General features: G+C 66.7%; 40 protein-coding genes. 17 read left to right on the top strand and 23 right to left on the bottom strand.

Features of this window, described 5'->3' with window-relative positions; translation table 11 throughout:
• Positions 1 to 34 precede the first annotated feature (34 nt).
• The 5 genes from DID96_RS28590 (at position 35) to DID96_RS28570 (ending at position 6,264) form a co-directional block, all read left to right on the top strand.
• Positions 35 to 799, top strand: coding sequence for a 2-keto-4-pentenoate hydratase (locus DID96_RS28590; RefSeq protein WP_185732382.1), 765 nt, complete (start codon positions 35 to 37; stop codon positions 797 to 799).
• Between the two features lie 314 nt (positions 800 to 1,113).
• On the top strand, positions 1,114 to 1,311 hold the full coding sequence (locus tag DID96_RS28585; RefSeq protein WP_124602588.1) for a hypothetical protein: 198 nt from the start codon (positions 1,114 to 1,116) through the stop codon (positions 1,309 to 1,311).
• A 41-nt stretch (positions 1,312 to 1,352) separates the two neighbouring features.
• Positions 1,353 to 3,467, top strand: a complete 2,115-nt coding sequence (locus tag DID96_RS28580; RefSeq protein WP_124602587.1) for a phosphocholine-specific phospholipase C — start codon at positions 1,353 to 1,355, stop codon at positions 3,465 to 3,467.
• A 197-nt stretch (positions 3,468 to 3,664) separates the two neighbouring features.
• A complete protein-coding gene (mdtD, locus tag DID96_RS28575) occupies positions 3,665 to 5,053 on the top strand; it encodes a multidrug transporter subunit MdtD (protein WP_260464029.1) in 1,389 nt (462 codons plus the stop codon).
• A gap of 17 nt (positions 5,054 to 5,070) precedes the next feature.
• Positions 5,071 to 6,264 carry a tyrosine-type recombinase/integrase gene (locus tag DID96_RS28570; protein WP_124602585.1) on the top strand — a complete coding sequence of 398 codons (1,194 nt, stop codon included), beginning with the start codon at positions 5,071 to 5,073 and terminating at the stop codon, positions 6,262 to 6,264.
• An 18-nt stretch (positions 6,265 to 6,282) separates the two neighbouring features.
• On the opposite strand, the gene DID96_RS28565 is transcribed toward DID96_RS28570, so the two are convergent.
• The 7 genes from DID96_RS28565 to dapF form a co-directional block, all read right to left on the bottom strand.
• The gene (locus DID96_RS28565; protein WP_124602584.1) at positions 6,283 to 7,080 is read right to left on the bottom strand and encodes a c-type cytochrome; all 798 of its coding nucleotides are present in this window, start codon (positions 7,078 to 7,080) and stop codon (positions 6,283 to 6,285) included.
• A complete protein-coding gene (locus DID96_RS28560; protein ID WP_124602583.1) occupies positions 7,077 to 8,702 on the bottom strand; it encodes a b(o/a)3-type cytochrome-c oxidase subunit 1 in 1,626 nt (541 codons plus the stop codon). Before DID96_RS28560 ends, DID96_RS28565 begins: the two co-directional genes overlap by 4 nt.
• Positions 8,692 to 9,261, bottom strand: coding sequence for a cytochrome C oxidase subunit II (locus DID96_RS28555; RefSeq protein ID WP_124602582.1), 570 nt, complete (start codon positions 9,259 to 9,261; stop codon positions 8,692 to 8,694). The genes DID96_RS28560 and DID96_RS28555 overlap by 11 nt, the downstream gene beginning before the upstream one ends.
• Before the next feature lie 11 nt (positions 9,262 to 9,272).
• Positions 9,273 to 9,455: a hypothetical protein gene (locus DID96_RS28550; protein ID WP_124602581.1), complete on the bottom strand. Its 183-nt coding sequence runs from the start codon at positions 9,453 to 9,455 to the stop codon at positions 9,273 to 9,275.
• 7 nt (positions 9,456 to 9,462) lie between these two features.
• Positions 9,463 to 10,689 carry a c-type cytochrome gene (locus DID96_RS28545; RefSeq protein WP_409333823.1) on the bottom strand — a complete coding sequence of 409 codons (1,227 nt, stop codon included), beginning with the start codon at positions 10,687 to 10,689 and terminating at the stop codon, positions 9,463 to 9,465.
• 61 nt (positions 10,690 to 10,750) lie between these two features.
• Positions 10,751 to 11,362 carry a c-type cytochrome gene (locus DID96_RS28540; protein ID WP_124602590.1) on the bottom strand — a complete coding sequence of 204 codons (612 nt, stop codon included), beginning with the start codon at positions 11,360 to 11,362 and terminating at the stop codon, positions 10,751 to 10,753.
• A gap of 245 nt (positions 11,363 to 11,607) precedes the next feature.
• Positions 11,608 to 12,513, bottom strand: coding sequence for a diaminopimelate epimerase (dapF, locus tag DID96_RS28535; protein WP_124602589.1), 906 nt, complete (start codon positions 12,511 to 12,513; stop codon positions 11,608 to 11,610).
• 214 nt (positions 12,514 to 12,727) lie between these two features.
• On the opposite strand from dapF, the gene DID96_RS28530 reads away from it, so the two are divergent.
• The 3 genes from DID96_RS28530 to DID96_RS28520 all read left to right on the top strand — a co-directional run bounded on the left by DID96_RS28530 (position 12,728) and on the right by DID96_RS28520 (position 15,286).
• Complete coding sequence (locus DID96_RS28530; protein WP_124602579.1) at positions 12,728 to 14,416, top strand: metallophosphoesterase family protein; 1,689 nt, start codon at positions 12,728 to 12,730, stop codon at positions 14,414 to 14,416.
• A 103-nt stretch (positions 14,417 to 14,519) separates the two neighbouring features.
• Positions 14,520 to 14,780, top strand: a complete 261-nt coding sequence (locus DID96_RS28525) for a hypothetical protein (protein ID WP_124602578.1) — start codon at positions 14,520 to 14,522, stop codon at positions 14,778 to 14,780.
• A gap of 206 nt (positions 14,781 to 14,986) precedes the next feature.
• On the top strand, positions 14,987 to 15,286 hold the full coding sequence (locus DID96_RS28520; RefSeq protein ID WP_124602577.1) for a DUF4148 domain-containing protein: 300 nt from the start codon (positions 14,987 to 14,989) through the stop codon (positions 15,284 to 15,286).
• 48 nt (positions 15,287 to 15,334) lie between these two features.
• On the opposite strand, the gene DID96_RS28515 is transcribed toward DID96_RS28520, so the two are convergent.
• Together DID96_RS28515 and DID96_RS28510 are read right to left on the bottom strand one after the other, a co-directional pair.
• Positions 15,335 to 17,086 (bottom strand): sensor domain-containing diguanylate cyclase, encoded by a 1,752-nt coding sequence (locus tag DID96_RS28515; protein ID WP_124602576.1) that lies wholly within the window; start codon positions 17,084 to 17,086, stop codon positions 15,335 to 15,337.
• Complete coding sequence (locus DID96_RS28510) at positions 17,083 to 18,207, bottom strand: extracellular solute-binding protein (protein ID WP_124602575.1); 1,125 nt, start codon at positions 18,205 to 18,207, stop codon at positions 17,083 to 17,085. The genes DID96_RS28515 and DID96_RS28510 overlap by 4 nt, the downstream gene beginning before the upstream one ends.
• A 605-nt stretch (positions 18,208 to 18,812) precedes the next feature.
• On the opposite strand from DID96_RS28510, the gene DID96_RS28505 reads away from it, so the two are divergent.
• The 3 genes from DID96_RS28505 (at position 18,813) to DID96_RS28495 (ending at position 22,658) form a co-directional block, all read left to right on the top strand.
• The gene (locus DID96_RS28505; RefSeq protein WP_124602574.1) at positions 18,813 to 20,237 is read left to right on the top strand and encodes a PLP-dependent aminotransferase family protein; all 1,425 of its coding nucleotides are present in this window, start codon (positions 18,813 to 18,815) and stop codon (positions 20,235 to 20,237) included.
• Between the two features lie 172 nt (positions 20,238 to 20,409).
• Positions 20,410 to 22,194 (top strand): nitrite/sulfite reductase, encoded by a 1,785-nt coding sequence (locus tag DID96_RS28500; RefSeq protein WP_124602573.1) that lies wholly within the window; start codon positions 20,410 to 20,412, stop codon positions 22,192 to 22,194.
• On the top strand, positions 22,191 to 22,658 hold the full coding sequence (locus tag DID96_RS28495; protein ID WP_124602572.1) for a DUF934 domain-containing protein: 468 nt from the start codon (positions 22,191 to 22,193) through the stop codon (positions 22,656 to 22,658). Before DID96_RS28500 ends, DID96_RS28495 begins: the two co-directional genes overlap by 4 nt.
• On the opposite strand, the gene DID96_RS28490 is transcribed toward DID96_RS28495, so the two are convergent.
• From DID96_RS28490 to DID96_RS28430, 13 genes are all read right to left on the bottom strand, one after another.
• On the bottom strand, positions 22,633 to 23,913 hold the full coding sequence (locus DID96_RS28490) for a virulence factor family protein (protein ID WP_124602571.1): 1,281 nt from the start codon (positions 23,911 to 23,913) through the stop codon (positions 22,633 to 22,635). The genes DID96_RS28495 and DID96_RS28490 overlap by 26 nt on opposite strands.
• Positions 23,910 to 26,504 carry a bifunctional lysylphosphatidylglycerol flippase/synthetase MprF gene (gene mprF / locus DID96_RS28485; protein ID WP_124602570.1) on the bottom strand — a complete coding sequence of 865 codons (2,595 nt, stop codon included), beginning with the start codon at positions 26,502 to 26,504 and terminating at the stop codon, positions 23,910 to 23,912. The genes DID96_RS28490 and mprF overlap by 4 nt, the downstream gene beginning before the upstream one ends.
• Before the next feature lie 479 nt (positions 26,505 to 26,983).
• Positions 26,984 to 28,729, bottom strand: a complete 1,746-nt coding sequence (locus DID96_RS28480) for a ShlB/FhaC/HecB family hemolysin secretion/activation protein (RefSeq protein WP_124602569.1) — start codon at positions 28,727 to 28,729, stop codon at positions 26,984 to 26,986.
• A gap of 16 nt (positions 28,730 to 28,745) precedes the next feature.
• Complete coding sequence (locus DID96_RS28475; protein ID WP_124602568.1) at positions 28,746 to 29,084, bottom strand: small multidrug resistance protein; 339 nt, start codon at positions 29,082 to 29,084, stop codon at positions 28,746 to 28,748.
• A complete protein-coding gene (locus DID96_RS28470) occupies positions 29,081 to 30,289 on the bottom strand; it encodes a hypothetical protein (RefSeq protein WP_124602567.1) in 1,209 nt (402 codons plus the stop codon). The genes DID96_RS28475 and DID96_RS28470 overlap by 4 nt, the downstream gene beginning before the upstream one ends.
• Positions 30,286 to 31,725: a UbiA family prenyltransferase gene (locus DID96_RS28465; RefSeq protein ID WP_124602566.1), complete on the bottom strand. Its 1,440-nt coding sequence runs from the start codon at positions 31,723 to 31,725 to the stop codon at positions 30,286 to 30,288. Before DID96_RS28465 ends, DID96_RS28470 begins: the two co-directional genes overlap by 4 nt.
• Before the next feature lie 167 nt (positions 31,726 to 31,892).
• Positions 31,893 to 32,141, bottom strand: coding sequence for a hypothetical protein (locus DID96_RS28460; RefSeq protein WP_124602565.1), 249 nt, complete (start codon positions 32,139 to 32,141; stop codon positions 31,893 to 31,895).
• Positions 32,142 to 32,326: 185 nt separating this feature from the next.
• Positions 32,327 to 32,773 (bottom strand): hypothetical protein, encoded by a 447-nt coding sequence (locus tag DID96_RS28455; protein ID WP_124602564.1) that lies wholly within the window; start codon positions 32,771 to 32,773, stop codon positions 32,327 to 32,329.
• A gap of 1 nt (position 32,774) precedes the next feature.
• Positions 32,775 to 41,855: a hemagglutinin repeat-containing protein gene (locus DID96_RS28450; protein WP_124602563.1), complete on the bottom strand. Its 9,081-nt coding sequence runs from the start codon at positions 41,853 to 41,855 to the stop codon at positions 32,775 to 32,777.
• Positions 41,856 to 42,183: 328 nt separating this feature from the next.
• Positions 42,184 to 46,410 (bottom strand): bifunctional nitrate reductase/sulfite reductase flavoprotein subunit alpha, encoded by a 4,227-nt coding sequence (locus DID96_RS28445; protein ID WP_124602562.1) that lies wholly within the window; start codon positions 46,408 to 46,410, stop codon positions 42,184 to 42,186.
• 16 nt (positions 46,411 to 46,426) lie between these two features.
• A complete protein-coding gene (gene nirD, locus DID96_RS28440) occupies positions 46,427 to 46,774 on the bottom strand; it encodes a nitrite reductase small subunit NirD (protein ID WP_124602561.1) in 348 nt (115 codons plus the stop codon).
• Positions 46,775 to 46,807: 33 nt separating this feature from the next.
• On the bottom strand, positions 46,808 to 49,360 hold the full coding sequence (gene nirB / locus DID96_RS28435; RefSeq protein WP_124602560.1) for a nitrite reductase large subunit NirB: 2,553 nt from the start codon (positions 49,358 to 49,360) through the stop codon (positions 46,808 to 46,810).
• A gap of 20 nt (positions 49,361 to 49,380) precedes the next feature.
• Entirely contained in the window at positions 49,381 to 50,706 is a 1,326-nt protein-coding gene (locus DID96_RS28430; RefSeq protein ID WP_124602559.1) for an MFS transporter, read from the bottom strand.
• A 489-nt stretch (positions 50,707 to 51,195) separates the two neighbouring features.
• Here DID96_RS28430 and cobA point away from each other — a divergent pair, with 489 nt between their 5' ends.
• From cobA to DID96_RS28400, 6 genes are all read left to right on the top strand, one after another.
• A complete protein-coding gene (gene cobA / locus DID96_RS28425; RefSeq protein WP_124602558.1) occupies positions 51,196 to 51,987 on the top strand; it encodes a uroporphyrinogen-III C-methyltransferase in 792 nt (263 codons plus the stop codon).
• 117 nt (positions 51,988 to 52,104) lie between these two features.
• Positions 52,105 to 52,701, top strand: a complete 597-nt coding sequence (locus DID96_RS28420) for an ANTAR domain-containing response regulator (RefSeq protein ID WP_124602557.1) — start codon at positions 52,105 to 52,107, stop codon at positions 52,699 to 52,701.
• Positions 52,702 to 52,712: 11 nt separating this feature from the next.
• Positions 52,713 to 53,765, top strand: coding sequence for a CmpA/NrtA family ABC transporter substrate-binding protein (locus tag DID96_RS28415; RefSeq protein WP_124602556.1), 1,053 nt, complete (start codon positions 52,713 to 52,715; stop codon positions 53,763 to 53,765).
• 6 nt (positions 53,766 to 53,771) lie between these two features.
• Positions 53,772 to 54,371 carry a uracil-DNA glycosylase family protein gene (locus DID96_RS28410; protein ID WP_124602555.1) on the top strand — a complete coding sequence of 200 codons (600 nt, stop codon included), beginning with the start codon at positions 53,772 to 53,774 and terminating at the stop codon, positions 54,369 to 54,371.
• Positions 54,372 to 54,500: 129 nt separating this feature from the next.
• The gene (locus tag DID96_RS28405; RefSeq protein ID WP_124602554.1) at positions 54,501 to 55,421 is read left to right on the top strand and encodes an AraC family transcriptional regulator; all 921 of its coding nucleotides are present in this window, start codon (positions 54,501 to 54,503) and stop codon (positions 55,419 to 55,421) included.
• A 126-nt stretch (positions 55,422 to 55,547) separates the two neighbouring features.
• A complete protein-coding gene (locus tag DID96_RS28400) occupies positions 55,548 to 56,246 on the top strand; it encodes a fumarylacetoacetate hydrolase family protein (RefSeq protein ID WP_124602553.1) in 699 nt (232 codons plus the stop codon).
• A gap of 63 nt (positions 56,247 to 56,309) precedes the next feature.
• On the opposite strand, the gene DID96_RS28395 is transcribed toward DID96_RS28400, so the two are convergent.
• On the bottom strand, positions 56,310 to 57,521 hold the full coding sequence (locus DID96_RS28395) for a multidrug effflux MFS transporter (RefSeq protein ID WP_124602552.1): 1,212 nt from the start codon (positions 57,519 to 57,521) through the stop codon (positions 56,310 to 56,312).
• Between the last annotated feature and the right edge of the window lie 150 nt (positions 57,522 to 57,671).

Below are 57,671 nucleotides of genomic sequence, written 5' to 3'. Positions count from 1 at the left end.
GCGCCCGCCGTTCCTTTCACTTCACCAACACGACATGACCCCTACCCCCGAACGCGTGGACGCCGCCGCGCGCCACCTGGTCGCCGCCCGTCGCGCCGGCGTCGCCGGTCCGCTTCTGCCGGATGACTGTCGCCCCGACGATATCGACACGGCGCTTGCGATCCAGCGCCGCGTCGTCGACTTGCTCGGCGAGCCGGTCGGCGGCTGGAAATGCGCGCTGCCGCCGGCCGGACGCGTCGTCATCGCGCCGATCCTCGCGTCGACGATCGACGCGTCGGGCGGCTCGTTCCGCGTCGTCGCCGACACGCCGACTGTCCGGATCGAACCGGAAATCGCGTTCGTGCTCGACCGCGACCTGCCGCCGCGCGAACGTCCGTATGACGACGACGAAGTGCGCGGCGCGATTCGCGAAGTGCGTGTCGTGCTCGAAGTGCTCGGCTGCCGCTATGCGGATCCGTCGCGCGCGACCGTGCCGGAATTGCTCGCGGACGCGCAGTTCAACCAGGGGCTGTGCGTCGGGCCCGTGGTGCCCGACGGCCTGCACGCGCAGCTCGACACGATCGCGCTCGCGTTCGAGGGTGGCCTCACCCGGTCGATCGAAGGCAAGCACCCGGACGGACATCCGTTCAAGCCGTTGATGTGGCTCGTCAATTTCCTCGCCGCGCGCGGCGAAGGCGTCCGGGCCGGCCAGATCGTCACGACCGGCTCGTATGCGGGCGCGCTCGAGGTGCCGCTCGGCGAGCCGTTGACGGTGCGCTTCGGCGCGCTCGGCAGCCTCAAGGTTACGCTCGTCGCCTGAGCCGGCACGCGGCAACGAGCCGGACATGCGTGCGGCGCGGTGACCGGCGCGTCGCCGCCGACGTTCCAGGTGGCACCGCACCATCGCACTTCGGATATCTGATGATTGTGCCCGCCACGATCGTCTCTACGTCGCACCGGATACGTCGCCCCTGCATCGGCCGGCTCACCGGAACGGCAGCGCCGGCGTTCATCAGCTCCCCGCCCGCAACACGACATCGACGTGTAACAAGCAGAAACTACATTCTCCGCGGCGGTTCGAGACTGCCGACGCGAACCGATGTTCGCGCCGACCCCTTTCCCCGGAGATACGCCATGCGAACGCCGACCCTGCCGCCCGTCGCACTCGCCGGACTGCCCGCGCTGGTCGCGGTGGTCGTGCTGTTAGGCGGCTGCGGCGACGACGTGACGTCGTCGGACCCGCCCGCGCCACCGAAGGCCATGTGCGGCGGCGGCGCCGTCGCCACCGCGCAGATGCGCTGCCCGCCGGGCTTCACGCCGCCCGCGTCCTGATCCCGCCGCCCCAACCAGAACGCTCATTCCGCGCCAACACCATGGTCACCCACTCGCGACGCGATTTCCTGAAATTCTCCGCCGGCCTCGCCGGCGCAACGGCCGCAACCGCCCTCTTTCCAGAATCGATCCGCCGCGCGCTCGCGATCGAGCCGAATGCGGTCACCGGCACGATCCAGGACGTGCAGCACATCGTCGTGTTCATGCAGGAGAACCGGTCGTTCGATCACTACCTCGGCCATCTGAGCGGCGTGCGCGGCTACAACGACCGCTTCCCGGTCACGCTGCCCAACGGCAAGCCGGTGTGGTTCCAGCCGCGCCAGGAAGACCCGACGAAGGTCATCGCGCCGTTCCGTTACGACACGACGAATCCGGCGGTCAACGCGCAGTGCATCGGCGGCCTGCCGCACACGTGGGCGACGACGCACGGCGCGATCGACAACGGCCGCGCGGACCAGTGGGCCGCGCAGAAGACCAACATGACGATGGGCTACCACGTCCGCGACGACATCCCGTTCCACTACGCGCTCGCGGATGCGTTCACCGTGTGCGATCACTACTTCTGCTCGATTCCGGGCAATACGCACCCGAACCGGATGTACCTGATGACGGGCATGGTCGATCCGCTCGGCTCGGGCGGCGGCCCGCTCCTCGACAACACCGACTACATCGACAACCCGTTCGACAAGATCAAGCTGCCGCCCTTCAGCTGGACCACGTATCCGGAGCGGCTCGAACAGGCCGGCATTTCGTGGCAGATCTACCAGCAGGGCACCGGCTTCGACAACTTCACCGGCAACTACGGCACGAACATGCTCGCGTGCTTCCGGAATTTCGTGAACGCGCCGGCCGGCTCGTCGCTGCAGACGCGCGGGATGAGCACCCGCACGCTCACGCAGCTGAAGGCCGACGTGCAGGCGAACGCGCTGCCGCAGGTGTCGTGGCTGCTGCCGCCCGCCGCGTATTCGGAGCACCCGAAATTCACGCCGCTCTACGGCGCGTACTACCTGTCGACGATTCTCGACGCGCTGACGTCGAATCCCGACGTGTGGAGCAAGACCGTGCTCTTCATCATGTACGACGAGAACGACGGCTTCTTCGACCACATGGTGCCGCCGCAGGCGCCGACGCTGCCGGGTTCGGGGATGAGCACGGCAGACGTGTCGCTCGAGCGTCACAACGTCGTGACCGCGACGCAGGCCGGCACCTATACGGCCGACGACCTTCCGTACGGTCTCGGGCCGCGCGTGCCGATGATCGTCGTGTCGCCGTGGTCGAAAGGCGGCTTCGTCTGCTCGCAGGTGTTCGATCACACGTCGGTGCTGCAATTCATCGAGAAGCGCTTCGGCGTGATCGAGACCAACCTGTCGCCGTGGCGACGCGCAATCTGCGGCGACCTGACGTCGACGCTCGATTTCTCGAAGCCGGACCCGGCCGTGCCGGCGCTGCCCAGCACGCAGGCGTACGTCGCGCAGGCGGACATGCAATGCTCGCGCGCGACGACGCAGGCCGCGCCCGCGAGCACCGCGCAACAGGTCGTCGCGGCGCAGGAGCCCGGCACGCGGCCGGCGCGTCCGCTGCCGTACGAACTGCACGTGACGGGCCAGTTGCAGGCGCAGGGCTATGCGCTGACGTTCGCGAATACCGGCACGCAAGGCGCGCATTTCTGGGTGTACACGGGCGACCCGGGCGCGATGCCGCGCCGCTATACGGTCGAGGCCGGCAAGCAGTTGACCGATAGCTGGGCGCTCGATGCGAACGGCCAGTATCTGTTGAGCGTCTGGGGTCCGAACGGCTATTTCCGGCGCTTCGCGGGATCGGCCGCCGTGGATGCAGCGGCGAAGCCCGAGATCGCCGCGTGCTACGACGTCGCGAACGGCGACGTTTACGTGAGCGTCGCCAATGCGGGTGCCAGCCCGCTGACGGTGACCGCGACCGACGTCGCATACGGCCAGCCGGCGCGCACGCTGACGGTTCCGGCCGGCAAGTGCGTCGAGGCGCACTGGGATCTGTCGTGCAGCAGTCACTGGTACGACCTGCAGTTCACTGTCGCCGGCAATGCGCAGTGGCAGCGCCGCGTTGCCGGGCACGTCGAGACTGGCAAGCCGAGCATCACGGACCCGGCCGCGGTCGCGCCGGTGACCGAAGCGATCTAGCGGCGCGCATTGCCGTCGCCGCAGGCGGTCACCCGCGTGCGTCACGCACGCCATTGCCATTGGCAATGGCGATGACAGCCAATGTCTTCAAGCGTCTTCCCGATCGCCGCTGGAATCGATACCATTGGGCACCGCAGATCCATCCGGCCCGGCCGGCGCACCACCTGCCGCCGCGCCGCGCTTCCCCGAACCCAGTCATGCCCCGGAATTCCTCACAGACCGCGCTGCTCTGGATCGTCGCCTCGGCGTTCTTCATGCAGGCGCTCGATACGACGATCGTCAATACCGCACTGCCGTCGATCGCGCAGAGCCTGCACGCGTCGCCGCTCGCGATGCAGCCCGTGGTCGTCGCCTATACGCTGACGATGGCGATGCTCACCCCCGCGTCCGGCTGGCTCGCCGACCGCTTCGGCACACGGCGCGTGTTCTCCGCCGCGATCGTCCTGTTCGTGCTCGGTTCGATCTGCTGCGCGGCCGCGCACAGCCTCGACCAACTCGTTGCCGCGCGCGCGCTGCAGGGCGTCGGCGGCTCGATGCTGCTGCCGATCGGCCGGCTCGCGGTGCTGCGCAACGTGCCGGGCGAACAGTACGTGTCGGCGCTCGCGTTCGTGTCGATCGCCGCGCAGATCGGCCCGATCGTCGGGCCGACGATGGGCGGCTGGCTCACGCAGGCCGTGTCGTGGCACTGGGTGTTTCTCGTCAACGTGCCCGTCGGCGCGATCGGCCTCGTCGCCGTGCAGCGCTATCTTCAGCACGATCATGCGACCCAGCCGCCGCCGTTCGATTTCATCGGCTGCGCGCTGCTGTCGGTCGCGATGATCGCGCTGTCGCTCGCGATCGATCCGCCGATGCACGCGCATCGCAGCGGCTGGTCGGCAGGCCTCGCCGTGCTCGGCCTTGCGAGCGCGCTCGCGTACCTGCCGCACGCCCGCACGCGCACGCGGCCGCTGTTCCGGCTCGGGCTGTTCGGCGAGCCGAACTTCGGCGTCGGGCTGCTCGGCAACCTGCTGTGCCGGATCGGCACGAGCGCGGTGCCGTTCATGCTGCCGCTGCTGATGCAGGTCCAGCTCGGCTACACGCCGCTGCGCTCGGGCCTGATGCTGCTGCCGGCCGCGATCGCGGGCGTGTGCTCGAAGCGCTGTATCGCGCCGCTCGTGAAGCGCTTCGGCTATCCGTCGTTCCTCGTCGTCAACACGGTGATCATCGGCGCGACCATCACGGGCTTCGCGCTGGTGTCCGCGCAGCCCGCGCCGCTGCTCGAAGGCGCGTTGCTCGTCGTGTTCGGCGCGGCCAATTCGATGCAGTTCGCGGCGATGAACAGCGTCACGCTGAAGGACTTGTCGCACGCGGATGCCGCGAGCGGCAACAGCCTGTTCACGATGATGCAGATGCTCGCGATGGGGCTCGGCGTGTCGATCGGCGGCGGGCTCGTGAACCTGTTCTCCACGCACACCGGATCGGCGTCGCACGGCTTCATGTTCGCGTTCGTGTGTGTCGGCGTCGTCACGCTGATGTCGGCGCTCGTGTTCCGGCGGCTCGATGTACGCGACGCGCGGCCCGCGGTCGAGCCGCGTCCGGCGCGGTGATCCGCACCCCGATTCGCATGACCCCGTCCGTCCCGACCGGTCTCGCGCCGCGCCCCGTTCCGATCGACGAACTGACCGTGCCCGCCGCGCTCGACGGGCGCGCCGGCACCAACCGCTCGCGCGCCGATCACGCGCAGATCGCCGCGGCCAACGATCTCGACGCGGTGCGCGCATGGCTCGCGCGCTTCGTCGATACGCCAACCACGTTCCAGAACTACCGCAAGGAAGCCGAGCGCCTGCTGCTGTGGGCCGTGATCGCGCGCGGCAAGCCGCTGTCGTCGCTGACGCACGAGGACCTGATCGTCTACCGGCAGTTCATGCTCGCGCCCGCGCCCGCCGACGTCTGGTGCGCGAACGGCGGACGCAAGCACCCGCGCGGCGATCCGCGCTGGCGGCCGTTCTACGGGCCGCTGTCGCCGGCCAGCCAGCGGCAGGCGATGGTGATCCTGAACGTGATGTTCTCGTGGCTCGTGCAGGCCGGCTACCTGGCCGGCAATCCGCTGTCGCTGTCGCGGCAGCGGATGCGCAAGCCCGCGCCGCGCGTCACGCGCCATCTCGGGCCCGCGCTGTGGCAGACGGTCAAGGACACGATCGAGGCGATGCCGCGCGACGATGCGCGCGCGAGCCTCCACTACGCCCGCGCGCGCTGGCTGTTCACGCTGCTGTATCTCGGCGGGCTGCGGATCACCGAAGCGGCCGACACCACGATGGGCCGGTTCTTCAGCCGGCGCGACGCCGAAGGACGCGAGCGCTGGTGGCTCGACGTGACCGGCAAGGGCGGCCGGCAGCGCCTCGTGCCGGCCACCGCCGAGATGATGGCCGAGCTGGCGCGCTACCGGCATGCGCATCGGATGCCCGCGCTGCCGGACGCCGGCGAGGATACACCGCTCGTGCTGCCGGTCGGCCATGCGCGCAAGCCGCTCACGCGCGCGGCACTGCATACGATCGTGAAGGCGGTGTTCCGGCAGGCAGCGGAGCGGCTGCGCGCGCAAGGCGACGCGGGCGAACAGCAGGCGCGCGTGCTCGAACAGGCGTCCGCGCACTGGCTGCGGCACAGCGCGGGCTCGCACATGGCCGACGGTCAGATCGACCTGCGTATCGTGCGCGACAACCTCGGCCATGTATCGCTGACCACGACGAGCCAGTATCTGCACACCGACGACGACTTGCGGCACCGGGAGACCGAAGAGAAGCACCGGATCGGGTGGTGAGCGGCGCACCGCGCGCCGCTAGCGCGCCTGTCCCGCGTACCAGTTCGCCGCCGCCGCGATTTCATCCGGCGTCATGTTGCGCGCGATGTTGCGCATCTGTTCGGAGATGTCGTTGCGGCGCGCGCCACTTGCGAAATCGAGCAGCTGCGCTTTCGTATACGCGGCCGGCAGGCCGTCGAGCCAGGGGCTGCCGGTCTGGTGATCGACCTCGCCGTGACACGCGGCGCACGCGGGAATGTTGCGCATCGGCGCCCCGTGCACGACGATGTCCGGCGCGGCCACATCGCCGGCGCGCGTCGCCCCCGCGCGCGGCAACGATGCGTAATACGCGGCGAGGTCGCGCAGGTCCTGGTCGCTGAGCCCGCGCACCATCGGCGACATCACTGCGTTCTGCCGCGCGCCGTTCGCGAAATCCAGCATCTGCTTGTACACGACGATCGCGTATTGTCCGGCCAGATTCGGCGTGTTCGCATTGCTCATGCCCTTCTCGCCGTGACACATCGTGCAGCGCAGCGACAGCGTCGCGCCGCGGCCCACCGACAGCGCCGTCGCGTTTGCGAGCAATTGCGGCGTCACTTCGACGTGGCTGACCGGATAGGCCGGCGCCACGGTGTCGTCGCTGCCCGCGAACCATTTGCGCGGCACGCCGGCCGCGCTGCAGATCGCGTTCCAGATGCCCTGGAACTGCGGGTCGGGCTGCACCGACGGCAGCCATACGAATCCGATCAACGCGGACACGAGCGCGACGCCCAGCACCGCGCCGACACTGACGCGGAACCACGGGTTGCGCAATGAGAACAGGCGTTCGTCGCTCATCGCCGTGCTCCGATCGCGATTGCGGGAACCGACGTATCGTCGCGCGCCATCAACTGGACGATCGGGTAGCCGTAATTGACGATCGTCAGGCCGATCATCAGCGTGAGCCACAGCGCGAAGCCGTTCAGCGCGACGGGCATCGTCGGCGTCTCATGCACCGGCGCGCTGAAGCGATACGCTTCCGGCTCGCTGCGCGGCGCGCGATGCCCCTGGATCAGCACGACGAAGAACAGGATTGCCGACGCGACGAGGATCAGCCCGCCGATCGCCGACATTGCAACCCAGATCGCCTGCGCGGCGATCGCGGGATCGCCGTAGTCGTAATAGGCCATCCGGCGCGGCATGCCGAGGATGCCGACCCAGTGCCACGGGAAGGTCGTGACGATCATGCCGATGAACCACAGCCACAGCTGCCAGCGCATCAGCCGCCAGTTCGTCAGCGCGCGCCCGGTCAGATGCGGCCACAGGTCGTACGCGATCGCGAAGTACATCGTGACGATCGCGCCCGCGAAGATCAGGTGGAAATGCCCGGTGATCCACTGCGTGTTGTGGATCGTCGCGTCGAGCTGGTAGCTCATGTTGATCAGGCCGCCCGCGCCGCCGAAGCCGAGCATCACGAACGAGAACGCGAGTGCGAGCATCTGCGGGTTGTCCCACGGCAGCGCCTTCAGCCAGCCGAATGCACCCTTGCCGCCGCGCAGCCGCGCGGCGATCTCGACCGAGGCGCTGATCGTGAACACCGTGAGCAGCGTCGGCACCGCGACCAGCGACGTGAACACCGACTGCAGGAACTTGAATCCCGCGCCGACCTGCGGATCGACGAACAGGTGATGCAGCCCGATCGGCATCGACACGACGAGAAACAGGATGAACGAGATCCGCGCCATCGCGTCGCTGTACAGCCGCCCGCCGATCGCGCGCGGAATGATCGTGTAGTACGCGATATATGCAGGCATCAGCCAGAAGTAGACGATCGCGTGCAGCGTCCACGAGAAGAAGATGCGCGCGAGCCCAGCGTCGATGGTCGTCCTGAGGCCAAGCGCGACCGGCAGGATCTGGAAGATCACTTCGAGCGCCGCGCCGACCGCGGTCCAGCCCCACAGGTACGCGCCCGCGACACTCGCGAACATCGCGAGCGGCACCGTCTGGCCCGGATGATCGCGCTTCCACGCGGCGAGATTGATCGACATCAGCGCGACCCAGATCCACGAGCCGACCACCACCAGCACGACGCCGATGTAATAGAACACGTTGCCGATCATCGGCGGATAGAACGTGTACAGCACCGACGCGCGCCCCATCGCGACCGGCACGCTCGCGGCCACGGCGCCGAGCGCGACCAGCGCGAGCCCGCCCCACGCCCAGCGCACGCCGACCAGCGGCCGCTTCAGCGCCAGCTCCGTCACCGCATAGCCGAATCCCATCGCGATCAGCGTCGGAAACACGTAGCCCATCACCGTGCCGTGCTCGGTCACCGACCGGTAGTAGAGCTCGGGATCGCGCAGCCACGAGTGCAACGGACTGCGAACGATCATCTGCCACGCGCCGAGCGGCAGCGCGACACCGAACGTGATGAACGCGAGCCAGAAATGCGCGAGCACGAGGCGTTTGCTATTTAACACAGCTCAGTCTCCGCGATTGGGCGGCCAGCTGCTGGAACGCGGCCTTGTCGATGACCTTCACGTGTGCCCACATCCCCTGATGACCGGTGCCGCAATACTCGTGGCACGGCATCAGGTGGTCGGCAGGCTCGGCGAAGCGCGTGCGGAACGTCGCGATGTAGCCGGGCTCCACCATCGAGTTGATGTTCGTGTCGGTCACGAGGAAGCCGTGCACGACGTCCGCGCTCGTCGCGCGGAACCGGATCGGCGTATCGGCCGGCACCAGCACGCACTGCGGCGTGAACGAATACTGCTGCGCGACGATGCGCACCGTCACCGAGCCGTCGGGCTCGAGCGCGCTGCCGAGATTGCTTTCGACGAATTCGCCGGACACGTGCAGCGACTCCGGCCGAATCGTCTCGACGCGCGACGGCGGCATCATCGCCCAATGCACGCCGGTGAAGATCACCATGCACACGAGCACCACGATGATGCCCAGCATCACGGCCGCCCAGCGCCGCTCGATGCGGGCGGCGACGTCGGCGGAATCGGAGCGGCCCTGAACGGATGAGTTCGCCATGTCGACCCGCGTTACTGGATGACGCCGCGCGGCAGGAACACCAGGAAATAGAACGCGAACCACAGCGCGATGACGATCGCCGTCGCGGTGCCGGCCAGCGCGATCGCGCCGCGCGGGCCGCGCCGCACGATCTCGTCGACGCGTTCGCTTTCCTGATCGGGGGCGCCGTCATGCGACGCGGGTGAATGCATCATCGTGTCCTCAGAAGATGGGCGCCGAACGCAGCGCGTTCACTTCCTTCGCGTTGACCGGCTTGCCGTGGTTGCCCCATGCGGTGCGGATGTACGTGACGACCGCCGCGACCTCCTCGTCCGACAGCAGCTGCGCGAACGGCGGCATCCCGTACGGCATCGGGTTCTTGCGCGTGCCGGGCGCATAGCCGCCGTTCAGCACCATGCGGATCGGATTGACCGAGGACGTCATCTGGATCGACTGGTTGTTCGCGAGCGGCGGGAAATGCGGCGGCATGCCCTGCCCTTCCTTCGCATGGCACAGCGCGCATTGTGCTTCGTAGATCTTCTTGCCGAGCGGTGCGAGACGGTTGGTCTCCTCGGTCACGAGCGGCTTCGGCGGCCCGGTGTCGGCCTCGCCGGAGCGGCCGGGCAGCGATTTCAGGTAGACCGCGACCGCGCGCACGTCGTCCTCGTTCAGGTACTGGAAGCTGTCGTAGACGACTTCGGCCATCGGCCCATAAACGGCGCCGCGACTCGATACGCCCGCATTCAGCAGGTCGACGATGTCGCCGATGCCCCATTCGCCGAGACCGGCCTCGCGGTTCGACGTCAGCGACGGCGCGTACCAGTTCTGCAGCGGGATCAGGCCGCCCTGATATTCCTTCGAACGCGTATTGCCGCCGAGCGCGTTGATCTCGGTATGGCACATCGTGCAATGGCCGAGCCCTTCGACCAGATAGGCGCCGCGATTCCATTCGGCGGATTGCGCGGGATCCGGCTTGTATTCGCCTTCGCGGAAGAACAGCGTGCGCCAGCCGAGCAGCAGCTGACGCTGGTTGAACGGGAAGCTCAACTCGTGCGGCCGGTTCGGCTGGTGGATCGGCGGCACCGACAGCAGGTACGCGAAGATCGCGTCGGAATCGGCGCGCGTGACCTTCGTGTACGACGCGAACGGCATGGCCGGATACAGATACGAGCCGTCGCGCGACTTGCCTTCGTGCATCACCCGGAAGAACTCGTCCGCGGTCCAGGCGCCGATGCCCGTCGCCTTGTCCGACGAGATGTTCGACGAATACAGCGTGCCGAACGGCGTTTCCATCGGCCGGCCGCCGCCGAACAGCTTGCCGGCCGGCACCGTGTGGCACGCGATGCAGTCGCCCGCGCGGGCCAGGTACTCGCCGCGCTCGAGCAGCTTCGCGCGGTCACTCGGTAGCGCCGGGTCGGCGGCCTGCGCGCCGGCGAACGTGACCGTCATGCCGACCAGCAGCAGCGCGAGCGTGTCGAGGAATCGCGGGCGGGTCACGGCGCGCCTCCGGCTAGTTGGCCACGCTGCCGCACGCAAGCGGCAGTCTCGAGCGGTCTTCCGCAATCGGCGTCGGGTCCGCCGGCGCGGGTTGCGCGGCAAGCCATGCGGCGACCGCGGTGATGTCGCTGTCGGAAAGTCGCGTTGCGATGTCGTGCATGCAATCCGGGGCCGCGGCCCGGCGCGTGCCGTAGCGCCATGCGCCGAGCTGCGCGCCGATGTAAGTCGCGTGCAGCCCGACCAGCCCGGGAATTGCCGGCGACATGCCGGTCAGCTCACGGCCATGGCACGTCGCGCACGCCGGCACGCCGCGCGCGTGATCGCCGTCCGTGACGAGCGCCTTGCCGTGCGCGAGCACCTGCGCATCGACGGCAGGCGCCGCAGGCGGCCGGAACGGCGGATGCTGTGCGGCGAAATACTCGGCGATCTGCCGCAGGTATGCGTCGGGCAGATACGCGAGCAGGTAGTTCATCGGCGGGTATTTGCGTCCGCCGTCGCGAAACGCGCGCAGCTGACGGTACAGGTAGCCGGCGGGTTTGCCGGAAAGGCGCGGGAAGTAGTCGTTGTCGGTGCCCTCGCCATGCGCGCCGTGGCAAGCGGCGCAGCCCATCACGCGCGCCTCCATCGTATCCGGCGCCGGGGCGGTGACCGGGCCGGCCGCCCATGCCGGCGAACTCCATCGCAGGCATGGCACGATCAATACGGCGGTGAGCAATGCAATGCGATACGTCACCGGCGTCCTCGTTCGGCTGATCTCGGAAGGAACAACGTCGCGCTGGATGATCATGCATGCAGGTTGCGGACATGATCGTGACACCCATCGTCGCCGACAAGCAGTGGGGACAGAAGCGGTGCGCAGTGTGTATAACACTAGAGCCTAATCGTGACCTTTTCAAGTTGCTGTCCGGGCGTCTGGCGCGGACGGTCTTCGCTCACTGTGCCGCGTGCGCCCCCTCGCGCATTGTCCTGCAGCAAATGATCGGCAATCGTTCCGCGAAAGACCGGCTCGACCGAACCGGTCAGCACGACGCCGCCGGTCCCGTCCCATTGCACGTTGACCATTCCCCCATCGCATTCGACGTCGACGCTATCGTCCAGAAGGCCGCGCCGAATCCCGCCGACCACCGCGCCGCAACAACACGAACCCGATCCGAGTGGAATGCCGCCTCCACGCTCCCAGATCCGCAAGCGGATGCGGGTGCGGCCGAGAATCTGCACGAAGTGGACGTTCGTCTTGTTGCGGAACAGCGGATGCGTTTCGATCCCTGGCCCGATTGCCGCGACGTCGACGGCTGCCAGATCGTCGACGAAAAACGTGCAATGCGGATTGCCCATGCTGCAGGCGGTGGGATTGCCGGAAAGCGGCAACGCATTCGTATCGACCGCCTCGGCGAGCGGGATGTCCTGCCAACCGACGAGCGGGGTTCCCATATCGACCGATACACGTCGATCGGGGCCCCGCACGCAGGTCAACAAGCCGCGATTGGTTTTCAGCACGATCGACGACGCGTTCGCTTCGCGCATCAGCATGTCTGCCACGCCGCGGGTCGCACTGCCACACGTGTCGAGCACCGTACCGTCCGGATTCCAGAACCGCACGCGCGCGGCCGCGTCATCGCAATCCAGCACGACCGCGAGCTGATTGAATCCGATGCCCCGATGTCGATCGCCGAGCCGGCGGGCTAGGTCACTCGTGATCGGGTCGAGCTTGCCGCGCCGGTCAACGACGACGAAGTCATCGCCATGTGCATGCATCTTGACGAAATCCACAGTCATGCGCGGCCCTCTTCCCGATCGGTTGGTTGTCCGGGAATGGTACCGGTAATCGAAGATCAGCCGCGCCACGCTGTCACAACCCGGCAAAACAGCCCGTCAACAATGCCTGTCGCCGGGACCCCGCTCGCTTCCGGCCCACGCCGCCGCCCGCCGCGCGTTGCGCCGGACCGTGCGGCTTCGCGTCCTCGCGCCCCTTTCAACGAGAATCCCGACCATGTCGAACCAGGACAACTCCCCCGATCAGCAACCCGAACCGGCCGCCGCCGTGTCGCGCCGCGGTTTCCTGAAGCTTGCCGGCGTGTCCGGCCTCGCGACCGCAGCGGGCGGCCTCGCGGCGGCCGGCAGGGCCGCCGCGCCGACGCCGGACGGCACGCCCGAACAGATCCACCTGACGTGGGGCAACGACCCGGCGTCGGAAGTCGTGATCTCGTGGGCGTCGCTCGCGCCGGCCGTCAATCCGCGCGCGCGCATCAGCGCCGACTGCGAAGCGCCGCGCATCGTGCACGGCGTGCAGCGCCTTTACACGGACGGCCTGAACGGCGAGACCGTGTTCGCCTATCACGCGCGCGTGCATGGCCTGAAGCCCGGCACCCGCTACCAGTACATGCTGACGGCCGACAACGACAGCAACGCCGCGCAGCCGTTCACGGCGACCTTCGCGACCGCGCCGCGCGGCCGCGCGCCGTTCCGCTTCACGAGCTACGGCGATCTCGCGACACCGAACGGCGCATGGGTGCTGTCGTCGCCGCAGAGCCGCTTCGCGGTGCAGGCGGTCGAGCAGTTCCAGCCGCTGTTCCACCTGCTGAACGGCGACCTGTGCTACGCGAACCTGAGCCCCGCGCACCAGCCTGACGTGTGGCGCGACTTCGGCAACAACAACCAGACGTCGGCCGCGAACCGGCCGTGGATGCCGTGTCCCGGCAACCACGAAGTCGAGTTCAACAACGGCCCGCAGGGCTTCGATTCGTATCTCGCGCGATATCAGTTGCCCGAGAACGGCACGCACTTTCCGGGCCGCTGGTACAGCTTCCGCGTGAGCTCGGTGCTGTTCATCTCGCTCGATGCGGACGACATCGTCTACCAGGACGCGGCCGCCTTCGTCGCCGGCCCGAACCCGCTCGTGCCGGCGGCCAGCACCGGGCATCCGCCGATCGAGCCGGGCACGTCGTTCTACATCCGCGGCTACAGCAACGGCGAGCAGACGCGCTGGCTCGAACGCACGCTGCATCACGCGTCGAAGGATCACGACATCGACTGGATCGTCGTGCAGATGCATCAGGACGCGCTGAGCTCGTCGAAGACGGGCAATGGCTCGGACAAGGGGATCCGCGAAGCGTGGCTGCCGCTGTTCGACCGCTACGGCGTCGATCTCGTGCTGTGCGGCCACGATCACGATTACGAGCGCAGCTATCCGGTGCGCGGCTGCAACCATCGCGCGGGCGTCGATGCGGCCACGGGCGAAGTCGTCGATACGCTGCAGCCGCGTCCGGCCGTGGCGGCCGATCCGTCGCGCGCGACGTTCGACACGAGCCACGGGACGATCCACCTGATCCTCGGCGGCGGCGGCACGAGCGCGCCGCTCGACGTGTACGGCGAGGATCCCGCGACGGGCTTTGCGCAGGCGAAGGTGTTCACGAAGCCGAACCGCCCGGTGCCGGGCGCGGCGCCGAACACGTTCGTGCGCAAGCCGGCCGACGCGCTCGAGGATGCGATCTGGTCCGCCCGCCGCGACACGGGCACCGGCTACGGCATTGCGGTGTTCGATCACGATCCGGGCAAGCCGGGCGGCGAGACGACGATCACGATGCGCTACTACCACGCACCGGGCGCGGACCAGCAGCCGACCGCGCAGTACGAGCTGTTCGAGACGATCACGCTGGGCAAGCAGCGCCGCGAGCGCTGAGCATGCGGGCCGCCGCGCGGGGCAAGCGCCCGCACGGCGGCCGACAGTCGACCGCGGCTTTCGAAGAACTCGCCGTTCGCGAAGACACGTTAGACTGTCGTGCATGGAACCATGCCGCTATTGCCAGAAAATCCGCGACGAATGGGATTGCCATGGCGACGAATGCCGCCGCGCGATCGCCCAGGCGCTGCGCCGGCAGCGCGCCGGCCTGCCGATGGTCGCCGACCGCATCCGCAACGAAGTGCCTTCCGGCGCATCCACGCAGCAGGTGATCGCCGTGCTGTCGCGCCAGCGCCTGCGTGCGCGCCGCGGCAACGAGGAGCGCCGCGCGCGCAAGGAAATCGAGGACGCCGACAGCGTCTGAGCCCCCGCGCCAACCGCGTCCCGATCGGGGCTTGACGCGACATAATAATCAGGGACGGACGGGATTTATCCCGTCATTATTGTCTCAGCGACAAGGATCTTTCGCCGAAACCCACGTTTACCCTAGGACCGTCGAAGCCTACGATGTATTCAACCGCTTACGACATCGTGTCGAACGCGGAGAACCAAACTACATCGGAGGTCATCATGAAATCAATCGTCTACGCAGTCGTCGCCGCTACCGCGCTGTCCGCTTCGTTCGGCGCGTTCGCGCAAAGCACCGTGACCCGCGCGCAAGTGCGCAACGAGCTGGTCCAGCTCGAGAACGCCGGCTACAAGCCGGGCCTGTCGAGCCCGCACTACCCGGCAGACATCCAGGCCGCGCAGGCCCGTGTGCAAGGCGCCGACAACAGCGGCTACGGCGCGCAAGCCGCGCCGGTCGTCCAGGGCGCCGCGCCGGCCGCGAAGGTGCAGAACCCGCGCGACTCGGTCTACTTCGGCCACTAAGCCGTTCGCCGTCCGCCGGCATGTCGCCAGTAACGCCGACGCCACCGCCTACGACGCGCGGATCTCGCCATCCGGGCAGGTCCGCGCGCCGAGCAGCTCCTGATACCGGACGCACACGCGCTGCCCGGATGCCTTCGCCGCATACATCGCGGCATCGGCCTTGACCAGCAGTTCCTCGGCCGAGCGGCCGTCAGCCGGGAACTCGCTGACGCCGATGCTCGCGCCGACCGCCATGCGCCGCTCGCCGAATTCCAGCTCCTCGGCCATCACGCCCTGGATGCGCGACGCGATCTCGCGGATCACCTCCGGCGAATGCGCGCCCGCCAGCAGCACGATGAATTCGTCGCCGCCGAGCCGCGCGGCCATGTCGCCGCTGCGCAGCACGAGGTTCAGCCGCTTCGCGACCGCGACGAGCGTGCGGTCGCCCGCCGAATGCCCGAGCTGATCGTTGATCTGCTTGAAGCGGTCGAGATCGACGAACATCACCGCGAGCCCCTCGTTCGCCGTCGCCGCATGGCGGATCGCGCCGTCGAGCCGCTCCATGAACAGCAGCCGGTTCGGCAGCCCGGTCAGCACGTCGTGGCCGGCCAGATGCGTGAGCTCCTGCTGCTTCGCGCGCAGCATCGTCAGCTGCGTGCGGATCTCGACGCGCATGCAGTCGAAGCAGCGCGCGAGGATGCCGATCTCGTCCGAGCGCTCGACCGGCAGCCGCTCCGCGGCGGGATCGTCGAACACGTGGGTCGCCGCGCGCGCGAGCGTCTGCAGCGGCCGCGTGAGCGCACGCGCGAACAGGATCGCGAGGATCACCGCAAACACGCTCGAGATCAGCACCATCCGCACGATCCGGCCGCCGAGCATCGCGGCGGGCGCGACCACGTCCGCCAGCGGACGCTCGATTCCGAGCACGACGAAGCGGTTGTCCTCGCCGCGGCTGAACTGCGTGCGCGCGAACGCGAGCAACTGGTCGGGCGCGCGCGGCGACTCGGCGCACGTCACGCTCGCGCGCGATTCCTCGAAGAGCGGCTTCGTCGCCGGAAACGAGTCCTGCATCAGCACGCGCCGACCGCGGTCGAACCCGAAAGTCTGCGCCGGATCCGGATGGACGAGGAAATCGCCCCACTCGTTCGCAAGATACACGCGATAGTCTTCCGGCAGATCGCGTTCGAGCCGCGAGAACACGCGCGTCAGCTCGACGTCGATCACGAGCGCGCCGACCGTCTCGCCGCGCGCGTCGGTGACCGGCGTGCCGACGCGCAGGATCGGCTGCCCCTCTGCCGCATGCGACCCCGTCTCGTGATTGATCGCGATCGGCGACAGGTAGATGTGGCCCTGCGCGGTCGACAGCGTATCGAACACGTAGGAGAACTGTCCCTTCTCCTGGAATTCGCCCTCCGGCAGCACGGCGATGCCGTGCACGTCGCGGTCCACGCGAATCCGCTCGAGCCCGTAGTGCGCGCGCGCGATCAGGCGGACCCTCAAGTACTCGGGGTGATACTGCATGAAGCTGTAGTACACCTGTTCGAGTCGCTGGCGCCGAGCGTGCGCGGGATCGTCCCCGCTCGCGACGTCCGCCGACGACGGCATCGTCGCGAGCACCAGCGCGTCGTCGGCGACGTCGCCGAGCGCGGCGGTAAAGCGTTGCCCCAGCAGCTGCGTCGACGTCAGCAGGCTGTGCTGCGCTTCCTGCACGAGCATCGCGCGGTTTGCGCGATACGCGTAATAGCCGGTCAAGCCGGACGCCACGACGCCGATGCAGGCGAGCAGCACCGACAGTTTCGACGTGAGGCCGAGCTTGATCATTTAGCGAAGCGCTCCGGCCGGTCGCCCGATACGATGCGGCTCCACAGCGCCTCGCGACGCGCGATGCTCTCGACCGGCTGGATCCATACGAGATGCTGATGCCCGGCGCCGAGGCCCGGCGGCGGCGCAAGCGTATTCGCGAGCCCCTGGCGCTGCGTGAGCAGCGCGCCGATCGCCGGCTCGAGCATGTAGTTGATCCAGGCGAGCGCGAGTTCCGGATGCTCCGCGCCGCGCGTCATTGCCCAGCAGTCGAGCCACGCAAGCGCGCCTTCGTCCGGAATCACGTAGCCGACGTCCGCGCCCGCGCGGCGCAGCAGCTCGACCTGCTGCGTGCCGTAGTTGCCGAACATCAGCGCCGCGTGATGCTGGACGAACAGCGCGGTCGCCTCCTCGGGCAGCGTGTAGTACGTGAGCAGGTTGCGGCGCAGCTCGACGAGCTTGTGCGCGACCGCATTCGTCTGTGCACGCGACAGCTTGAACGGATCGGCATAGCCGAGCGCCAGCGCGGTGAACGAGAAATTGTGCTGCGCGCTGTTGAAATCGAGCACCTTGCCGCGGTAGCGCGGATCCCACAGCTCGAGCATCGAATGCGGCGCGGCCGGTACCTGCTTGCGGTCGTAGATGAGCCCCATCGACGAGTACGTGAACGGCACGGCGTAGGTCGCGCCATGGCGCACGAGGCCGCCGATCCTGTCGACCTGCTGGAAATTCGGCAATTGCCGCTGCCGGTTCGGAATGCGCGACAGATCGAGCGGCGCGAGCAGCCTGTCGCGCGCATAACGCTGGATCTCGGCCGTATTCGCGGCGAGCACGTCATAGGCCGGCGGCGAAGCGCTATGCATCCGCGACCATAACGCTTCGTCGGAATCGACGAAGGTCACTTCGACGCGCACATGGAATTGCGATTCGAAAGCGCTGACGACATCGTTATCCGCATAACCGGGCCACGCGAGAACACGCAAAACGTTTTCGTTTGCGGATTCCGGCGCAGCGACGCCAGACATGCAAAGCAGGCCTGACATCAAAACGATGAGAATCGTACGCGTCGCAACGTTGACCCCGCGCCAACACGCGCCAATTCCCCTGATCAATCGGACTGAGTCCGCCTCGTACGGCTGCATTCGACTGTCCTTTTTTTCTAGTCGATGCGATTGTTTGAATTTGCTACAAGACCATAAAAAGGAACGGCATGCAACAAGAACTCGCCACACGCGGATTCATTCCTGCATTTTTTTACCCGTTGATACGGAATGATTCGCGGTACGGACTTAAATCTGCAACGCGTCGATTCCATTTATCTGGCTGCGTAACGTTGCGGCCGCAATCAATTGCGGATTGATCAGGCAAATCGCCTGCCGGCAATCCGTGATCGCGGATCCGATCGAATGACGCACTGAATCGTTAACGACAGCACGTCGTAAAAATTGAGTCGGCGCGTTGTTATTTGATGCGCGGCTTCGTCAGACGAATTCCATGTCAGATGAATTGCATTCGTACTTTCGGCACATCAATCGAATCGGAATGCGCGCATACACGCATTCCGATCGGCAATCGACAATCGCCCGCATTCGGCACGCACTGCGGCTTCGTGCCCGCTTCGACGCCGCCCTCGGGGACGGATGCGCTATCCTTTTGCCGTCGGTCATCGGACACAATCAATGAGCCGCCTGCCGCGCGCGAAGCCATACGGGCCCGCATCCCGCGGCGTGCTCCCTCCCATATGGCAATGAAACGCTACGAAACCCTCGCCAACACGATTGCCGACGAAATCCGCAACGGCAACCTCGCGGTCGGCACGCGCCTGCCGTCGCTGCGCCAGATCATCGCGCAGCACGGCGTCAGCCAGTCGACGGTGTTTCGCGCGTACTACCTGCTCGAACAGTGGGGCCTGATTCGTGCGCGCGAGCGCTCCGGCTACTACGTCGCGCCCGGTGCGCGCCCGCCCGCGAAGCGGCGCGCGAGCCGCTCCGCCGGCGCGACGCGCAAGGTCGACATCAGCGACCTCGTGTTCTCGGTGCTCGACGCCGCGACCCAGCCCGGCATCGTGCCGCTCGGCTCCGCGTTTCCGTCGCCGCAGCTGTTTCCGCTGCCGCGGCTTGCAAAATCGCTTGCGCAGGCGACGCGGCTCGTCAGCCCGTGGAGCACGGTCGTCGACCTGCCGCCCGGCAACGAGCAGCTGCGCCAGCAGATCGCGCTGCGCTATCTCGCGATGGGCGTGTCGCAGCCGGTCGACGAGATCGTCGTCACGAACGGCGCGCTCGAAGCGCTGAACCTGTGCCTGATGGCCGTCACGCGGCCCGGTGACGTGGTGGCCGTCGAAGCACCCGGTTTCTACGCGGCGCTGCAGGCGATCGAGCGGCTCGACCTGCGGGCGGTCGAGATTCCGGTCGATCCGCATGCGGGGCTCGATCTCGTCGCACTCGAGAACGCGCTCGACCGCCACAACGTGCGCGCGTGCTGGTTCATGACGAATTTCCAGAATCCGACCGGTGTCACGCTATCGGCCGAGAAGAAGCGCGCGCTCGTCGAGCTGCTCGCCGCGCGCGACGTGCCGCTGATCGAGGACGACGTGTACGGCGAGCTGCATTTCGGGCCCGACTACCCGCTGCCCGCTCGCGCGTTCGACCGGCACGGCCTCGTGATGCACTGCAGTTCGTTCTCGAAGACGCTCGCGCCCGGTTACCGGATCGGCTGGGCGGCAGCGGGCCGCTATGCGGAGAAGGTGCAGCGGCTCAAGCTGATGACGACGCTGTCCGCGAGCATTCCCGCGCAGGCCGGCATCGCGAACTATCTCGAGCACGGCGGCTACGATCGCCATCTGCGCAAGCTGCGCGGCGCGCTGCGCGGCCAGCTCGAACGGATGGACGACGCGCTGCGGCGCTGGCTACCGGCGGGCGTCGAATGGGTGAAGCCGGACGGCGGCTACTTCCTGTGGCTCGAATGCCCGGAAGCGATCGACGCGATGGAACTCCATCGGCAGGCGCTCGAGCGCGGCATCAGTTTCGCGCCGGGGCCGCTGTTTTCCGCGGCGCATGGCTTCGAGCGCTGCGTGCGCGTGAATTTCGGCCACCCGTGGAGCCGCGAGATCGAGCGGGCGATCCGCGTGCTCGGCGAGCTCGTCGCGGGGCCCGCGGTGCGCAAGGCGGGCTGAAGCCGATCTGCCGTCGTGCGCGCCCGGCGCGCATCTGCTGCGCCCATTCCGCCGGCAACTGCTCCTTGTTGCGGCCCCGCCCATTCTCTACGCTGTCCTTTCGTCGCGTCCGCCCGGACGCGCGCACCCGACGAGCGGCGCGCCCCGCGCCGCTCACGTTGCCTCCGACTCCATGTATCGATATACGGATTTCGACCGCGCGCTCGTGCAGAGCCGCGCCGCCCAGTTTCGCGACCAGCTCGAACGCTGGCAGCGCGGCGCGTTGAGTGAAGACGCGTTCCGGCCGCTGCGGCTGCAGAACGGCTGGTACGTGCAGCGCCATGCGCCGATGCTGCGCGTCGCCGTGCCGTACGGCGAGCTGTCGAGCGCTCAGCTGCGCGTGCTCGCGCGGATCGCGCGCGACTACGACGTACCCGACGACGCGACCTACCGCGCCGCCTGCGACGCGCAGGCGCAGCTCGGCACGACGCGCCTGCCGACCCGCAATGCGCACTTTACGACGCGCACCAACGTGCAGTTCAACTGGATTCCGCTCGCGAAAGCGGCCGACGTGATGGACCTGCTCGCGACCGTCGACATGCACGGCATCCAGACGAGCGGCAACTGCATCCGCAACATCTCGTGCGACGAGCGCGCGGGTGTCGCGCCGGACGAGATCGCCGATCCGCGCCCGTTCGCCGAGGCGATGCGTCAATGGACGACGCTGCATCCCGAGTTCGCGTTCCTGCCGCGCAAGTTCAAGATCGCGATCACCGGCGCGGCCGAGGATCGCGCGGCGACCGACTGGCACGACGTCGGCCTGAAGCTCGTGCGCGACGACGCGGGCGAGCTCGGCTTTCGCGTGAGCGTCGGCGGCGGGATGGGCCGCACGCCGATGATCGCGACGCTGCTGCGCGCGTTCCTGCCGTGGCGGCACGTGATGAACTACATCGAGGCGATCGTGCGCGTGTACAACCGCTACGGCCGCCGCGACAACAAGTACAAGGCGCGCATCAAGATCCTCGTGAAGACCGAGGGGCAGCGCTATATTGACGACGTCGAAGAGGAGTTCCGGCAGATCGTCGAGCTCGACGGCGGCCCGCATACGATCCCGCAGGCCGAATTCGACCGGATCGCCGCGTGCTTCGTGCCGCCGTCGCGCAAGCCGCGCAGCGTCGACCTGCACGACGCGAACGCGCGCATCAGCGCGTACGCGCACCGGCATCCGGCGTTTGCGCGCTGGCTCGCGCGCAATGTCGCCGCGCATCGCGACCCGTCGCTGCGGATCGTCACGCTGTCGTTCAAGCGGCGGCTGCAGGCGCCCGGCGACGCATCGCCGGACCAGCTCGACGCGCTCGCCGATCTCGCGGACCGCTACTCGGCCGGCGAGGCGCGCGTCACGCACACGCAGAATGCGGTACTGCCGTGGGTGCACGTCGACGACCTGTTCCTGCTGTGGGAAAACGCGCGCGCGGTCGGCCTCGCGAGCGCGAACGTCGGACTGCTGACCGACATGATCGCGTGCCCGGGCGGCGATTTCTGCGCGCTCGCGAATGCGCGTTCGATCCCGATCGCCGATGCGATCGCCGAGCGTTTCCAGGATCTCGACCTGCTGCACGACGTCGGCGACATCGACCTGCACATCAGCGGCTGCATCAACTCGTGCGGCCATCATCACAGTGGCCACATCGGCATCCTCGGCGTCGACAAGGATGGCGCCGAGTGGTATCAGGTGACGCTCGGCGGCTCCGACGGCTCGGCCGAAAGCGGGCCCGCGCAGCCGGGCAAGGTGATCGGCCCGTCGTTCTCCGCGGACGAGCTCGTCGACGTCGTCGACGCGCTGGTGGCCGCGTATCTCGACGCGCGGCTCGACGTCGGCGGCCGCAGCGAGCGGTTCATCGACACCGTGCGCCGCATCGGCCACGAGCCGTTCAAGACTGCCGCGCAGCGCGCGCGCCATCTCGCGGAGCATGCATGACGAACCCGACCGAACGCATCCGGCTGCTGACGCCGGCCCGCCACGACGACGACACGCGCGCCGCGCAGCAGCACGGCGACACGACGCTCGCGATCGCCAACGACGAGGACCTCGCGCCGCTCGCCGCGCAGATCGCAGCCGCGTCACGAATCGACCTGCAGTTCCCGGCGTTCACCGACGGCCGCGCGTACAGCCAGGCCTACCTGTTGCGCAAGCGCTTCGGCTTCGCCGGCGACCTGCGCGCGACCGGCGACGTGATGATCGATCAGTTGCTGCTGATGGAGCGCACCGGGTTTTCGAGCGCGGTGCTGCACGAAGACGCCGATCCGGAAGACGCGCGGCGCCAGCTCGAGCGCTTTCCGGGCTTCTATCAGCGCGATGTGAGAGTGGATACGCCGCCGCAGGATGCGGCGGCGCAAATGGAGGGAAAAGCCGCGCTCAGCGCGCGGCCACCTGCTTCCTGAACGCCGCGAGAATCCGCTTCTCGAGCGCGATGTAGTCGCGGCCGAAGTGGTGCTCGCCCTGCGTCTTGATCAGTTCGACACCCGTGCTTGCGAGCGCGGGACACATCGTCTCCTTCTCCGCCTCGCCGTAGAAGCACTGGACGATGCCCGGCGGCACCTTCGCGATTTCGGGCGCGACCTTCAGCGCCTTGTCGCTCGCCGGCATCCCGAGCCAGCCCGTCACGCGGATCTGGAAATCCGCGGCCGGCGAGAAGCCGAGCAATGACATCACCGCCACCTTGTCGCGCAGGTCGGCCGGCAGCCGGTTGTACGCGAACGGCATCACGTCCGCGCCGAACGAATAGCCGACGAGCGCGACGTTCGTCGCATGCCAGCGCGTCATGTAGGTGCGCATCACGCGCGCGAGATCGCGGCTCGTCTGCGCGGGCGGCTTCTCGCTCCAGAAGTAGCGCAGGCTGTCGATGCCGACGACCGACACGCCGTCGCGCGCCAGCGCCTCGGCGATCGTCTTGTCGAGATCGCGCCAGCCGCCGTCGCCGGAAATCACGATCGCGATCAGGCCCGACGGCTTCGCGGCCGGCAGCTCGATCAGCGGCAGGTCCGACACGTCGAGCTCGTCGTCGGCGGTGCCGTCGCGCAGGTGCGGCGCGATCAGCGACACGAGCTTCGCGGTGTCGCCGGCCGCCGCAGTGTCGACGAAGCCCGGCATCGCGCGGCGCACGATCGTCGGATCGGGCGGGCACGGCTTGAAGCGCGGATCGAGCGTCGCGGACGGCTCGACCGACACCGCGCCGGCAATCGTGTTCTCCGGCGCCATCGACAGGATCTGCTTCGCGATCGCGCCGCCCTGCCCGACACCCGCGACGATCGGCGCGTAATAGCGCGACGAGCGCGCGAGCCGTTCGAGCTGATGGCTGACCGCCTCGGCGTCGCCGTCGAGGTGATGGCAGGTTTCCGGCTTCGCGGCGAGGTTCGCCGCATAGCGCTCCGAATCGACGCCGACCGTCATCGCGCCGGCCTTCGCGAGCGCGTTGGCGGCCTGCTGGTCGGCCGCGCTCCAGCCGGCGTCGCGCGAGAACATCACGACGAAGCCGCGCAGCGTGCCGCCCGGCTTCGTGACCGTGACCGGGCCGTAACGGCCGCCCGGCATCGTCTGCACATTCGTGGCGGCCTGCTGCGTCGCGAACGCGGCGCCCGCCAGCATCATTCCGGCGCAGGCGGCCAGCGCCCGCGCGACTCCCTTCTTCAACATCATGAACGCCGACCTCCAGCCAGCAATGACAGATCGGCCAGCGTGACGAACACGCCGACCGAGCCCGAAGCCGCGAGATAACGCGGCTCCCAATGCGGCTCGAACTTGCTCTTGAACGCGCGCAAGCCGCGGAAATTGTAGAAACGGCCGCCGAAGCGCCACACCATCAGCCCGAAACGGTGCCACGGCGACGGCATCCGCGCAGCGCCCATCCCCGAGAACGGCGCGATGCCGAGGCTCAGCTTGCGGAAGCCCGCTTCCTTCAGGTGCAGCGCGAGCTGCGTGAACAGGTACTCCATCGCATACGGCGACGCTTCCGGCAGATGACGCATCACGCCGACCGTCGCCTCGGTATTGAGGTCGGTCGTCATGAACGTGACGAATGCGACCGGCTTGTCGGCCTGCCGCACGAGCATCACCGATTGCGTCGCGAGATAGCCGTCGTGGAAGGCTGCGACCGAGAAGCTCTTCTCGCGCGCGTCGCGGCTGTCGAGCCAGCCGTCCGAGATGTCGCGCAGCGCGGGCAGCGCGTCGGGCACGTCGTGCGGCGCGATCACCTCGACGGTCATCGCGTCCTTGTCGCCGCGGCGCAGCGCATAGCGCAGGTGCGAGCGGTGCGAGCCCTTCAGGTCGAATTCGTCGAGCGCGACATGCGCTTCCTCGCCGAGCTTCATCAGCGTGAGCCCCGCGTCGAGATACAGCGGCAGCGCGTTCGCGCGCACCTGGTAGAACGCCGCGCGGCCGCCGTGCCTGTGCGCGAGCGCGATGAACTTGCCGATCAGCGCCGGCCATTCGCTGCGCGGGCCGACCGGGTCGTGCAGCGCGGCCCACGTGCGGCCGTGCTTCGCATACATCAGGAACGCCTCGCGCGACTCCGAGAACAGGAAGCTCTTGTCGCCCATCAGCGCGAGGCCCGCATCGCTGCACTCCTGTGCACGGATGATCCGTTCGGCATCCTGCAGGTCCTGCGGCGCGGGCGTCACGAACCGGCCCGGCGCCGGACGCAGCAGTTGCCACAGCGCGAACAGCGCGACGAACACGCCGGCCGCGAGCGTCGCGCGCAGCGCACGCGGCGCACGCGCGTCGAACGAGAAATGCGACCACAGCTCGCGCGTGTACGGCACGTCGCGGAACGCGAAGAACAGCACCCACACGGCCAGCATCAGCACCATCGCCACCGACACGAACCAGCTCACGGTGAAGCGCTCGGCGAGCAGCGACGAGTGACGGTTGAAGCGCCGGCGGCTGACGAGCAGCAGCACCAGCAGCGTGCCGAGCACGCCGGCCTCGACGAACGCGAGGCCCTTCGCCAGCGATAGCGCAAGGCTCGCGAGCGTCAGCGCGAAGGTCATCCACCACGCGCCGTCGAGACGGCGCAGCAGCCCGCGCGCGACGAACAGCAGCGCGACGCCGAGCACGCTGCAGATCACCTGCGAGCCTTCGAGCACCCACAGCGGCACGACGTTGCGCAGGATCGCGATCCGGTGCCAAAACGCAGGCGTCGCGCTCGAGATCACGAGCATCGTGCCGACTGCGAACGTGACGAGGCTCAGGAACAGCGGCGCGAGCTGCGACACGCGCGCGGCCTGCCGCGTGACGAGGCGGCGCCGCAGCGCGCGGCCTTCGAAGCCCGCGAGCAGGCCAGCCGACAGCACGAACGGCACGCCGAAATAGATCGCGCGATACGCGATCAGCGCCGCGACCATCGCATGCGCGGGCACGTCGCGGCCGAGCGTGAACACCATCGCGGCCTCGAACACGCCGATCCCGCCCGGCGTATGGCCGATCATCCCGAGCAGCAGCGCGGCCGCGTAAACAGTAATGAAGGTCGGCAAGCCGATCGGCGCGGCCGGCAGCAGCACCCACAGCGTCAGGCCCGCGGCGACCACGTCGAGCACCGCGTAGAGGACTTGCGCGACCAGGTCGCGCCGCGCGGGCACGTCGAACGCGAGCCACTTGAAACGCGTGACGACCGGGCGTGCCGTGTTGCCGCACAGCGCGACCATCGCGGCCAGCACCGCGAGCAACGCGGCGCCGCTCCACGTCAGCACGCCCGGCTCGACGTGCAGCATCTCGGCGAGCGTGTGCGGCACGCAAACCATGCCGACCGCCGTCATCAGCACCAGCGCGAGCGCGAGCGTGCCGCTCGTGAACACCGTCATGCGGCCGATCTGCGCGGGCGTGACGCCCGACACGCCGTAGACGCGTGCGCGAACCGCACCGCCCGTCAGCGCGCCGAAGCCGGTCGCGTTGCCGAGCGCCGAGCCGGCGATCGCGCCGATCCACAGCGCCGCGCGCGGCACCTTGGCCGCGACGTAGCGCAGGCCGACCGCGTCGCGCGCGACGAGCGCGAGATAGCTGAGCGCGGTCGCGCCGAGCGACGCGCCCCACTCGGCGGCCGACATGTGGCGGAGCTCGCGGATCACCGACCGGTAATCGACGGACGCCGACAGGTGCTGGAAGACCACGATCAACAGCAGGCCGATGCCAAGCGCGAGCAGCGGCGACAGGACACGCTCGTTGCGGAGCAGTGCCGAGACACGGCCGAACATTGCCGCGGCACGGCTGGGCGAACCAGGGTGGCGGGAAGACATAGATTATTGGTGGCGGTACATAGCGTGTCGCGGCGTCGGGTGCCCGGGCGGCGACGGATCTGGTTGTTCTGCGTCGGCGGTCCGCCAAAGCGGGAGCTGGCGGCGCCTGATTCAGAAATTACAAGTATACGGAATCTATATTACAAAATCTTTCGCGTTCGGAGACGCCGAGCCGGACGGCCCGGCCGCGTCAATGCAAGATCAAAATCAAGCGATCCATACATGCGCGAGATGCGAATCATACCGGGAACCGGCGGGGATTTTTCGTCGGATAAGTGACTTGTGATGCATTCGGGAGAAATTTGCCGGGCGCGGCCCGGCGGGCGAGGAGAAAGACGTAAGGTCGCAGGGCTTTTCGGGAATGGGGACAGGTTGGGTTGGGCGGCGTGTCGCAGCCCTTTCGTTGAGCTGCTACGTCCGGGCGGTGTAGTTCATGCGGCAATTCGTACCGGTTCGCAGCCCCCGGCCCGACTCTGCCGTTAACACTGCGCCGTCAGCTGGAAGCCGAACGTCACCCGCGCGGTCGGGAAGCCCGACGGCTTGTAGACCGGCGTACCCGCGAACAGGTCGTACGCGTAGGCGCCGAATCGCGTGCCGAGGCTCCCCTTCACGCCGATCACCGCGCCGGCCAGTTGCGTGCCGACCAGCGCGACGGGCTGCGGCCCCCACACGCGACCGTAATCGAGCCCCGCATACACCGCCTGCCCCGTCTGCCCGATCGGCATCTGCAACTCGTTGCGCCAGTAGAAGCCACGTGCTGCAGACAGCATCGTCTCGCCGTCGAAACCGCGCACCGTGTAGCGGCTGCCGATCGTCAGGTCGTCGATGTAGTACAGCGTGTTGCCCGTGTATTGGCCGTGGAAGGTGCCGACGTAGCGGAACGGTTGTTTCGCAATGACGAACGGCACCTGCAGGTTCGCGTCGAGTACGGCCATCCTGTAGCGGTAGGTCGGGCCGCCTTCGGCTGCCAGCGTGTCGTCCTGCGCGCCGAATGCGCCGATGCCTTGCCGGTACGCGACCATCCCGTCGAACTGGGCACCGCCGAAGTAATGACGATCGGTCAGGCCGATTTCGACGAACGTGTTGTTGCGGCGCTGCTGCGGGATTTCGGTGTCTTCGATGAAGCTCTGGCCGAAACGGCGCGACAAGCGGAATTGCGCGCCGAATACGTCGTCCTGGCTGCGCAGCAGCACGCGGTTCAGCTTGAAATCGAAGGTTTTCGAGTTGCCGCTCGCGACAAAGGTCTGGTTCACGCCGGCGATCTGTTGGTAGTACGTGTTCGTGTATGCCGACAGAGTCGCGGTCCAGTAGCCCCACGGGATCGAGTAGAAGCCGTTCCATCCGTGCGAGCCGAGACGCTTGTCGCCCAGCTCGAGATCCTGGCTCACGCCGATGTTGAAGATGTCGTTCAGGCCGAGCGGGTTGTCGATGCCGACCGACAGGTTGCCTTGCAGGCGGCCCGTGGCGCGCGTGCCGGAGTTGTCGATCGAGGCGACGACGGTCCAGGGTTTGCCGCGCTTGATGTCGAGGACGACGTCGCTTTCGCCCGGGGTGTCGGCGGGGACGATCTGCATCGAGACGTCCTGGCTCGAGACGCGCTTCATCTGCTCGAGACCCTGTTCGAGGTCGCGCAGGTTCAGGAGGTCGCCGTCGCGGGTCGGGAAGGCGGTTTTCAAGGTGCCGCGGAGCTTTTCGTCGGAGAAGCGGACGTGGCGGATTACGCCGGGGATCAGCGCGAGCTTGAGGGTGCCGGTCGAGAGGTCTTGTTCGGGGAGCAGGACACGGGTCGTGATGTAGCCGCGGGAGAGGATCGTCTGGGACAAACCTTTGACCAGTACGTCGAGGCCCTGCTTGCCGACGCATTGGCCGGCGTAGTGGCCCAGCCAGTCACGCGCGAAGGCAAAGCGGTCCATTGGCAGTGCGGATGCGCCTTGAGACTTTACTGTGTTGGGCAGCGAGTCGGGGACGTCGAGTGTGAAGTCGTCGATGCGAAAGCACGGCGTTTCGGTCGGCAAGGTCGGAAAAGCCGCGCTTTCGGTTACGGACGAACGCACTGCCGGTGCGGAAACGGTTCGCTCGCGTTCTCGCGCTTGTTCCTGCTCCCGGGCACGTTGATCGTTTGTGGTCGGCACGGCGCCCGGCGCGATCGACTGTGCGGATACGCCGGCCGATGCGAGCAGCAAGGAGGCTGTGACAAGGTTGGTTCCCCGGATTTTCTTCCTCATGTATTGGTTTTCTCGATTATGCGTATCGCGTGACCATCCAGACGCCGATCAGGATGACAACTGCGCCGACCGCTTGCATCGGCTTCAAAAGGTGTTCGTGCAGCGCCGTGAACGACAGCACGACGAGCATGGAGATCGCCACCATGGTCGGATACGCAACGCCAAGCGTCGTCTTGCGCAGCGCAACCGCATAAAGCACGAAGCCGATACCGTAGGCGCCGATCGCTACACCGCGCGCAATCCACGGCAATGCGCTCGACTCGCCGAGTGCAATACCCTTGAGGGCCGCGATTCTGAGCAACACGCTGGCAAGGCCGCCGAAAATACCGCTTGCGATAACGATCAGCCAATTCATCGGATGGCCTCCGTCGCCATGGCGATATCGGGCCGACGGTCAGGCGTGGCACGCATGTCGGCCGACGCATCCGCGCCGCCACTGAAGATCGCATTGAACCGATTCGCGCCATGCAGCGCGATCAGCACGATCGCGGGAAACACGACAGAAAAGTTCCGAGCTTCATCCTCGAAGCCGAAAAAGAAAAACAACACCAGCACCGGCGAGAATGCGGCGACGAAATAGACGCGGTAGCGCGTCGGCGTCGCACGCCATGCGGCTCTGAAAAACACCGCAAGCGGTACGAGCATCATCGGATTTTCGAGGCTTGGGGTGAAGATGCCTTTGCCGATGAGGTTGTAGAACGACAGATACGATTTTGGATTCAACCAGAACTTCAGGTTGTCCCATATGTGATATTCGACGAATCCGCCCGCATTCTCGCCGTACCCGCTCATGATGAAATGACGGGTCGCCATGCAAATGCCGAGTTGCATCACAAGCCAGGAAACCCGTTTCGACAGTGCAACGTCCCGCTCATGCAGAAAAAACAACGCGAGTGGAACGAGAAAGAACGTCTCCTTGTTCAGCGAGAAGACTGCTATCGTCAGCGTGCACGCCAGCATCCGCTTTGTCAGGAGGAAATGGCATGCACCCAGCACGCCGAGCAGCTCGAAGAAATCGTAGTAATAGCCGCCCCGCTGAAACGTAAGCGGGTAAACGAAACTGAACGCGGCCAAAAAACCGATGGAATGTCCAAAACTCAGCCCGTGCAGACGGGCCAGCTTGTAGACCAGCAATAGTGCGAACAGCGTCGACAGCACGATCGCGATATATGTCAGGTGATAGACGAGCGCGGTGACCGGCGTCCAGTGCTCGTCCGGCACGCCCGAGAAATAGGCGTTGCGCAGCGAGTCATATCGCGTGATCGATTTGAAAAGCTTGTCCTGTTTCGCCCGATCAAGCCGTTCCGCGACCCATTTCGCACCCTTCGGAAACGATGACCGGTAGACGTACGGCTTCGGAGCGTCACCGTTCATCATGCCGACGAGGCTATAGCTGGTTGCGAAATTGTCCCCTTGGGCGTCGCGGAACCCCCACTTCAGCAGCATGCTGTTGGTGATGTTGCCTGCGCACACGAACAACAGGACGTAGACGATGGCGAAGCGACAGAACGCACTCACCCGGTTTCGGTTCTTTTCGGTCATATGCATTGCGCCGCTCATGGAGCCGGCAGGAAGTGAGCGGCCAGCACGATCGCCACCATGACGCAAAGCATGCCGAAACTACCGCGGTTTTCGAGGATATGGATGATGGGATCGTCGTGCATGGCGCCGCGTACGGTCGTGATCCAGAGCCGCCCGAACAGATAGATCAAGCCGATCTGCACGAACCAGAGCAGATGCGGAATCGCATAACGTGCGGCGGTTTCGGGTGCATTGATGAAGAGGCCGAACACGACCACCGCGGCCAGCGACGCGCCGATCCCGAACGGCCAGAGCACTTCGAGATCGCCCACGCGGTAATCGCGGCCGGCCGATGCGCGCGTGTTGCTCTGACGCAAAAGCACCAGTTCCGAGCAACGCTTCACGAGCGCGAGGCTCAGGAAGGCAAACACGGAGAATGCGAGCAGCCAGCGGCTGACGGTGATTTCCGCGGCGACGGCTCCGGCAACGATTCGATACGTGTACAGCAGCGACAACACGACGACGTCGAGCAGCACGATCGATTTCAGGCGCCAGCTATACGCCGTCGTGAGCACCAGATAGAGCACGAACATGCCGGCAAATTCGGGCGATACCGCGAATGCCAGCGCGAACGCCATGATTAGCAACAGCGCCGCGCAGCCAAGCCCCTGGAGAATCGACAGCGTGCCGCTCGCGAATGCGCGGTTGCATTTGCGAGGATGCCTGCGATCGTTGTCCAGATCCCAGAGATCGTTGCCGATGTAGGTGGCCGACGCACCGAGCGACATCGACAGGAACGCGAGCGCCAGCGTGGCGACCTTGTCGGTGTCGAGGAAGGCAAATGCGGTCAGGAGCGGGACGAACAGCAACAGGTTCTTCAGCCACTGGTGGACACGCAGTGCTTTGCACCATGTCGCGAAGTTTGCGCGCACGTTCGAGAATTCTCGTTCGACCGGGATGCGGCTCCGGACATTCGCCGCGACAGCGGGCGCGACGCCGGCCAGGACCGCGCCTTTCGCGCCGGCCCAGATCGGGAGGTCGGCTTTGCTGTCACCCGCATAAACGAAGTCGTCGCCGACCTGCCGACGAATGTCGGCCAGCTTGGTTTCGCCCTTGAGATTCGTGTCGTCGCTGGTGGCGATGACGAGATCGAACAAGCCGAGATGCGTATTCACCCGCTCGGCGATCGAACGATGCGCGGCGGTAGCGAGCACGATCTTGCGGCCACTTTCGCGTTCGTGGGCAAGGTAGTCGATCAGCGGTTCGCGGTAGAGAAGCATTTCCGCGCGGAAATCGGCGTGTTCGGCAACCTTGGACTTGAATGCGGCGCGACCGCCGGCGAGCCAGAACGGCAAGCGCAGCAGGTTGGAAGGCTTACGCCTGACGACGCAGATCACTGACTCCATCAAGGAATCCGATGGCGTCAGCGTGCCGTCGAGGTCGACGACGAGTGGAAGGGTTTGGGTCTCTCGCATCTAATCTGGTTCGTTTTTTCGGAATCAATTTCGACTACCAATCTATTTCGCTTCTCTCATAATCCCCCGACAAAACCTTGCGTCGCCTTTTACGCCGTCATCGCCTCGGCTGTTCAGCGTCACATTCCCCACCCCCCGATACCCTGCGCAACCGGCGCCACGCCCATTTACATAGAAGCAACTTTGTCAGCTATTGCCTTAGGCAGGAATTCCTTGCCGCATCGTTCAATTTCACCCCACTGCTCAACAGACAACGCCATGCTTTTATCATTTATATAAATTGAAAATTCAAGCCGCTTATCTTCCGTAACACCTATCTCCATAAAAGGATTGGCTTCACCCTCCACATAAACGCATATGTATGGATACAAGCTATTGATATCACCAATCTTCTCAAACACCAATCCAAAACTCACCCACTCACCCCTTCAAACCCAAAAAAATCGCCTGACATTGCCCAACTGACGGCCGGACCACCTGGAAAATGCGCATGCAATCCAGTCACCAAAACTACCAACACCCGCAATCCCCGCTCCATTTTTTGGAATATCTCGCACCGCCGCCCGGATTACCCCACAAAATCTCAATCCACTTCATTAAATTAATCGGAAAATTCCCCAATTGTTACAAAAACCTCACCCAAATCCGCCTCCAAAACAACACTCGCTCTAGTTACCTCATCGGGAAAATTTTGTTTTATCGCCTCATCCCACAACCTCGCGATAAAATATGCAAACTCCTTCGCTTTTTCTAACGAAATCCCCTGAAAAATCTCAGTCAACTCAACTGCATTTACCCAAGCTTGAGCTTGCTGGGGTGTCATTCCGTTACCCCGATACTCCCCATATCTTTTCTCATCAAACCATTCAGCCGCGACAATGACACCATCAAACATGATCATCCGAGGAGCAAGCAAATGCCCCACGCAGAGCAAGAAATCTGGTGGGAAGGAAATTTTCGTGGATACTGCATGTATAAAATCCAAAGGCGAAAATTTTCCACCGTTTACCCTGACAAAATCATCGTATGCCCAATTTTCAATAGCCATTTCACTTGCCCTTTGGAATTTCACTCGGTCTAGCCGGTCGAACTATACCCTTCCCCACAAAGACTGTTCCGTCCGGTGCTGTATTGGTGCTTGTTTCCTTAACGTTAGGGCGCGGGATTCCGGCATGATCCTGCCCAGAGCCTCGAAATTGCATCCAAGTTCCGTCACCGTTGTGCGTCGTGTACTGCCCTTCAGGTCCGGGGCGCTCTATGATTGTATGCGGCAGGCCATGGGCTTCCGGCAGTGGAGCCGGCGGCTTATTTCTTGATTTGCCGTCTGCGCCAGAAGTACTAGCTGTCTCGGAGTTTGCATTGTTCCCGCTGTTCAGCGTCACATTCCCCGGCCAATACCCCCCAATACCCGGTGCAACCGGCGCCACACCCTTCGGAGTTTCCCCAACCAACACCAGCCCCGGACTCGCCGTAGGCGGCTTGCCTCCCCCAATCCCGGTGACCGCACTCAACCCGTTGGCTACACCCTCAAGGAACAGGGCAAGCAACGTCGTTCGCTTGCGTTCACCTATGCCAGCAGCCGCTTCAAGCGTATCGGTATCCGTCTTGTTGTTCCACTGGTTATACAGGTTCACGTTCGACGCAGTCGCCGCACCGGTCGTCCCACCGACCAGCCAGCCCACCGCACCCGCGAGCAGGTTCCCCGACAACTTCCCGGCCAGATCCGAATCCGTCGCGCCGGCCACCTCCCTGGCAGCCTGACGCGTCTGTTCTGCCAGCAACGCAGCCAGCCCCGCACCGGCAGCCCCTTGCGCAGCGCTCCCCATCCCGCCGCCGCCGAGGCCACCAATCAGCCCACCACCCGCAATGTGCAAGTAAACGCGATTCGCCCCGCCTTCGGCCCACGCATCGGCTTCAGCCTGAAACGCTGTCGCAGCCGTGGTATCCCCGGAAGCCCTCGCAGCATCCGACGCTCTTTGCGCCGCCTGTTCCTTCATGTCTGCATAGGCGCCGATCCCCTGCGCTACAACCTGTCCCGCCGCGCTGGCGGCATTCATCAGGTCGGACTGCTTGTCCAGCAGGTTCTGCACATCCGGCGTCTTCTCCACCGTCCCGTTCAGGTGCGATGTATCGCGATTCAGGTTCGCCAGATCTTGCGTCTGGTCTTGCGGATTCGTGACGTTGATCGTGCCGGCGCCGATCCCGCTTTGCGTCGTGGCATTCTGACTACCGCTGTCGGATTGCGAAATCATCGGTGTCACGCCACCGGCCCCGCTGACCGACCCGGGCCCGGTGGCCTTGCCGGTTACGCCCACACCCGCGCCGGCACTGAACCCGCCACTGTCCGCGTTGTAGTTCGAATGGTTCTGAATATCGCTGTAGGTCAGCGTGCCGGTCGTCAGCGTGTTCTTCGACGCATCCGCCGTACTGCCGATGTAAGCGCCCATCAGACTCGTATTGCCCTTGACGTCGATGTCGAACCCGCCGCTGCCGGCCTGAATACCGGCCTGCTCGTTCACGCCCGCATAGTTGCCGTTCGCATTGCCGTGAGAATGGGTGAAGCTCGCGCTGCCGCCCGACGTGCTGACGTTGAACCCGCCGCCCGCACTGCTCTGGTGGGCGGCACTGACGGTCGTGTCCTGCACGCTCTGCACCTTCAGGCTCCCGCCGACACTCGCCGTGACCGTGCCGCCCTTCACGTTCGAGCCGATCACGTTCGTATCGCCACCGCTCACGAGCGTGACGCTGTTCGCGCCGGTGACATGCGAGTTGTTCTGCATCACGGCATCGCTATTGCCGTCGCCGTGCGCGTTCTGCATCGACGCCGAAACACCGAAGCCGTCCGATCTGACCGACACGCCGACGCTGCTGCTGGACGACGAATTCGAGCTGCGCGTCGAATCGGTATTCGTCGTGTTCTGCAGATTGATCTGATTTTTCGCGGCCAGGATGACGTCATTACCGGACACGTTCGAACCGGCAACGGTGATATTGCCGCTACCGGGCGTGCTGTTGCCCTTCGCCACAAAAGTGGTCGTTCCGCCCGCCTTGACGTTCGAGCCCTGTTGTGTCGTCATGCCTTCGGACGAATCGATCCGGCTGCGACTCGACCCCATACTGACCTGAACGCCAACGCTCGGCTTTCCCTTTCCGGCAAGCGCACCGCCGGTTACGCTAGCGACAGCAACCGCGGTATCACCCGCTGCCGCAATCGCATGAAGTGCCGTTGCACGACTGTCGCCGCTGCCGCTCCTGGCCGCCTGAGTCTGCTGATAGGCTCCGTTAATCGCATCGCCGATGCTCCCCGACAGACCGATGGTCACGCCACTGCTGTGCGTTTCCTGGCTGTGGCTTCGATTCGACATATCCGTCGCCGAATCGATGATGACGTTCTCACCCGCGCCGGTGATGTTTCTCCTGGCGATCAGGTCGCTGCCCGTCACATGCAGATCCTTGCCTGCCGAGATGTTCAGATTGCCGTCAATCGATCCGATCGTGCTCGCCTTGTTCGTGACCGTCGTCGACTGATCCGTCTGTGCCATCGACTGCTTGCCGATACTCACGCTCAAGCCGCTCGTTCCCAAGCCTGAGTGCGTTTCGCGGTAGTAGCTGTTTTCAGCAACCGTATCTTTCGACGTCGTGATGTTGACGTTACCCGCTGCCGCGAGATTGACATCGTTGGTGCCGACGACCGTACTACCCTGAACGGTCAGATCGCGGCCCGACTGAATGTTGACCGTACTGCCCGACACCGTACTGCCGACACCGATGTTCGCGCGCGTATCCTGCATCGAGTCGGTCTTCGTGCTGCTGACGAAGCTGCCGCGATTGACATGCACCGCCTGGTAGTTGTCGTGCTCCTCTCGGGCCTCGTTCAACGTGACGTTGCCTGTAGCAGCAATTTTCGCTGCCCCCGTCCCATTGTCGACACCATTCGTCACCCCAGCCGTAAGCGACGAGCCTGTCAGCGTGACGTTGCCTTTCGACGCATCTGCGCTCGCTGCCGTAAACGTCGCATTGCCGCTCGCGGTGAATTGGGTACCCACTGCACGTTCGTCGTAGACGTGATCGACTTCCTGTCGCGTCTTGCTGTCTGCCGCCATGTTGTCGAGCTTCGCGGTATCGGTAACAGCCGTCGCCGTCAGATTCCCGCCCGCCACGACCGCCAATTCCTTCCCGGCCGTCACGGCCGCCCCCTTGAACGACGCATCGTTACCGCTTTGCATCGTCAGGTTGCCGCCGGCACTGACGCCACTGGTCACATGCGTCGTCGTCGACTCTTCCCAATGGTGCTGATCGTTGAGATACAACGACTGATCCGTCTTCGACTGGACCGTATCGACGTTGATATCGCGCCCGGCTGTGATCTGCGCATTGCCACCCGCCGACAGATTCGCACCATGAACCGCCAAGTCGCGCCCCGCTTGCACGGCAAGATCCCCCGTCGCCGCAATCGTCCCTTGCTGACCGATCAGGCTCTGACCGACCTTGCTCGCCCCCGCGGCCCCGCTCACGCCGACGGTATCGACCAGCGTCGTATTGACGACATCCCGTCCGGCCAGCACCGCCACCCGGTTACCGGTTATCTGCCCCGATGCGTTCACAACGTCGTTGCTCGCCGACACGACCGTCGTGCCGTTCGTCCCGCTGCTCGCGATCGTGCCGCCGCGATTCAGGATGTCCGTCGCGGTCACGACCGTCTTCGTGCCGCCCTTGATCACGCCACTGTTCGTGGTACTGCCGGCTGCATGGATCTGGACGTCATCGGCCGCGATCAGCGCGCCGGTCGGCCGCAGATCGTTCGCATGCGTCTTCGCCAGATACACGACCGGCGCCAGCACCTGCGTCTTACTGCCGTCCGGCAGCGTCACGGTCTGGTTCACGAGCCACACGATGTCGCTCGTCAGCGCATCCATCTGCGCGGCGGACAGCGCTATCCCCGGCACCATGCCGAACTGCTTCGCGTAATTCGCGCCGCTCGTCATCAGCGAGCGATACTCGTCCTCGGCACTCGCATAGCCCGGCAGAAACGTGCGCCCCGTCAACTGCGTGATCTGGTTGCGCACCATCTGCTGCTCGACCATGCCGTCGCCGAGACGCTTGTCGATGCTCGCCGGATTCAGGTTGAGCTGGCCGAGCATGTAATCGCTCGAGATGAAGTTCGTGTAGCTCGTCAGGCGCGGGTCGGTGACGATCAGATAAGGCTGCCCGGGCGCCGGATTGATCGTGTACAAGCCGCTCGTCGGCAGCTTCAGATCCGGCAGCGCGCCAGTCGGGTTCACCACCGACTGCAACGCGTCCACCGGCTTCTGTCCGGTCGCGGGGCCGACCTTCGACTGCCCGGTGCCGGTCACGCCGCCGTTGGCCTGGTTCGCGCCCAGCGTGCCGCCGGTCGCACCCGTCGCCGAGTTTTCCGCGGCGATGTTGCGGTTGTTCACGTCCTTCGCATCGATGTTGATCGACTGGTTCGCGACGATCGTGCCGCCGGTATTGCCGATCGCGACCGGCGCATAAACCGCGGGACTTTGAATAATCTTGCCTACATCACGCGTGGTATCCAGATTCCATGCGTACGTCGACACAATGTCATCCTGCTGATATCGATACAGCGTCTGGCCGACATTATTGACAGACGTGCCACCATAACTGCCCGACGCCGCACTACCCGATACATCGGCATCACCGATCCTGATCGACCCGCCAGCAGCGATCGAACTGTATAGATTGTCGATCGTGCCAACATTCTTCATCACGATATTCCGTCCTGCCACGAGTTCGGCCTGGGGCCCCTGACTCGTCACCTTGTCCTGGCGAATCGTCGTGGTGGTATCGCGTGAAATCTCGACTCGTTGATAACCATTGTGCCCATCGCTCCGGGTCGCATATTCCGTGTCCGGCACGTAGTTGACGTGAGGATCGTATGCATCCCAGTAGTTGACGGTGATCGTACCATCCGCGTTATTTGTCAGCGTGTTGTAGTAAATCGTCTGTGGCTGACCGTTTATAGTCACGACAAGCACGCGATCGGTCGCATCCGGTCCGTTCGACACGGATACCACCTGTGGGCCGTCGAACGAATCATTGCGCGGGGACTTGTACCCGGATTGCCATACCGCCTCCGAGCACGACGAATTACTAACGGAATTACCCGTCGCGCACACGACATACTTGGCACGCTTGGATTCATGCTTGCTCGTTGTGTCGACTGTTTCCGTCGCAACCGTCGGCGTCGGGCGCGTATTCGTGAACGTCTGCGCGGCCAGTTCGACGCTGCCCAGTGCCTCGATCGACGACTGATCGTTCAACACGGTCAACGCGCGGTTGGCGAGGAACCCGTTGGCGTCTCGCTGGCCGTTAGCCGCTATGTTGATGTCGCCGACGCTGAAGATGCTGGCGCCGCCGGTATTCGACAACCGGTTCGACGCGTACAGGTTCGCCCGATTGGCCGCGGCGATCACGGCCGCCGCCCCGGCGTTTGAGATAACGGCGGCGTTCAGCGTGACGTCGCGGCCAATGATCGTCGCCGTATTGTTCAGCGTCGCGCTGTTCGTCGTAACCGCGTCGCCCTCGATCCGACCCGCGTTGTCGATCGTGCCGCCGTTCGCGTTGACGGTCGTGTTTGCCGAGTTCAGATCGGCACCTGCCTGATTGTCGACATTGGCGGCGTTGACGGTCAGCGCACCGTTGGCGTCGAGCGTGCCCTGGTTCGTCAGCTTGCCCGACGTCGAGAACATCAGATCGCCGTTCGCGTGCAGTTTGTTTGCGGCGGTGTGCGTGTAATCGCTCGTGAGCGACACGCTACCGTTGCGGCCGGCGACGATCGATCCGTCGCCGCTCAGCGATCCGGCCGTCAGCGTCAGATCCCGGGCGCTACCGATCGCGCCGCCCTGGTTGACCAGCGCACCGGTGTTCAACGCCACGCTGCCGCCGCTACCCGCGTCGTTGCCGATCTTTCCGTTCGTGTTATCGATCGACGCGGTGGTAAGCGCCAGCGCGCCGTTCGCGCGAATGGAGCTCGCCCGATTGACGAGCACCGTGTTCGGGCCGTTCAGCGTCGCGTTGTTCGCGGCGGACAGCACGCCGTTCGAATTGTCGAGCCGATTGGCGACGGCGAGCGTCAGGTCGCGCCCCGCCAGCACCTGTGCGCCCTGGGTATTCGCCAGCGATTGCGTCGCGACCGTCACGTCGCCGTTGCCGCCGATCACGCCCGCACCGGGCTTGCCTGCCGCATTACCGTTCGTGATCGACGCGCCGCCGTCGATCGTCGTCGCAGCCGTTCCGACGTTGACGATCCTGCCATCGCTGTTGTCGATGCTGCTGCCGGAAAGCGCCAGCGTCGATGCCGTGCCGTTTGCCTCGATCTGGCCGCCGGCGTTGCCGATCGCACCCTGAGCGTGAATGTCCAGATCGCCGTTGGCCTGAATCAGGCCGGCGGTGTTCGTCAGCGCGCCGTTCGACTGGAGCGTCAGTGCCTGCGCCGACAGCAGCGAACCGTTCGAGTTGTCAAGGCTACCCGCCGTAACCGACACGCCGCCGTTACCGCCGATCATGCCGCCGGCCGTGTTCGACAGCGCGTTCTTCGACGTCACGCTCAGGCTGCTCGCGCCGACGTTCTTGATGGAACCCGCATCGTTCGCGAGACTTTCGGCCTCCACCGTCAGGCCGTTGTTCGCCTCGATCGTGCCGCCACCGTTGTCGATCCGGCCTTGCGCGTTCAGCGTGACGCGGTCGGCCCCCACGTAACCGCCGGCACGATTGTCCAGCGACTGGACGGCAACGGAAGCCTGCCGCTGCGCACTCAACGTGCCGGCCTGATTCGACAGCGCAGCCGCCTGCATCGCGAGCGCGCCATTGGTCGCGATCTGCCCGCCGTTGTTCGACAGCGTGCCGGTCGTGATCGACAGCGCGCCGCTGCCGGCGTGCGCGATCTTGCCGTGATCGTTGACCAGTGCGTTCGGTGAAAGGCTCAGGTCGGTGCTGTTGGTTTGCAGCGTGCCGCCGGTGTTGTTGAACGTCCCGGATACGGCCGCGAGCATGGCGCTCGTGCCGGTTTGCGTGATCGATCCGCCACGGTTCGCCAGATCGCCGGCAGTCAGTGCCAGTTGCACCGCGTTGATGGAACCGCCGCTGTTGTCGAGCGACATCGCCTTGACGGCCGCCGCCTGACCCGCCGCGATGCTGCCGGACGCATTCGTCAGTGTTGCGCCAGCATCGATGTTCGCATTCCGCCCGGCCGACAGCATGCCGCTGTCGTTATCGTGCGACTGGCTCGTCGCCTGAAGATCCTGCTGCGCGGTCACTGTGCCATGATTGACCAGTTGACCGGCCTGGAGCGTGACGTCGCCGTTGCCGCCGATCACGCCACCCGGCGCACCATCCGCCGTCGTCCCCACCGCATTCGTCAGCAGCCCCGTCGTCGTAACCGACAACCCATCGCCGTTAAGCGACGTGACCCGCCCGCCCGAGTTGTCGAGCGACGCACCGGCCACCATCATCCCCGCAGCGCTCTGAATCGTGCCCTGGTTGTTCGAGATCGCGCCGCCTCTCACCTGCGCCGCGGCTTGCGACACCAGCGTGCCCGAATGGTTGGCGAGCTGCCCGGCCGCCTGCACCGACAGCGGCCCTTGCGCCGACACCTTGCCGCCCTGGTTCGACACGTTGCCGCCCGTGAGCGTGATGCCACCGCCGCTCGACAAACTGCCGCGATCGTTGATGAGCGCGCCTGCCGCGTTCGCCGTAATGGCTCCCTGCGCACTCGTCGTCGCACCCGACAGATTGAGGTCGCCCGCCTCCGCGTTCAGCGCGAGCGTGCCCTTCGCAGCAGTCTGGCTGCCGGCAATATTCACGCTGCCACCAGTAAGCGACGCATTGCCGCCGGCCACGTTCTGGTTGGTCGCCGTCAGTTGCCCCGACGTCGTGACGTTCAAATCGCCGCTGTGCACGACGACACCGTCGTTGTTCACGCCCGCGCCGAGCCTGCCGGTCGAGATCACCGAACCCGCGTTGATCATCGCGTTCTTTTGCGCGGCAAACGTGCCGCTGTTCACGAGATCAGCCGTCGTGTTTGCCGACACCGACTGCTGGGCATAAAGCGTGCCGCTGTTGTCGATGCCGCCCGCCGCCGACATCGCGAGATTGCCCGCTGCCGTGGTCTTGCCGGTCAGCACGAGCCGGCCGTTCGACTGCAGCGTCATGTCGCCGGCCTGCGCCGCGATCATGCCGGCATTGCGCACGCCGACGCCGCCTTCGGTGCCGACCAGGTAGATCCGGTCGCTGTACATCCCGCCGAGCTGGCTGACGTCGATCGCGACGGCCGGCGCGGCGCCGTCGCCCTGGATCGGCGTCGCCGCCAGCGTGTCGTGATTGACCTGGTTCGTGCCCGCGACGACGTTCAGGTTCTTCGCGTAGATCGCCGCATTCGCCTGCACGGCGCGGGCAATGATGTCGACCTGATCGACGTTCGTCGCATTGAGCCCCGCGCCCTGCACCGTGACGAGGCCGCGATTGACGTTGTAGCCGGCGAGCGAGCCGTCCGCGCCGTAGTAAGGCTGGCCAGTCGTCAGCGTGGCGCGCGACGTATTGATGAAGCCGCCGCCGTCGACGACGATGCCGGCCGGGTTGGCCAGCACCACTTCCGCGCGATTCCCGGCGACTTCGACGTAACCGCGAAGCTGCGACGCGTTCGCGCTGTTCACCTGGTTGACGATGATCCGGGCGGATTGACCGGGCCCGAAGTTCGGGTTCCCGTTGATATAAGCGGCCTGCTGCGTATCGACGAGCGTCGGTGAATTATTGAGGATTGCTCCGTTTTTCTGGACGTCGAACTGATTGTAGGTATTGACCGACATGCCGGCGCCGGAGGGTTTGGCGATATTCACCTGCGGCAAGCCGTTTTGCGTCTGGATAACATGCGTGGGCGTGCCGGGCGTCGGCACGATCTGCGCCGGTGCGAGCGAAGGCGCAGCCGCCAGCGATGCAGCCGCAAGAATCCAGCCCGAACCGCCGAGCGCACGCCGGCCGGCACAGCACTCGCCGGAAGCAGCTTTCCCCGAAGCGGCAGCCGTCTCTTCGACAGCCACCACCATCCCCCGGAATCTGGAATACACCAGACGGCAGGTCTTTCTATTCATCGCTCTTTATTCGACTTCTTTTCAGATCGATGAACGTTAACAAAGCAATCGTCAGCAAGCCATAGGATGACTGTCAACAATTTCAAAACGTTATGAATATGTGAAGTAACGCAATTTCAGGATTTTTCTTATCCACCCCGCTATCTCGAATTAATGCACCTAATTTTGATTAGAATTTTTCAGAATTTGCCTGCATTGATTCCCGATTTATCTCATCGCAGATAAAAATCCGATCGATATCGCACCGCATGGCGATCATCGGAAAATAGTCAAAATGTGTTGCCGGCCAGCGACGGCACGGGGGTAGCGTGCCCCCTGCCGCACGTACTCAGTACACGTCCCGCACGTAGCGCCGCTCCTTCGCGAGCCGCGCGACGTATTCGCCCGCCTTGTCGTCCGACATCCCGCCGTGCGCGGCGACCACCGACTTCAGCGCCGCGTCGACGTCCTTCGCCATCCGCGCCGCGTCGCCGCACACGTAGAAATGCGCGCCCTCCTCCAGCCACGCGAACAGCTCGGCGCCCTGCTCGCGCATCCGGTCCTGCACGTAGACCTTCTCCGCCTGATCGCGCGAGAACGCGAGATCGAGCCGCGTGAGGAAGCCGCTGTCGCGCATCTCGGCCAGCTCGTCGCGATAGTAGAAATCGGTCTGCGCGTGCTGCTCGCCGAAGAACAGCCAGTTGCGGCCGCGCGCGCCACGCGCCTGGCGCTCGTGCAGGAAGCCGCGGAACGGCGCGATGCCGGTGCCGGGGCCGACCATCACGATCGGCACGTCGCCGCTCGCCGGCGGCCGGAAATGCGCGGACTTCTGCACGAACACCGGCACGCGGCCGTCTTCCGCACGATCCGCGAGGAACGTCGATGCGACGCCTTTGCGCGTGCGGCGGCCGTTGTGATAACGCACGGCCGACACGGTCAGGTGGATCTCGCCGCGATGCGCGTTCGGGCTCGACGCGATCGAATAGAGCCGCGGCTGCATCCGCTTCAGCATGCCGACGAGGTCCGCGCCCGACAGCTCGATCGGGTATTCGTGCAGCACGTCGGCGAGCTGCTGGCCCCACAGCCAGTTCTTCAGGTCGGCCTTGCGCTCGTCGCCGAGCAACGCCTTCAGCGCGCCGTTCGAACTGCGCGCGGCGATGAACGCGAGCGTGTCCGGATGCGGGCGCGTGATATCGAAGTGGCGCGCGAGCGCGTCGCCGAGCCGCACGTCGCCGACACCGGCGACCGTCACCGGCGTGTCGGCCTTCAGCGCGGTGATCTCGAGCAGTTCGTCGACGAGCGCCGGGCAGTTGGTCGGCCACACGCCGAGCGCGTCGCCGGCTTCGTATTCGAGGTTCGCGCCTTCGGTCGACAGCGACACGTAGCGCGTGTCCTTCGCCGCGCCCGGATGATTGAGCCGCAGGTTCGCGACGAGCCGCGACGGCGCCGGATGAGCCTTGGTCGGCAACGCGCCCGGCGGGATCATCCCGTCCGCCGGCACCGCGTGCAGCGCCGCGTCCTCTTCCTTGATCCGCGCGACGATACACTCGAGCCAGCGGTTCGCATCGGCCTGGAACTCGACGTCGCAGTCGGCGCGCGGCAACAGCCGCGTCGCACCGAGTTCCGCGAGCCGCGCGTCGAGCTGGCGGCCGTGGCCGCAGAACTGGTCGTAGTTGCGGTCGCCGAACGCGAGCACCGCGAAGTGCACGCCGTCGACGCGCGCGGCGCCGTCGGCCCGCAGCGCGTCCCAGAATTCGCGGCCGTTGTCGGGCGGGTCGCCGTCGCCGAACGTGCTCGTCATCAGCAGCACGTATTGCGCCTTAGCGAGCGACGCGACCGGGTAGTCGGACATGCAGGTCGTGCGGATCTCGAAGCCCGCGTTCATCAATTGGGTCGCATAGTCCTCAGTCAGCGATTCGATGTTGCCCGTTTGCGACGCCCACAGCAGCACGACCTTCGGCCGTGTGCGCACGATCCGCACGCCGCCCGGCGCCGCCGCCGCGGCGTCCGCCTGCAGTGCGGGCATCGCGGCGGGCGTGGCATGGCCGGCGCTCGCGCGGCTGAACAGTCCGGCGAGCATCCCGTCGAGCCACAGACGGGTCGGCGCGGCGAGCGGCGCGCTCGCGGGCAGCACGGGCACGCCGCCCGCGCGGCGGCCCGCGTCGGTGCGCAGCCCGCTGACGAAGCCGGCAACGTAGTGGCGCTCCGCGTCGGACAGCGGCGGCGGCGCCGTCTCGGCGATGCCGAGCGCGGCGGCGAAAGTGTCGATGTCAGCCATGTCGAGTTCCTGTGCCGCAGTCGCGCCCGTTGCGGCGGCCGGCGCGGGCGCGGGCTCTGCCGCTGCCGTTGCCGTAGTAGCGGCCGGGTCGCGCTGCGGGATATCGTCGGCGGCGCGCTCGGCCGGCGGGATGTCGACCCGGCTCAGCGCGACCGCGCAGAATTTCAGTTCCGGTTGCTGGGAAACCGGGTCGATCGCGTCATTCGTGACCGCGTTGATGCAAAGATCGTCGCCGTACACGTCGTTCCAGTGCATCGGCGCGAAACAGTTGCCGGGCTGCACGCGGTCGGTCACGACCGCCGGCAGCACCGCACGCCCGCGCCGCGAGCGGACCTCGACGCTGTCCTTCGCGGCGATGCCGAGCGCGCGCGCATCCTCCGGGTGGATTTCGACGAACGGACGCGGATTCAGCTTGTTGAGCATTCCGACCTTGCCCGTCTTCGTCATCGTGTGCCACTGGTGCTGCAGCCGGCCCGTGTTCAGCACGATCGGGAATTCGCCGTCGGGCAGCTCGTGCGGCGCGACGTGCGGCCGCGCGAAGAACTGCGCTTTGCCCGATGCGGTCGGAAACGCGATGCGCGGGGTACGGCCATCCGGCGTGCCGCCGTGCGCCGACGTGCGCAGCGTCTGGCTCACGCCGTCGTTCAGGTAGCGGATCGGGTTGCGGTCGTGCGCCGCATCCGGCGCGCACGGCCACTGCAGCGGCGTATCGGCGAGCGCCGCGTGGCTCGCGCCGCGCAGGTCGTAGCCGGTCGCGGGATTCGTGAAGCGGACGATCTCGTCGAACACGTCGGCGGCCGACGCGTAGCCGAACGCGTCCGCAAAGCCCATCGCGCACGCGACTTCGGCGACGATCTTCCAGTCCGGCAGCGCATCGCCGGGCGGCGCGATCGCCTGCCGCATCAGCGTCATGTTGCGCTCGGAGTTGATCATCACCCCTTCGCCTTCGGCCCACAGCGCGCCCGGCAGCAGGATGTCCGCGTAGCGGTTGGTCTCGGTGTCGAGGAACGCGTCCTGCGCGATCACGAGTTCCGCGGCCTGCAGCCCGGCGATCACGGTCCGCCGGTTCGCGACCGTCGCGACCGGGTTCGTGCAGATGATCCAGCACGCCTTCACGTCGCCGGCCGCCATCCGTTCGAACAGGTCGATCGTGCCGTTGCCGGTTTCGGTACGCAGCGTGCCGCGCGGCACGCGCCACACGTCCTCGACGAACTGCCGGTCCGCGTCCGACAGCACCGAACGCTGGCCCGGCAGCCCGGGCCCCATGTAGCCCATTTCGCGCCCGCCCATCGCGTTCGGCTGTCCGGTCAGCGAGAACGGCCCGCTGCCGGGCCGGCAGATCCGGCCAGTTGCGAGATGCAGGTTGCAGATCGCATTGGTGTTCCACACGCCGTGCGTGCTCTGGTTGAGCCCCATCGTCCAGCAGCTCATCCATTCCGGCGCATCGCCGATCCATTCCGCCGCGCGGCGCAGGTCGGCCTCGGCGACGCCCGTGATCGCCGCGACCTTGTCCGGCGTATAGTCGGCGAGGAACGCCGGCATCGCGTCCCATCCTTCGGTGAAGTCGGCGATGAACGCCGCGTCGGTCTTGCCGTTCGCGTGCAGCAGGTGCAGCAGGCCGTTCAGCAGCGCGACATCGGTGCCCGGGCGGATCTGCAGGAACAGGTCCGCCTTGTCGGCGGTGCCCGTGCGGCGCGGATCGACGACGATCAGCTTCGCGCCGGCCTTCACGCGCTCCATCATCCGCAGGAACAGGATCGGATGACAGTCGGCCATGTTCGCGCCGATCACGAAGAACAGGTCCGCGCGATCGAAGTCCTGGTATGACCCGGGCGGGCCGTCCGCGCCGAGCGACAGCTTGTAGCCGCTGCTCGCGCTCGCCATGCAGAGGCGCGAGTTCGATTCGATATTGTTGGTGCCGACGAAGCCCTTCGCGAGCTTGTTCACGAGGTACTGCGCCTCGATCGACATCTGGCCCGACACATAGAACGACAACGCGTCTGGGCCGTGCGCATCGAGCACCGTGCGCAGGCGGCGCGCGGTCTCGGCGATCGCGTCGCGCGCGGCCAGCGGCACGAGGTCGTCCTCGCGCGCTCGGCGCACGAACGCGCTTTCGAGCCGCCCGGATTTGCGCAGCGCGACGTGCGCGGACGCCCCTTTCGTGCACAGCCGCCCGAAGTTGGTCGGATGGTCGGGGTCGCCGGCCACCTTGACGACCTCGCCGTCCTCGACGTGCAGCACCATCCCGCAGCCGACGCCGCAGTACGGGCACACGGTCTTTACGTTCGTGGCGGTCATGCGCGCTCCGGCTCCGTCAGGCTGCGACCCACACGACGCCGTTGTCGACGCGCGAACGGTAGGTGCTGACCGACTGTTCCGGCGCTTCGAGGCATTCGCCGGTGCGCAGGTCGAAGTGATGCTTGTACAGCGGCGACGCGACGACGATCCGCTCGCCGAGGTTGCCGACCAGCCCGCGCGACATCACGGCCGCCTGCGACGCCGGATCGACGTTGTGGATCGCGAACACGCCGCCGTCCTCGTGCGCGACGTAGAACACGGCAACCTGCTCGCCGTTGACGAGCGCGCACACGCCGGTGTTCGGCACGATCTCGTCGAGCGCACACACGGGGGTCCAGGACACGTGGATCTGTTCGTTGCTCATGGCTTTCTCCTAGCTGGCGATGATCGGGATGGTTCAGGCGGTTTCGGTTTCGAGCACCACCGGAATCTCGATGCGCTTGCCGCGCACCCGCTCGTCGGGCGTCGCGGGGCGGATCTGGCCGCGCGTCTCGACAAAAGCGATGTTCGCGTCCGGCGCGTCGCTGTTCACGAAGTGGCGGAAGCGCTTGCGCGTTTCCGGATCGGTGACGGCCTTCTTCCACTCGCATTCGTACGTGTCGACCACGTGCTGCATGTCGGCCTCCAGCTCGGCCGCGAGCCCGAGCTTGTCGTGCACGACCACGTCGATCAGGTAGTCGAGCCCGCCCTCGAGGTTGTCGCGCCACACGCTCGTGCGCTGCAGCCGGTCCGCGGTGCGGATGTAGAACATCAGGAAGCGGTCGATGTAGCGGATCAGCGTGTCGTGGTCGAGGTCGGCCGCGAGCAGTTCCGCGTGGCGCGGCTTCATCCCGCCGTTGCCGCACACGTACAGGTTCCAGCCCTTTTCGGTCGCGATGATGCCGATGTCCTTGCCCTGCGCTTCCGCGCATTCGCGCGTGCAGCCCGACACGCCGAACTTCAGCTTGTGCGGCGCGCGCAGCCCCTTGTAGCGGTTCTCGATCTCGATCGCGAGGCCGACCGAATCGTCGACGCCGTAGCGGCACCACGTCGAGCCGACGCACGACTTCACCGTGCGCACCGACTTGCCGTACGCATGGCCCGACTCGAAGCCCGCGGCAATCAGTTCCTCCCAGATCGACGGCAGCTGCTCGACGCGCGCGCCGAACAGGTCGACGCGCTGGCCGCCCGTGATCTTCGTATAGAGGCCGTACTTCTTCGCGACCTGGCCGACCGCGATCAGCCCTTCCGGCGTCACTTCGCCGCCCGGCATCCGCGGCACGACCGAATACGTGCCGTCGCGCTGGATGTTCGCGAGGTAGTAGTCGTTCGAATCCTGCAGGCCCGCATGTTCCTTCTTCAGCACGAACTCGTTGAAGCACGACGCGAGGATGCCCGCGACCGCAGGCTTGCAGACGTCACAGCCGAGGCCGTGGCCGTGCTTCGCGAGCAGCGCGCCGAAGGTCTGGATGCGCTCGACGCGGATCAGGTGGAACAGCTCCTGGCGCGAATACGGGAAGTGCTCGCACAGATGGTTGTTGACCGCGAGCCCCTGCTTCTTCATCTCGGACTTCATGATCTGCGTGACGAGCGGCACGCAGCCGCCGCACGACGTGCCCGCGCCCGTGCACGACTTCAGCGCGCCGATGCTCGTCGCGCCGCCGTCGACCGCCGCGCAGATCTGCGCCTTCGACACGTTGTTGCACGAGCAGATCTGCGCGGCCTCGGGCAGCGCCTCGACGCCGACCACCGCCTTCGCTGCGCCGTCCGACGACGGCAGGATCAGGAATTCCGGCGCTTCGGGCAGCTCGATGCGATTCAGCATCATCTGCAGCAGCGTGCCGTATTCGGCCGCATCGCCAACCATCACCGCGCCGTGCAGGAACTTGCCGCAATCGGACACGACGAGCTTCTTGTAGACCTGCTTGCGCTCGTCCGCATACTGGTACGTGCGGCTGCCGGCCGTCGTGCCGTGCGCGTCGCCGATGCTCGCGACGTCGACGCCCATCAGCTTCAGCTTCGTGCTCATGTCCGCGCCCGCGAACGCCGCGGCAACGCCTGCGAGCTGCTTCGCGACCACGCGCGCCATGTCGTAGCCGGGCGCGACGAGACCATACACCATGCCGTTCCATGCCGCGCATTCGCCGATCGCGTAGATGTCCGCGTCGCTCGTGCGGCAGCTGTCGTCGATCGCGACGCCGCCGCGCGGGCCGAGCTCGAGCCCGCAGGCGCGCGCGAGTTCGTCGCGCGCACGGATGCCGGCCGAGAACACGATCATGTCGGTGTCGAGATGCGTGCCGTCGGCGAAGTTCATCCGGTGCGTGCCCTCTTCGCCATCGACGATCTCGAGCGTGTTCTTGCCGGTATGCACCTGCACGCCGAGCGCCTCGATCTTCGCGCGCAGCATGCGGCCGCCGCCGTCGTCGACCTGCACGGCCATCAGGCGCGGCGCGAATTCGACGACGTGCGTGTCGAGCCCCATGTCGCGCAGCGCCTTCGCGCATTCGAGGCCGAGCAGGCCGCCGCCGATCACGACGCCGCGCTTTGCGCGCGCGCCGCAGGCCTGCATCGCTTCGAGGTCATCGATGGTTCGGTACACGAAGCAATCGGCGCGCTCGCGGCCCGGCACCGGCGGCACGAACGGGCGCGAGCCGGTCGCGAGCACGAGCTTGTCGTACGCGAGCGTCTCGCCCGACGCGAGCGTGACCGTATGCGCGGCGCGGTCGATCGAGGCGACCTGCGCATTCAGGCGCAGGTCGAACTGCGGGTTCGCGTCGAAGAAGCCGGGCGCGACGAGCGACAGGTTGTCCGCCGTCTTGCCGGAGAAGAATTCCGACAGGTGCACGCGGTCGTACGCGGGGCGAGGCTCCTCGCCGAGCACCGTGACCTCGAGCGCGCCGGCGGCGTCCGCCGCGACGCACTCGAGCAGCTTGTGACCGACCATGCCGTGACCGATGACGATGAGTTTCATGTTGGGATTTCCTCAAACGATCAGTTTGCGATGCCGCCCGCCGCCAGCGCGCGTTCGCGCAGCGCCGCCTCGTGGGCCTTGTGTTCTTCGCTGAAGCGCACCGCCATCGCGCAGAGCGCCGACACGGTGACGATGAGGCCGAGCACGCTCAGCGTGTGCTGCACGTCGCCGATCCCCTTCAGCAGGAAGCCAGCCGCGACCGCGCCGGCGTTGCCGCCCGCGCCGACGATCCCGGCGACGCCGCCGAGCGCCTTGCGGTCGATGAACGGCACGAGCGCGTAGGTCGCGCCGCACGCCATGTGCGTGAACAGGCCGAACGTCAGCATCGCGACCAGCGCGATCCCGACCGTGTTCGTGTGCGAGAACCACAGCAGCCCGAGCCCTTCGCCGACGATCAGCGCGCAGAGCAGCGATGCGCGCACGTCGAGGCTGCGGCGCGCGGCGACCTTGTCGGACAGCCAGCCGCCAAGCGCGCGAGCGAACAGCGCGAGCACGCCGAACAGGCCAGCGGCAAGGCCCGCCTCCTTCAGCGACAGGTTGAAGTGATCGACGTAGTACAGCGCGGCAACGTTGTGGATGAACACCTCGACGCCGAAGCACGCGCCGTACGTGACGAACAGCATCCACACGCGGTAGTTCGCGCATGCGGCCGAGAAGCTCGCCCAGCCGCCCTTCTTGCCGCTGTCGATCGTCACGCCCTGTTTGCGCAGCGCGACGAAGTCGCCTTGCGGGCAGTCCTGCGTATAGCGCCAATAGACCCACGCCATCACCAGCATCGCGATGCCCGGCACGACGAGCGCGGCGCGCCACGCGGACGCCTCACCGAAGCCGAGCATCAGCGCGGCCGTCGCGAGGAGCGGCAGGAAGGCCTGCGCGGCGCCCGCGCCGGCGTTGCCCCAGCCGGCCGACGTCGCGTTCGCGGTGCCGACGATGTTCGGCGCGAACATCACCGACGTGTGGTATTGCGTGATCACGAAGCTCGCGCCAACCGCGCCGATGCCGAGCCGGCACAGCAGGAACGACAGGTAATCGTGGCTGAACGCGACCGCGATCACGGGAAACGCACCGATCGCGAGCAGCCCTGAATACACGCGGCGCGGCCCGAAGCGGTCGCACAGCGGGCCGACGACCAGCCGCACGGCGATCGTCGCGGCCACTGCCGCGATGTTGATGTTCGCGACCTGCGTGGCGTTCAGATGAAATTCATGTGCGATGAGCGGCATCAGCGGCGCGCACGCGAACCACGCGAAGAAGCACACGAAGAACGCCATCCACGTCAGATGAAACGCGCGCATCGGCGCGGTGCGCAGGCTGAAGAGATCGATGCGGGTAGCTTTGTCGGACATTTCCCATCCACCAAATGAAAACGGCGTCCTGCGAACCCGGTCTCGCGCATGTCGAGACCCGATCCGTAGGACGCCGTTGCCCAGGAAGCCCGTTGCCGGGCGAATCGGTATTCGGTACTGCGAGCGAATCGCCGTTGATTCGCACGGGTCACACTATGCAAGCACCGTGCCATGTCGTGCGAAATCCTGTCGCACAACGGATGGCGGCGCTTTCGGTGGCCTGCGCGGTGCCGCGTTGCACGCGCCCCGCGACGCGTCGTGGCGCAGCGAGGCACGATTGTGGTGCGATGCAGCACTGTCACCGTGCGGCAATGCCGTGCACGTTCGTGGTGAATCGCGCACCCGCATCCGTCATCGCACCGGCAAGGGTCCGGCGCACCGCGACGGCCGTTGCACGACGCACGGCTGGTCCGGATATTGCTCGGCCGTTCGCAGGAATCCGATCCGTTATTCAGACCGCCACGCGTGCGTGGCTATGGGACAAGCATCATGAAGACTGGCAAGGTCACCCTGCTCGGCGCCGGCCCCGGCGATCTCGACCTGCTCACGCTGAAGGCCGTGAAGGCGCTCGCGGCCGCCGACGTGCTGCTGCTCGACGATCTCGTGAATCCCGAAATCGTCACGCTCGCGCCGCAGGCGCGCGTCGTGCGCGTCGGCAAGCGCGGCGGCTGCCGTTCGACGCCGCAGGCGTTCATCGAGCGGCTGATGCACCGCTACGCGCTGCGCGGCGCGCACGTGGTGCGCGTGAAAGGCGGCGAGGCACTGCTGTTCGGCCGCGCGGGCGAGGAACTGAAGACGCTGCGCGACGCGGCAATTCCGGTCGACATCGTCAACGGGATCTCGTCGGGATTCGCGGCGGCGGCCAGCCTCGGCGTGTCGCTCACGCATCGCGAGCATTGCCAGGGCGTCACGTTCGTAACCGCGCACCTGCAGGACCACACCGAGCCGGACTGGTCGCGCCTCGCCGCAACCGGCACGACACTCGCGATCTATATGGGGATGAGCCGCATCGAGCGGCTCGCGGCCGGCCTGCTCGCCGCGCTGCCCGCGTCGACGCCCGCCGCGGCCGTGCAATGGGCCGGCACGCCCGACGAGCGCCGCTGGACCGGCACGCTCGGCACGCTCGCACAGGGCGTCGCCGATGCGGGGCTCGGCAGCCCGGCCGTGATCCTGGTCGGCGCGGCGATCGGCGAAGCGGACGCGCTCGGCGGCACCGACACCTGTGCCGACACCCGCACCGACACCGCCGCCCTGGCGCACGTGATCGCGCGGGCCGCGTAGGATGCGGCGTGCCACGCGGCCGCAGCCGCCCATCTATAGTGAAAACGGCGGGCGCACGCACGGCGGCCGGCGGACTTCCGTGTGCGGCGCGTCGCCGCTGTCTCGTCCGTTCGCGTCATGAGTGCGTCCGTTTCGCCCGTCAAGCTGCGCGTGCTGCTCGTCACCGATACGCAAAAGCCGATCGGTGACCTGCGCGACGCGCTCGCGCGCCTCGGCTACGAGATGCTGGCCGAAGTGGCGACGCCCGCGCGTCTACCTGCGACCGTCGAGGCGCAGCGGCCCGACGTCGTGATCATCGATACCGAATCGCCTTCGCGCGACACGCTCGAACAGCTCGCCGTGATGAACGCCACCGCGCCGCGCCCGGTGCTGATGTTCAGCCATGACGCGGATCAGACGCTGATTCGCGCGGCGGTCGGTGCGGGAGTGAGCGCGTATCTCGTCGAAGGGCTGTCGGCCGAGCGGCTCGCGCCGATTCTCGAGGTCGCGCTCGCGCGCTTCTCGCACGACGACGCGCTGCGCCGCCGGCTCGCCGACGTCGAGCGCGAGCTCGACGACCGCAAGCTGATCGATCGCGCGAAGCGCACGCTGATGGAGCGCCGCAAGCTGTCCGAGCCCGACGCCTACGCGGCGCTGCGCAAGCGCGCGATGGACCAGGGCATCCGCATCGTCGACGCCGCGCGCCAGCTGCTCGCGGGCGACCCGCAACCATGAGTGTCATTGCCATGACGACTTCCCCCGCCGCCGCGCCGGAGCGCGCGTGCCTCCGTCTCGGCTTCGTCGCGCTCAGCGACGCGGCCCCGCTGATCGTCGCGCAGCGCCTCGGCCTCGGTGCGCGCCACGGCCTCGCGCTCGAGCTGAGCCGCGAGCCGTCGTGGGCCGCCGTGCGCGACAAGCTGCTGTCCGGCGAACTCGACGCCGCGCATGCGCTGTACGGCCTCGTCTGCGGCATGCAGCTCGGCATCGCGAGCCCGCAGGCCGACATGAGCGTGCTGATGGTGCTGAACCGCAACGGCCAGGCGATCACGTTCTCGGGGCCGCTCGCCGACGCGTATCGCGCGCGCCGCAACCTGAAGCACGCGCTCGCGACGCTCGGCCGCCCGCCGGTGTTCGCGCAGACCTTCCCGACCGGCACGCACGCGATGTGGCTCTATCACTGGCTCGCATCGCACGGCGTCGATCCGCTGCGCGAGATCCGCAGCGTCGTGATCCCGCCGCCCGAGATGGTCGCGGCGCTCGCGAACGGCGAGCTCGACGGCTTCTGCGCGGGCGAGCCGTGGCATGCGGTGGCCGAAGCGTGCCGCGCGGGCCGCACGGTTGCCGCAACGAGCGAGGTCTGGCCCGATCATCCGGAGAAGGCGCTCGCATGCCGACGCGATTTCGCCGCGCTGTACCCGAACACGGCGCGCGCGCTGATCCGCACGCTTGTCGATGCGTGCGCGTGGCTCGACAGCCCCGCGCACCGCGTCGAGGCGGCCGGCTGGCTCGCGTCGCCGGACGCGCTCGGCGTGCCGGCCACACTGATCGCGCCGCGCCTGCTCGGCGACTACGGCGCGGGACCGTTCGCCGCGCCGCCGCTGCCGGTCAGCTTCCACGCGGGTGGCACGGTGAACCGGCCGCGCACCGAAGACGGCCTGTGGTTCCTGTCGCAGTACCGGCGCTGGGGGATGCTCGCCGACACGCGCGACGACCGCGCGCTCGCCGCGGCGATTGCGGATCCTGCGTTGTATGATGCTGCGGTCGCTGGAACGGGCGCTACACTTGCCGGATTCAACTGAACTTCGATGTCCACTCGACCGGGCGCGTCGCTCGACGCGCTGCTCACCGAAATCCGCGCGTGCCGCGCGTGCGAAGCCGTACTGCCGCTCGGCCCGCGCCCCGTGCTGCGTGCGCACCGCGACGCGCGCATCCTGATCGTCGGGCAGGCGCCCGGCGCGCGCGTGCATGCGAGCGGCATCCCGTGGGACGATGCGAGCGGCAAGCGGCTGCGCGAATGGCTCGGTGTCGATGCGGACACGTTCTACGACCCGACGCGCTTCGCGATCGTGCCGATGGGGTTCTGCTACCCGGGCCGCGGCGCGAGCGGCGACAATCCGCCGCGCCCCGAATGCGCGCGGTTGTGGCTCGACCGGCTGCTCGCGGAGCTGCCGTCGACCCGCCTGACGCTGCTGATTGGCACCTACGCGCAGCGGCATTTCCTGCGTGACACGCGCAAGGCGTCGCTGACCGAAACCGTCGAGGCTTGGCGCGACTATGGCCCTCACGTGCTGCCGCTGCCGCACCCGTCGCCGCGCAATCAGGGCTGGTTCAAGCATCATCCGTGGTTCGAAGCCGACGTGCTGCCCGAATTGCGGCGCCGCGTGGCGCCGCTCGTGGCGCGATAGGCGCGTCGTTGCCAGATTTCCTGCTCAACGGCTTGCAATTCCTCCCCCCGATTCTGACCAACTCCTGACGCAGACCGGTTTCGCTGTACCATCGCGGGTCAATCCGCATCGCGAAGCATCGAATCCGTCATGTCCTCCTCCGCCCCGCCGCGCCTGTACGGGATGCCCGAACGCAGCGACCGGCTCGATTTCTACATCCGCGACCAGGCGTCGCGCCAGGCAATCACCGAGCCGCACCGGCACGCGTACTTCCAGATCCAGTTCAATCTCGGCGGTGACACCGAGCAGCGGATCGGCGGCGTCACGCGGCCGTTTCCGCGCGGCGCGCTCGCGTTCGTGCTGCCGTACCGCGAGCACGTGATCCCGCATCCGGAAGGCGCGCACTTCATCGTGATCAACTTCAGCCAGGCGTTCCTGCGCGCCGATCTCGACGTCGATCCGCTCGACCTCGAGGACATGCCCGCGCACCGCTTCCCCGAGCTCACGCCGTTCCGCTTCCAGGAGCATCTCGACTTCATCCTGACCGGCGATACGTTCGACGAGGCGCGCCGCCTCGCGCTGTGCATGCTCGACGCGGACCGCGTCCGCACGTTCGGCTCGACGACGCTTCTGCGCGGCTATCTGCTGCAACTGATCGGGCTCGTCTGCACGCAATACGCGGGCGCGCTCGACAAGCTCGCGCAACGCGGCGCGCATCGCGCGGGCCGGCGCGACGCGCTCGCGCGCGTGCTGCGCCATGTGCGCGCGAACCTGACCCGCGAAGACCTGACGCTCGCCGCCACCGCCGAGGCCGCGTTCCTGTCGCCGAACTATCTCGCGCACCTGATCCGCAAGGAAACCGGCAGCACGTTCACCGATCTCGTGACCGAGCGCCGCATCGCGCTCGCGCAGTCGCTGCTCGCGCACACGAACCGGCGCATCGCGGAAATCGCGCGCGCGGTCGGCTTTCGCGACGAAGGGTATTTCGCGCGGCGGTTCCGCGCGCGCGTCGGCGTGTCGCCGAAGGCGTACCGCGACGCCAATGCGGCGCTGCCCGACGGCGACGCGTAGTTTTGTCCCGGAAAAACGCAATTGCGTCGCATTCGCCGTCGCGCGCGTCGGGTATCGTTGCACGCATGCCGGCCGCTGCGTGATGCGCGAGCCGGCTTTCGTCTCCCACCCGAACGAGGCCATCCGATGTCCGAATACGTCATCGACGCTCCCGAGCGTCCTTCCGTCGAAGTCGAGCAGTCGTCCGCGCGCTTTCCGGTGCGCCGCGTGTTCTGTGTCGGCCGCAACTATGCCGAGCATGCGCGCGAGATGGGCGCCGATCCGAACCGCGAGCCGCCGTTCTTCTTCTCGAAGCCGGCCGACGCGGTCGTGCCGGCGCGCGGCACCGTCCCGTATCCGCCGCTGACGAACGACCTCCATCACGAAATCGAGCTCGTGATCGCGATCGGTCAGGGCGGCCGGTCGATCGACGCGGCCGACGCGCTGTCGCACGTGTGGGGCTATGGCGTCGGCGTCGACCTGACGCGCCGCGACCTGCAGGCCGAAGCGAAGAAGCTGAGCCGGCCGTGGGACTGGGCGAAGGGTTTCGATGCATCGGGGCCGGTGACCGCGCTGCGGCCCGTCTCGGCGACCGGGCACCCGGCCACCGGCCGCATCTGGCTCGCAGTCAACGGCGAGCCGCGCCAGCAAGGCGATCTCGCGGACATGATCTGGCCGGTGCCGGACATCATCGCGTACGTGTCGCGTTCGGTCGAGCTGCGGGCCGGCGACCTGATCTTCACCGGCACGCCGGCTGGCGTCGGCGCGCTGGAGCCGGGCGACCGCGTGACAGGCGGCGTGGACGGCGTCGCGCAGTTCTCGTTCACGATGGGCGCGAAGCCGTGATGCGGGTCGACGAGTAAAGGCGCAGGATGCTGCGCCGCGCGATGCGGCGTGGTATCGCACCATTCACCGCAGCTCGTCGCGGGCCACCATCCAGCGCGCGCACACGGCGGCCGACAGCGCGATCACCGAGGACAGCAGCATCATGCAAAGCGGCGCGTAACCGACGTTGTGCTCGGTCAGCACCGCGCCCGTCAGCGACGACAGCGCGGCGCCGCCCGCGATCGTCATCGCACCGGCCAGGCCCGACGCGCTGCCGGCCAGTTCGGGGCGCACCGACAGCGCGCCGGCGTGCGCAGCCGGATTCGTCAGGCCGTTGCCGACGCCGACGAGCACGCACGGGCCGAACAGTGCGATCGGGTGCCTGACGCCCGCGAAAAACAGCCCGAGACCGAGCAGCGGACCGGCGCACGCGACGATGCGGCCGGCGACGAGCGTCGTCGTCAGCGGATAGCGGGGCGCGTAACGACCGGTGACGAAGCTGCCGAACATGAAGCCCGCGGTGATCGTCCCCATGTAGAAACCGAGCACCGCCGGCGGCAGGTCGAAGACCGCCTGCGCGGTCAGCGGCGCACCGGCCAGGAACGCGTAGAACGCGCCGGTCGAGAAGGCCATGCACAGCGCGTAGGCCCAGAAGCGGCGCGCGCGGAACAGCGCCGGGTACGCACGCAGCTGCCGCCGGATCGTGTCCGACGGATTCCCGTTGGTTTCGCCGAAGTTGCGCCAGCACCACGCGAACAGCGCGAGGCTGGCCAGGCCGACACACCAGAAGCTCGCGCGCCAGCCGAAGTTTTCGTCGAGCAGGCCGCCCAGCGTCGGGCCGAGCATCGGCGCGATCGCCGCCGCCATCGCCGCATAGCCGATCCGGCTCGCTGTCTGCGCGTGACCGCTCGTATCGCGGATCGCCGCCATCGCAACCGGATAGCAGCACGTGACGCATGCCTGCAGCATGCGGCACGCGAGAAACGCGCGGACGTCGGTCGCCAGCGCGCAGCCGAGCGATCCGGCCGTGAACAGCGCGAGCGTGGTCAGCACGATCGGCCGCCGCCCGAAGCGGTCCGACAGCGGCCCCATCACCAGTTCGAGCGTCGCGGCGACGGCCGCGTAGCCGCCGAGCGCGAGGCTCACGAGCGCGTAGTCGGTGTGGAGGGTGCGCGCGATGTTCGGCAGCGACGGCAGAAACAGGCTCAACGGCAGCACCGACAGCGCGCACAGCAGCGTCAGCGTGGACAGAGGCGGATAGGGGCGTTCGGCGGTCGTCGATGTCGGCGTCATCATTCGGATGCAGGGTCGAGCGGGACAATTGGGATAGGGGCAGGCCTCGCGGCCCGACCCCTCCCGCACCACCGTGCGTACGGGTCCGTACACGGCGGTTCGGATCAGTTGATCGGCGATGGACCCAGCGACGGAAGGCCCAACGAGCGGAAG

The organism is Burkholderia sp. Bp8963 (assembly GCF_003854275.1).
Lineage (GTDB): Bacteria > Pseudomonadota > Gammaproteobacteria > Burkholderiales > Burkholderiaceae > Burkholderia.
This window is presented reverse-complemented; position numbering and strand designations above follow the sequence as displayed.

Coding starts and splice junctions, on each gene's coding strand:
- DID96_RS28590 (WP_185732382.1), top strand. CDS start 35: ATGACCCCTACCCCCGAACGCGTGGACGCCGCCGCGCGCCACCTGGTC.
- DID96_RS28585 (WP_124602588.1), top strand. CDS start 1,114: ATGCGAACGCCGACCCTGCCGCCCGTCGCACTCGCCGGACTGCCCGCG.
- DID96_RS28580 (WP_124602587.1), top strand. CDS start 1,353: ATGGTCACCCACTCGCGACGCGATTTCCTGAAATTCTCCGCCGGCCTC.
- mdtD (WP_260464029.1), top strand. CDS start 3,665: ATGCCCCGGAATTCCTCACAGACCGCGCTGCTCTGGATCGTCGCCTCG.
- DID96_RS28570 (WP_124602585.1), top strand. CDS start 5,071: ATGACCCCGTCCGTCCCGACCGGTCTCGCGCCGCGCCCCGTTCCGATC.
- DID96_RS28565 (WP_124602584.1), bottom strand. CDS start 7,080: ATGAGCGACGAACGCCTGTTCTCATTGCGCAACCCGTGGTTCCGCGTC.
- DID96_RS28555 (WP_124602582.1), bottom strand. CDS start 9,261: ATGGCGAACTCATCCGTTCAGGGCCGCTCCGATTCCGCCGACGTCGCC.
- DID96_RS28550 (WP_124602581.1), bottom strand. CDS start 9,455: ATGATGCATTCACCCGCGTCGCATGACGGCGCCCCCGATCAGGAAAGC.
- DID96_RS28545 (WP_409333823.1), bottom strand. CDS start 10,689: ATGACGGTCACGTTCGCCGGCGCGCAGGCCGCCGACCCGGCGCTACCG.
- DID96_RS28540 (WP_124602590.1), bottom strand. CDS start 11,362: ATGGAGGCGCGCGTGATGGGCTGCGCCGCTTGCCACGGCGCGCATGGC.
- dapF (WP_124602589.1), bottom strand. CDS start 12,513: ATGACTGTGGATTTCGTCAAGATGCATGCACATGGCGATGACTTCGTC.
- DID96_RS28530 (WP_124602579.1), top strand. CDS start 12,728: ATGTCGAACCAGGACAACTCCCCCGATCAGCAACCCGAACCGGCCGCC.
- DID96_RS28525 (WP_124602578.1), top strand. CDS start 14,520: ATGGAACCATGCCGCTATTGCCAGAAAATCCGCGACGAATGGGATTGC.
- DID96_RS28520 (WP_124602577.1), top strand. CDS start 14,987: ATGAAATCAATCGTCTACGCAGTCGTCGCCGCTACCGCGCTGTCCGCT.
- DID96_RS28515 (WP_124602576.1), bottom strand. CDS start 17,086: ATGATCAAGCTCGGCCTCACGTCGAAACTGTCGGTGCTGCTCGCCTGC.
- DID96_RS28510 (WP_124602575.1), bottom strand. CDS start 18,207: ATGCAGCCGTACGAGGCGGACTCAGTCCGATTGATCAGGGGAATTGGC.
- DID96_RS28505 (WP_124602574.1), top strand. CDS start 18,813: ATGAAACGCTACGAAACCCTCGCCAACACGATTGCCGACGAAATCCGC.
- DID96_RS28500 (WP_124602573.1), top strand. CDS start 20,410: ATGTATCGATATACGGATTTCGACCGCGCGCTCGTGCAGAGCCGCGCC.
- DID96_RS28495 (WP_124602572.1), top strand. CDS start 22,191: ATGACGAACCCGACCGAACGCATCCGGCTGCTGACGCCGGCCCGCCAC.
- DID96_RS28490 (WP_124602571.1), bottom strand. CDS start 23,913: ATGATGTTGAAGAAGGGAGTCGCGCGGGCGCTGGCCGCCTGCGCCGGA.
- mprF (WP_124602570.1), bottom strand. CDS start 26,504: ATGTCTTCCCGCCACCCTGGTTCGCCCAGCCGTGCCGCGGCAATGTTC.
- DID96_RS28480 (WP_124602569.1), bottom strand. CDS start 28,729: ATGAGGAAGAAAATCCGGGGAACCAACCTTGTCACAGCCTCCTTGCTG.
- DID96_RS28475 (WP_124602568.1), bottom strand. CDS start 29,084: ATGAATTGGCTGATCGTTATCGCAAGCGGTATTTTCGGCGGCCTTGCC.
- DID96_RS28470 (WP_124602567.1), bottom strand. CDS start 30,289: ATGAGCGGCGCAATGCATATGACCGAAAAGAACCGAAACCGGGTGAGT.
- DID96_RS28465 (WP_124602566.1), bottom strand. CDS start 31,725: ATGCGAGAGACCCAAACCCTTCCACTCGTCGTCGACCTCGACGGCACG.
- DID96_RS28455 (WP_124602564.1), bottom strand. CDS start 32,773: ATGGCTATTGAAAATTGGGCATACGATGATTTTGTCAGGGTAAACGGT.
- DID96_RS28450 (WP_124602563.1), bottom strand. CDS start 41,855: ATGAATAGAAAGACCTGCCGTCTGGTGTATTCCAGATTCCGGGGGATG.
- DID96_RS28445 (WP_124602562.1), bottom strand. CDS start 46,410: ATGACCGCCACGAACGTAAAGACCGTGTGCCCGTACTGCGGCGTCGGC.
- nirD (WP_124602561.1), bottom strand. CDS start 46,774: ATGAGCAACGAACAGATCCACGTGTCCTGGACCCCCGTGTGTGCGCTC.
- nirB (WP_124602560.1), bottom strand. CDS start 49,360: ATGAAACTCATCGTCATCGGTCACGGCATGGTCGGTCACAAGCTGCTC.
- DID96_RS28430 (WP_124602559.1), bottom strand. CDS start 50,706: ATGTCCGACAAAGCTACCCGCATCGATCTCTTCAGCCTGCGCACCGCG.
- cobA (WP_124602558.1), top strand. CDS start 51,196: ATGAAGACTGGCAAGGTCACCCTGCTCGGCGCCGGCCCCGGCGATCTC.
- DID96_RS28420 (WP_124602557.1), top strand. CDS start 52,105: ATGAGTGCGTCCGTTTCGCCCGTCAAGCTGCGCGTGCTGCTCGTCACC.
- DID96_RS28415 (WP_124602556.1), top strand. CDS start 52,713: ATGACGACTTCCCCCGCCGCCGCGCCGGAGCGCGCGTGCCTCCGTCTC.
- DID96_RS28410 (WP_124602555.1), top strand. CDS start 53,772: ATGTCCACTCGACCGGGCGCGTCGCTCGACGCGCTGCTCACCGAAATC.
- DID96_RS28405 (WP_124602554.1), top strand. CDS start 54,501: ATGTCCTCCTCCGCCCCGCCGCGCCTGTACGGGATGCCCGAACGCAGC.
- DID96_RS28400 (WP_124602553.1), top strand. CDS start 55,548: ATGTCCGAATACGTCATCGACGCTCCCGAGCGTCCTTCCGTCGAAGTC.
- DID96_RS28395 (WP_124602552.1), bottom strand. CDS start 57,521: ATGATGACGCCGACATCGACGACCGCCGAACGCCCCTATCCGCCTCTG.